The following is a 56536-nucleotide window of genomic DNA, read 5'->3' on the forward strand; positions in this document are numbered from 1 at the left end:
GCAGCGCTGCTGGGTGTTGGCTACGCGTACACGAAGGGTCACGGCGACTCGTCGGCGACGTATCACCAGGTGTCGCTGGGCGGCGATTACTCGCTCTCGAAGCGCACGGACTTGTACCTGGTTGGCGCATGGCAGCACGCAAGCGGCGAACAGCGTGATCCGACCACGGGTCAGCTCGTCTCCGCTACGGCTTCGATCGGTTCGTATGGCAATCAGGCGAGCACCGACAACCAGGTCATGGTCAGCCTCGGTATCCGTCACAAGTTCTGATCGGGACTTGCTACGTAGCTGAAAGCGACGTAGTAAAAAGCCAGCCAGAGGCAATGCCGATGGCTGGCTTTTTTTTGTCTCGCGGTTTGCGATACGACGCGCTCATGTGCGAGCGCAGAACCTGGTGCAAGCGACGCAACGACGGCGGCGGCAAAACAGAAAGGCCGTCGACGGGCCCCTTGCCGGACTCGCGGCGACCTTCGTCGATATCGCATAAGCGCACCGGCCGCCGATGTTGGTCCGTACGGAGCGCCTGCGGCCCACCGCGCCGCGTCTACTCTTTCCCCCGCTCTCACGCACCGCAAGCACACCGCTGCGGCCGCTTCCACACCGCTCTACCGCCGCTGCGTCTTCCCTCTATCCGCCTGCGCGAGGGTCTGCGCGGGCTTCGCGTCGAGTTCATGCTCGATGCCGTCGGCGCCGACCGGCGCGCGATGCAGCACCAGCGCCCGCTCACGCTGCAACGGCGGCACGTCGGCCGTGTCCTGCCAGTCAGGATCGGGAATCGAACCGAACACCTGGCGCAACTGCTCGCCCCACGTGTTGTGGATCATCTCGAAGTACGCGTTGCCGTGATCGATCGACACGAAACGCGTCACGCGTAGCGCGTCCTTCTCGTACACCAGCAGATCGAGCGGCAGGCCCACCGAGAGGTTCGAGCGCAGCGTCGAATCCATCGAGATCAGCGCGCACTTGGCGGCTTCGTCGAGCGGCGTGGAAGGCGTCAGCACACGGTCGATGATCGGCTTGCCGTACTTGGCCTCGCCAATCTGGAAGTACGGATTCACGGCCGACGCTTCGATGAAGTTGCCCGCCGAGTAGATCATGAACAGGCGCGTGCGGTTACCGGCGATCTGCCCGCCGAGAATGAAGCTGCAATTGAAATCGACGCCGAACTCCTGCAGCGCCTGCGCCTCGCGCTGATGCACGCAGCGCACCGCGCGGCCGACCACGCGCGCCGCGTCGGCCATCGTGGGGGCGCTCCAGAGCGTTGGCAACGCGGGGTCGGTGGGTTCGGACAACTCGTGCAACACCGCTTGCGTGAGCGACAGATTGCCGGCGCCCAGCAGCACGAGCATGCGCTCGCCCGGCTGCTCGAACACCGACATCTTGCGCGCCGTGCTGATGTGATCGACGCCCGCATTGGTGCGCGTGTCCGACAGGAACACGAGACCGTCGTCGACGGCCATCGCTACGCAGTAGGTCATAAGGTACCCGCGAAAAGCAACTGAACAGCGCTATTGTAATGCGGCGCGCATGCGTTTCTGTTCTGCGCCGCTCTTCTGCGCGTCTGTTCTGCGCCGCTGTCTGTATGTCGGCATTGACGGGCTCGTCCTGAAGGATGAGCGTTCGAGCGCTCCGCCGAAGCCCCGTGGCGAGCCAGAGCGCACGGGGTCCGCGAGGCGCCTTCCCGGCCATCTACTGAGGCTGCTGCGCGCTGACCGTCACCGACACCTTCAATTGCTCTTCGAGCCCGCCGATACGCCGTCCACGCACCGGCGCGGCGGCTTCGTAGTCGCGTGCGACGGCGAGCCGGCAGTAGATCTCGCTCGCAAACGCGGCATGCGTGACGTCGATCGAAATCCAGCCCTTGCCGTCGAGCCACACGTCCACCCATGCATGACTCGCGCCGTGCGGCGCCGCGGAGGAGGCTTCCATCGCGGACAGGTCGCCGGGTTCGATATAGCCGCTCACGTAGCGCGCCGGAATGCCGCGCGCGCGGCAGCACGCCAGCATCAGATGCGCATGGTCCTGGCACACGCCGTTGCCGAGCGCGAGCGCCTGGGCCGCCGTGCTGGTGACTTCGGTGATGCCCGGGCGGTACTTCACGCGCTGCACGATCTGCTCGGACAGCTCGATCAGATTTGCCGAACTCGCGAGGCTCGGCACCGATTCGGCCAGTTCGCGGATCGCCGCGTCGGCCTCGGTCAGGCGCGTCGAGCAGGTGAAATGTTCGAGCGGAATCGGGCCGACCGCGTCGCGCAGCAGACCGTCGACGAGCGGAATCGTGTCCACTTCGCCGGACACCTGCAGACGGATCTCGCTATGCGGCTTGTTGATGACCAGCGTATGCAGCACGTTGCCGTACGCATCGAAGGTCGCGTCGAGCTTGCCCGGCGCATCGATGCTCCAGCGCCGCACGACCTGGGCGGCGCCGCTCGCCGGCGTCAGGCGCAATTGCTGGATCGAATAATGGACCGTCGCTTCGTAGCGATACGACGTGTCGTGGCGGATCGTCAGGTACATAGAAAACTCCGTCAGGCGACTGGCAGCATCAGATAGGTACGCGCGACCAGATTGCCCAGCTCGAACACGCGAGCGAGAAACTGAGTCAGATAGGCGTGCAGGCCGGCTTCGAAAATCTGCCGGATATCGGAATAGACCAGCTCGGCGCGCAGCTTGCCGGCGAAACGCTCACACTGATTCGAGCCCGACGTGCGCAGCATCGCCAGATTCGTGCAGACGCCGTCGACCGACGCGAGCAGCGAGCGCGGCATCTGCTGGTTCAGGATCATCAGTTCGACCACACGCGCCGGCGTGACGACGTCGCGATACACCTTGCGGTAGATTTCGAGCGCCGACACCGAACTCAGAATCGAGGTCCAGTAATAGAAGTCTTCGAGCTGGCGCGCGGCGTCGCGTGAATTCGGTTCGACGTCCGCGAAGCGCACGTCGAGAATCCGCGCGGTGTTGTCGGCGCGTTCGAGGTAGGTGCCGAGCTGCGTGAAGAAGAACGCGTCGTCCTGCAGCGCGGTACCGATCGTCACGCCGCGCGACAGATGCGAGCGGAACTTCACCCATTCGAACAGCGCGCCCGGATTGTGCGCCGCCTGCCCGGACGAAATGCGTTCGTTGAATTCGAGCCACGTGTCGTTGATGGTTTCCCACCATTCGGTCGTCAACGTGCCGCGCACCGCGCGGGCGTTTTCGCGCGCGGCCTGCAAGCACGAATGAATGCTCGACGGATTGTTCGCATCCGCGACCATGAAGTCGAGCACGTGTTCGCGGGTCGGTTCGTCGTAGCGCTGTGCAAACGCGCTTTCGAGCTCGGAGATGCGCAGCACCGAACGTTGCGCGCGCGCCTCCTGTTCGGACGTCTGCGGCAAAAGCAGCGCCTTCAGATTGATGTCGAGCATGCGGGCGGTGTTCTCCGCGCGCTCCATGTAACGGGCCATCCAGAAAAGGTGATCGGCGGTGCGGCTTAGCATGACGGCGTTCCGTATCTGATGAGGCGAGGCTTACGCAAAAAGTAAAAGTACAGGCTCGCTGGTTATCCGGATGCGCGGGCGGCGTGCCGCGTGTTGCGTACTACATATGGCATGCCGCCGCTGCGCGCTGGGCTGCGAACGCGCCCGCCCGGCTGCCCGACGAGAGCGGCGGCGGCAAGCGCATTGCAATCGCGTCAGTCGACCATCCACGTATCTTTGGTCCCGCCTCCCTGCGACGAATTGACGACGAGCGACCCCTCCTGCAACGCGACGCGCGTGAGGCCGCCCGCCACCATCGTGACGGTCTTGCCCGACAGCACGAACGGCCGCAGGTCGATATGGCGCGGCGCGATGCCCGCTTCGACAAAGGTCGGACACGCGGACAGCGCGAGCGTGGGCTGCGCGATATAACCGGCCGGGCGCGCGATCAACCGTTCACGGAATGCCTCGATCTCGGCTGTGGTCGAGGCCGGTCCCACCAGCATCCCGTAGCCGCCCGCGCCATGCACTTCCTTGACCACCAGCTCGGGCAGATGCGCGAGGGTGTACGCCAGATCGTCGGGCTTGCGGCACTGGAACGTCGGCACGTTGTTGAGGATCGGCTTTTCGCCGAGGTAGAACTCGATCATCTCCGGCACGTACGGGTAGATCGATTTGTCGTCGGCGATGCCGGTGCCCATCGCGTTGGCGAGCGCCACGCGGCCGGCGCGATACGCGGTCAGCAAGCCCGGCACGCCGAGCGCCGAGTCGGTGCGGAACGCGAGCGGATCGAGAAAGTCGTCGTCGACCCGGCGATAGATCACGTCGACGCGCTTCGGCCCCTGCGTGGTGCGCATGAACACGTAGTTGTCGTCGACGAACAGGTCTTTGCCTTCCACCAGTTCGACGCCCATCTGCTGCGCGAGGAAGGTGTGTTCGAAATACGCGGAGTTGTACATGCCCGGCGTGAGCACCACCACGACCGGATCGTCGACGCCTTCGGGTGCAACCGAGCGCAACGTATCGAGCAGCAGATCGGGATAATGCGCGACCGGCGCGATGCGGTTCTGCACGAACAGTTCGGGGAAAAGCCGCATCATCATCTTGCGGTTTTCGAGCATATAGGAGACGCCCGACGGCACCCGCAGATTGTCTTCGAGCACGTAGAACTCGCCCTCGTCGCCCGCGCGCACCACGTCGACCCCGGCAATATGCGCGTAAACACCGAGCGGCACATTCACGCCCTGCATCTCGGGCCGGTACTGCGCATTGGTATAGACCTGCTCGGCCGGCACGATGCCGGCGCGCACGATGTTGCGATCGTGATAGACGTCGTGGATGAACAGATTGAGCGCCCGCACGCGCTGACGCAGACCGGCTTCGAGCGTCTGCCATTCGCCGCGCGGAATGATGCGCGGGATCAGGTCGAAGGGAATCAGCCGCTCCGTGCCGGACAGATCGCCGTTCACCGCGAAGGTGATGCCGACCCGGCGAAACAGCAAGTCCGCTTCCGCACGCTTGCGTGCGATCGCCTCGTTGCCCTGCTTGACCAACCATCGCTCGAAGCGTGCGTAGTGTGGCCGCACGGCATCGTCATGATGACGCATCTCGTCATAGCATCGCATGTCACGCCCCGCTCTTGTTGTCGGATAGAAGGCGAATGCGCTGCGCATTCGGTGTTCGACAATCGATCAAGCAAGCGCTATGCCATTGAGCTTTTAGCGTATGGAACACGTTGCATGCACGCTAACAGCGCATCCCGCGCCGGCAAGGCTTCGCTGCCATCGTACTGCGGCGGATCACGATGCGCCAGTACAGTGCATTCGCGGCACCGTGATGCACGCGAGCAGCACTCGCACGCTGACGACGCACAAAAAAAGTCCCCGTGGATTTTCATCCACGGGGACTTCGAGACAACTGGCACGACGGACCGGATCAAACGTCAACCATGGTCAAGTCAAACCCTGATGGCCGACACCACGGCAACGCTCGATGCGCGATCAGCCTGCTGCAGCGTCTTTCAGCTTCTTCAGCGCACGTGCCTTGATGCGCACGCTAGCCGGCTTGGCCGGGAACCAACGCTCTTCGCCCGAGAACGGGTCTTTGCCGAAGCGCTTCTTCTTCGCCGGCACAGCTTGCACGACGATCTTCAGAAGACCCGACAGCGTGAATTCGCCAGCGCCCTTCTTGTGGACGGCGCCGAGGATCGTGTCTTCGAGCGCGGCCAACACGGCCTTGGCGGTCTTCGGTTCGACAGCAGCGCGTTCAGCGACGTGAGCAGCCAACGAGGCCTTCGTGAAGGTGTCCTTGATCGGCGACGGTGCGCTGGAAGCCTTCACGGCGACCTTCTTAGCTGCGACGGCCTTCTTCGCAGGGACTTTCTTTGCAGCAACCTTCTTGGTCGGTACCGGGGCAGCAGCCTTCTTGGCCACCTTTTTTGCGGAAGTCGGCATGTTTCTCCTACCTGTTGTGGTCAGTGAATTGCAAGAAGCGCACACCGTATGTGCACGCTTCAACGCCGGATTCTACAAGCGCTAATACGATTTGCGCGACTCTTTTGTGTATTCCCGCGAAGGTTTGTTGCGTGGCGCAGACTCCGCAACACATTTTGATGCTTGTTTTAGCGGGTAAACGCGTGTCGGCGAGCCGCGCAACACGAACACGTAACGCACGTTACAGTTCGTTTCGATGCATGTATATAGGCACATTCGTCTTCGGCGTACGGCTGCGCGAGGTGCTTTGCGATGGCGAAGAACGCATTGTTAAACCTCGATTCGGGCGTGCGCCAAAGCGCAACCGATGACAATTCGACCGCGGCATAACGCGCCCCCGCACGAACCTGGGCTGCCGACAAGCGTCAATGCGCCACACGCGGCAGGATCGCGGCGAGGGTCGTGAGCGCCGCATCGATGTGTTCGACCGCGATGCTCCCATAGCCGAACATCAGGCCGGGCCGCGGCTGCGCATGCAGATGAAACGGCGCCAACCCATACAAGCCGATCGACGCCTCGCGCGCCGCATCGACCACCGCCAGCTCCGTCAACGGCGCGCGCAGACGCGCCGCCATGTGGATGCCGGCGGTCGGCACGATCGGCTCGAACCACGGCGCGAGGTCGCCGTGCAGATGGTCGAGCAGCATCGCACGCCGCGCCGCGTAGATCTTGTGCATGCGCCGCAGATGCTTGGCGAAGTCGCCGTTGAGCATGAAAGACGCGAGCGCGGTTTGCGTGAGCGTGCAGCCATGCCAGTCGGCGATCTGACGCGCCTTGACGAGCGGACCATAGAGCGACGCAGGCGGCACCACGTAGCCGACCCGCAGCTCCGGAAAGATCGTCTTCGAGAATGTCCCCACGTAGGCGACCAGTCCGGCGCGATCGAGGCTCTTCAGCGGCTCCATCGGCCGGCCTTCGAAGCGGTATTCGCAGTCGTAGTCATCCTCGATGATCACCGCGCCGCGCTTTTGCGCCCACTCGAGCAGTTCGACGCGACGCTCGAGGCTCATCGGCATGCCGAGCGGAAACTGATGCGACGGCGTCACGTAGACGAGCCGCGCCTTGTCCGGCAGCTTGCTGACGATCAACCCTTCACTGTCCACCGGCACCGGCACGACGCGCGCGCCGGTGGCCTTGAAACACGCAAGCGCGGGGGGATAACCGGGGTCTTCGAGCGCGGCGATTTCGCCGGGCCGCAGCGTGATGCGCGCCATCAGATCGAGCGCGTGCTGCGCGCCCTGCGTGACGATCACGTCTTCCCAATTGCTCGCCACCGCCCGGTTGAACGCGAGGTAGCGAGAGATCGCGAGGCGCAACTCCTGCTCCCCCGCCGCGTCGCGATAGGTGCCGGGGCCGCGCGCCTGCGTACGCAACGCGTGATTCACGCAGCGGCGCCAGACGTCGAAAGGGAACAGCGCCTTGTCGGTCGCGCCGCCGACGAAATCCTGCGGCGACGGCACCGACGGCCGCGGCAGCGGCACGCGCTCGGGCATCTGTTCCCACAGCGGCTGGGCGCGCGCGGCGGCGGCTTTGGCCTTCGCCAGGGACCGCTCGCGCGACGACTCCGCCGCGCGCGCCTGCGCGGAGCGTTCCACCGGCAAACGCTCGAGACCGTCGGCGACGAAAGTGCCCGACCCGGCGCGTGCGCTCAGATAGCCCTCGGAGAGCAGCCGCTCGAAGACGTCGAGCGTGGTCTTGCGCGACACGCCCAGTTGCGTCGCGAGATCGCGCGTTGACGGCAGCCGCGTGCCGCCGGCGAGCCGTCCTTCGACGATGCCGGCGCGCAACTGCCGATAGATCTGTCCGGCCAGATCGTGATGCCCTTCGACCGCGAGATGAATGTCCATTCGGGTGGTTACCCCAAATACCAGGGAAATGGTTGTTTCGAAAGACCACTGACGAACGTAAGCTTACCCTTGGCGCTGCTATCGCAACGGGTATAGACGAAGAGGGCCGCGCGCCTGAAATGCAAAATGGCGCGACTTGCTGGGCAAGGCGCGCCATTTTGACCGTGTGTGGGCCGCGCGAAAGTGGCTCACACCACTTTCGCAGCTACAGCGGATTACTCTGCCGCCACGCTGTCAATTGCCGCGTTTTGCCGCGCACTCTCCCGCGCTTCATCGCCGCAACGCTGATGTTCGCGCGAGAGCTTGCGCATCAGCGGCAGCAACAGGACCGCCACCAGCGCGCCGGCCGCCGCGAGCCAGCCCAGGCCGTTGAACAGCCTGGTGTAGAGCGGCAACGATTCGAGCGGATCGAGATTGCCGGCCGGCATCTGCGCGAAGTTCGCGACCACGCTGCCGAGATACTGCGATACGCCGGTCGCCACGAAGTAAGCGCCCATCATGAAGCCGCTCATTCGCGCGGGCACGTAGCGGGCGATCATCGCGAGTCCCAGCCCGCTCACCAGCAGTTCGCCCAGTGAATACAGGCCGTAGCCGCCCACCATGAACCACGACGACACGCGGCCATCCACCGCATAGTTGCCGCTCGCCGCATACACGAAGAAGCCGGCCGCCACCACCGCGAAACCGAACGCGTATTTCACCGCCACCGGCACGTCCTTGCCGTTCCTCGCGAGCTTCGTGTACAGCAGCGCGAGCAATGGGCTCAGCAGCATGATCCAGATCGGGTTGAGCGCCTGGAACTGCGCGGCGCTCCACGTGAACAGCGTCGTGCCGAACAGCGTGAAACGCGGATCGACGTTGCGCAGCGCGAACAGCGTGAGCGAGGTCGACATCTGCACGTAGAACACGAAGAACAGGATCACCTGCACGGTCAGAATCAGCGCGGCGACGAGTCCCGCGCGCTCGGAGCGCTCGCACTTCATCAGCATGTAGCCGAAGATCGCCAGAATCGCGATACCCGCTGCATACACGCAGGCCACCGCAATCGCCTTGTGTTGCAGCACGAACATCGTCGCCGCGCCGAGCAGGAGGCCGCCGAGCGCGACCGCGCCGACACGTTTCCAGCGCACCGGTTCGGCATCCGGCGCGGAGCCGATATGCGCGAGCGTGCGGAACATGACGAAGTAGTTCACTACCGACAGCAGCATGCCCGCGCAGCACACCGCGAACGCCGCGTGCCAGCCCCAGTGGTCCTTGATCCACGGCGTGGCGAGCATCGACACGGTCGAGCCGATGTTGACCGCCATGTAGTAGATCGTGAACGCGCTGTCGATGCGCGCGTCATCGCCTTCGTAAATGCGGCGCACGAGGTTCGCCGCATTCGCCTTGAAGAGGCCGTTGCCGACCACGATCACGCCGAGCGACGCGTACATGTACGCGAGCTGGTCGTTAGGCAGCGCCAGCATGAAGTAGCCGGCGCTCAGCACGCCGGCGCCGAAGATCATCGTGCGCCGCGCACCGAGAATCTTGTCGCCGATCCAGCCGCCGATCGATGGCGACGCGTACACCAGCGCCGTGAACGCGCCCCACGTGAGCGTCGCGTGGCTGTCGGTGAAGTTCAGCTTGTCGATCATGAACAGCACCAGCAGCGCGGCCATGCCGTAATAGCCGAAACGCTCCCACATCTCGATCAGAAAGACTGTCGAAAACGAACGGGTCTGCGAGACGCGTGCGTCCGACGGGTGGGATGAATTCATCGTGTACCTCTTGTTCAAACAGTTACGGCGTCGCGCGAACGGGCCGCGCGGCGCGAAATACGGGATCTGGAAAAGCGGTCGGCCAAGCCTGCGCGGTTGGCGCATACGCGATAGCGTCATGACCGGCGTGCTCGTTCGCACGCTCATGCGCCAATTACCAGCGGAAAGACCAGAGGATGGGGTGTGGAGGCCCGCCTCGCGGTAAGCTGCGCCGCATCGGCCTCGGGCTCCGGCAAGCGGAGCGGGCTCAATGATAAAGCATCGCTGGAAAGGGGGACGCCGCGCGGGACGCCCCGCCCCTCAGCACCTGTTCTTCCGCCGCTTATCCCGTGATCCGCTCGGTCGTCATCGCGCGCGACAAACCATGCATCGGGCGACGCAGCGCGACGTCGAACGGATTGGTTTGCGGCCCGATCGCATCGGCCTGGCGACGCAGCAATTCCACCACCATCGGCAGACGGTCGTCGCCGAGGCGCGCGGCCAGCGTGCCGACGCTCAGCGCCGCCACCGCGACGCCGGTGCGGTCCAGAATCGGCACCGCCACGCCCGCCATGCCGTCTAGCACGCCGCTATTGCGCCCCGCATAGCCCAACTGGCGCACGCGTTCGATCTCGGTGCGCAAATACACTTCGTCGAGCACGCCGTAGCCGCGAATCCGCGGCACATTGAAACGAATGATTTCCTCGCGCTCCGCCTCAGGCAGAAACGCGAGGATCGCGAGGCTCCCCTGGCCGACACCCAACGCGACGCGTCCGCCGATATCGCCCGTGAACGAGCGGATCGGAAACGGCCCTTCGCAGATGTCGAGGCACACCGCGTCGAAACTGCTTTTGACGAGCAGGAAGATCGTGTCGCCAAGACTCGCGCACAGCCGCAACAACGCCGGACGGCACAGCGTGCGCATGCCGCTCGGATTGCCGGCCTGCGCCGCGAGCGCGAAGAAGTCCACGCTCAGCCGGTACAGCTTCGAGCTTTCGTCCTGTTCGACCATGCCCTCCGCCATCAACGCGTGGAGGATGCGGTGCACCGTGCCCTGCGTCAGCCCCACCGCTTTGGCGAGCCGGGTGACGCGGCCGCCGTCCGGTTGCGCTTCCGACAACGCCCGGATCACGGCAAAGGCTCGCTCCAGCATGCCCGGGCCGGGCGTGTCGCCCGTTTGGCCCGGTGCGGCAGCGGTATCTCGTTCGGCGGCAGCATTCATCCTGTTGGCTCTCAGTTATTTCATTGTCCGGAATACTATAAGACGTTTTGTCCGCAAACGGAATCTTTGGCTCACGCCGGTGATTCAACACTCCGCCGCTGATTCATAGGGATATTGCGGAGCCCGTGGAGCGGAATAGTTCATTTGCATCGCGTCAAATATATTCCGTGCAACGGAATTTTTTTCAATCATATCTCGCTAAACGGAATTTCAAATTGACGCCCGGTAATTTGGCTGGCTAGAGTCGCCTCCATCACGGCTCACAGCAGTCGCCGTTTGAACCGAGTCGAACCATCAAAAGGCCAGACCATGTCGTTCCTCACTCTCACCGATGTCGCCAAATCGTTCGGCAACCTGCAGGCGGTCACCGACGTGAACCTGTCGGTGGAAAAAGGCGAGTTCGTTTCGCTGCTGGGGCCATCCGGCTGCGGCAAGACCACCACGCTGCAAATGATCGCGGGCTTCGTCGAAACGACGCGCGGGCGCATCACGCTCGACGGCCGCGACATCACGCACATGAAGCCGAACAAACGCGGCCTTGGCATCGTGTTCCAGAGTTACGCGCTGTTTCCGCACATGAGCGTCGCCGACAACGTCGGCTTCGGTCTGGAGATGCGCAACATCGACAAGGCCGAGCGGCAGGAACGGGTGCGCGAAGCGCTCGCGCTGGTGCGGCTCGACACGCTGGCCCATCGCTTTCCGCGCGAGCTGTCCGGCGGTCAGCGGCAACGCGTGGCGATTGCCCGAGCGATCGTGATTGCCCCGCCGGTGCTGCTGCTCGATGAACCCATGTCGAATCTCGACGCCAAGCTGCGCGAAGACATGCAGTTCGAACTGCGCAGCATTCAACGCAAGATCGGCACGACCACGATCATGGTCACGCACGACCAGTCCGAAGCGCTGTCGATCAGCGATCGCGTCGTGGTGATGGAAGCCGGCCGCATCACGCAGATCGACACGCCGTACGAAGCGTACGAGCGCCCCGAGAACCGCTTCGTCTCGCAGTTCATCGGCAAGGCCAACATGCTGCCCGGCACGGTGGTGGCGCGCGACGGTGACGCGATCCGCATCGACCTCGGCCACGACCTCGCGGAAACCGGACGCACCGCGCAGTTGCCGGCGCGCGAGCGGGTGGTCGCGGTCGGCGACGCGGTGACCTTGTGCATCCGTCCGGAAAAGCTGCGGCTGTGCGCGCCGGGCACAGGCCGCGTGCGGGCCACCGTGACGAGCCGCTTCTTCCTCGGCAGCCAGTGGCTGTACCGGCTCGACAGCCGGCTCGGCGAAGTGCTGGTGTGCTGCCAGAACGAAGGCGCCGAGCCACTGCCGGAAGGCGCGGCGGTGGGTGTCGACTGGAACAGCGAAGCAATCCGCTTCATTCAACGGGATGCACACCATGGCTAGCACGCTGCCCGCCACCGACAACGGCAGCCGGCCATCCGGCGACGCGCGGCGCGCGCCGTGGCACGCGTTCCTGCCGCTCTGGCTGATGTGCGCGCCGGCCTTTCTGCTGTTCGCCGCACTCGTGCTGATTCCGCTCGTGATGACGCTGGTGCTGACCTTTTATCGCTTCGACCCGGCGAGCGGGCCGCTCGCCGCGTTCCAGTTCGGCAACTACATCGAGGTGCTCGGTTCCGCGTATTTCCACACGATCTTCCTGCGGACCTTCGGCATCGCATTTCTGGTCACGCTGCTGTGCGTCGCGATCGGCACGCCCGAAGCGTACGTGCTGTCGCGTATGCGCGATCCGTACCGCTCGATGTTTCTGCTGGTGATTCTCGCGCCGCTGCTGGTGTCGGTGGTGGTGCGCGCGTTCGGCTGGAGCATGCTGCTCAACAGCAACGGCCTCGTGAATCAGGCCTTCGGTCTGGTCGGCCTCGGCCCCTACAAGCTCGAATACACGACCTTCGCGATCGTCATCGCCCTCGTGCACGTGATGCTGCCGTTCATGGTGATCCCCGTATGGACCGCGTTACAGAAGCTCGACCCGCAAACGGAAAACGCCGCGCTCTCGCTAATGGCTTCGCCCGCTACCGTGCTGCGCCGCATCGTGTTGCCGCAACTCACGCCCGGCATTCTCTCGGGCAGTCTGATGGTGTTCGGTTTGTCGGCGAGCGCGTTCGCGATTCCCGGCCTGCTCGGCGGACGGCGTCTGAAAGTCGCCGCCACCGCCGTCTACGACGAATTCCTCGGCTCGCTGAACTGGCCGCTCGGCGCGACCATCGCGCTGCTGTTGCTGGTCGCGAACCTGATCGTGATGCTCACCTACTACCGGGTTCTGGAACGCAGGTACGCCAGAAGCCTGGGTTGATCGACTGCCTCATCGAGTGAAGACATCATGAGAAAAAACGGCCCCGTCGCGCTGATTTTCCACACGCTGGTGATTGCGTTCGTGCTCGCGCCGCTCGTGATCGTGGTGCTGGTCGCGTTCACGCCCGACGAAACGCTCACGCTCCCCACGCACGGCTTGTCGCTGCGCTGGTTCCGCGCGATCCTCAATTACCCGGACTTCATCTCCGCGTTCTTCAATAGCCTGAAGCTGGCATTCGCGTCGGCGACGTTGTCGCTGCTCGTCGCGCTGCCCGCCGCGCTCGCGATCGGCCGGGCGCGCTTTCCGGGCCGGGCGTTTCTGAACGGGCTGCTGCTCTCGCCGCTCGTGATTCCCGGCCTCGTGCTCGGTATCGCGCTGCTGCGCTTCTTCGCATTGATCGGCGCGACCGGTTCGTTCGCGTGGCTCGTGCTCGCGCACATGATCATCATCACGCCGTTCGTGATGCGGCTCGTGCTCGCTTCGGTGAGCGGCCTCGACCGCAGCGTCGAACATGCGGCGCACTCGCTCGGCGCCGACGCGTGGACCACGTTTCGCCGCATCACCTTCCCGATGATTCTGCCGGGCATTACCGGCGGCTGGCTGCTCGCGTTCATCAACAGCTTCGACGAACTGACGATGTCGATCTTCGTCACCTCGCCGCAAACCGTCACGCTGCCGGTGCGCATGTACATGTACGCGACCGAATCGATCGACCCGATGATGGCTTCCGTCTCCGCACTGGTGATCTTCATCACGGCCGGCGCGATGCTGCTGCTCGATCGCGCGTATGGACTGAACCGGATTCTGATCGGCCAGCACTGATGTCTTCTTCCTATTCTTCGATGCGATCCAGCCCGCCGCCGTCCTCCCATGCCGCCACGCGCGCAAGCGAGCCGCAATTCGTTCGTCTCGCCGAAACGCGGCGCGAGCCGCTGCGGTTTTTTCTCGATGGCCGCGAAGTCACTGCGCTGCAAGGCGACACGCTACTGACCGCGGTGCTGACGCACCAACGCCGCGTGCGCGAGAGCGAATTCAGCGGCGCGCCGCGCGCCGGCTTTTGCCTGATCGGCGCTTGCCAGGACTGCTGGATGCGCACCGAAGACGGCCGGCGTTTGCGCGCGTGCTCGACGCCGGTGACCGACGGCTTGCGCGTGCTCACGCGGTTTGCCGCGACCGAAGCCGGCACCGTTGCCGTTGCTCCCGTCGATGGAGACGCGCGATGAGCGACGAACGCCGCATCGTGATCGTCGGCGCGGGTCCGGCGGGCGTGCGCGCCGCGCAAACCCTGGTCGCGGCGGGCCTCAGGCCCGTCGTGATCGATGAAAACAGCCGCTGGGGCGGCCAGATTTATCGGCAACCGCCCGCTCACGGCGACTTTCAGCGCTCGAAAAAAGCACTCTATGGTTTCGAAGCGCACAAGGCCGACGCGTTGCATACGACCATGGCCGCGCTGCTGCCGCATCTCGACTATCGTCCCGACACGCTCGCGTGGGCCTGCGAAGCGGGCTGGCTCGATACGCTGCAAGCGGGACGCGAAACCCGCGTGCCGTTCTCGCACCTGATCATCGCGAGCGGCGCGACCGATCGCGTGCTGCCGCTGCCCGGCTGGACGCTGCCCGGCGTCTACACGCTCGGCGCGGCCCAGGTCGCGCTGAAGGCACAAGGCTGCGCAATCGGCCGTCGCGTCGTGCTGGCAGGCACCGGGCCGCTGCTCTACCTGGTCGCATACCAGTACGTCAAAGCGGGCGCGCAGGTGCTGGCGGTGCTCGACACCAGCCCGCTGTCGCAACAGATCGCCGCCGCGCCGAAACTCGCGCGTCTGCCGTCGACGTTCGCCAAGGGTCTGTACTACGTCGGCTGGCTGAAAACGCGTGGCGTGCGCATCGAACGCGCGGTGAAACTCGTGGGTATTCGCGGCGCAGAAGGTGTGGAGGCGATCGAGTGGCGCAAGCCGGGCGACGGCGCGGCGAGCGAAACGATCGCCTGCGACGCGGTCGGCATCAGCTTCGGACTGAAGCCGGAAACGCAACTCGCCGATCTCGCCGGTTGCCGTTTCCGTTTCGATCCGACCAACCGCTGCTGGCTGCCCGAACTCGACGCCGCCGGCCGCAGCTCGGTGCGCGGCATTTATCTTGCCGGTGACGGTGCGGGCATTGCCGGCGCCGACGCCGCCGAACTGGCGGGCCGCCGCGCGGCGCTCGCCCTGCTCGACGACCTCGGCATCGAGCCGCCGCGTGGCCCTGGTCTGCCCGACGCGGCGGCGCTCGAACGCGGCCTGAAACGTATCGCGGTGTTTCGCGAGGGCATCGAAGCGGCCTTCGCGCCGCCCGCGCGGTGCGCCGCGCAATGGCCCGACGACATGACCGTATGCCGCTGCGAAGAGATCGACGCGGGCACCGTGCGGCGCTGCATCCGCGGCGGCGAAGCGAACGAGATCAACCGGCTGAAGGCGCTCACGCGGGTCGGCATGGGCCGCTGCCAAGGGCGCATGTGCGGTGAAGCGGCGCTTGCGCTGCTCGCCGGGGAAACCGGCAAGCCGCTCGAAGCGGTCGGCCGCCTGCGCAGCCAGCCGCCCGTCAAACCGATTCCGCTTTCACCCGCGATGTACGCCGACGACCTCGCCGAGATCGCCAAGGAGGCCCGCGATGAGTGACGCGCTGCATTACGACGTCGTCATTGCGGGCGGCGGTCTCGTGGGTTCGTCGGCCGCATTGGCGCTCGCGCGGCGCGGCCTGCGCGTGGGCCTGTTCGAGCGGCGCTATTGCGGCGCGCAGGCGAGCGGCGTGAACTACGGCGGCGTGCGCTGCCAGGGCCGCCCGGCCGAACAGATGCCGCTCGCGATGCGCGCGCGGCGCATCTGGGACCGCTTGCCCGAACTGATCGGCATCGACGGCGAGTTCACGGTGTCGGGACATTTGCGGCTCGCGCGCAGCGAAGCCGATCTTGCCGCGCTGCAGGCATGGGCCGACATGGCGCGCGATTACGGACTGCGCTCGCAAGTGCTGGACGGCGCCGACTTCCGCCGACGCTACCCGTGGCTCGGCTCGGCAGCCATCGGCGGCTCGTTGTGCGCGAGCGACGGGCATGCGAACCCGCGTCTCGTCTCGCCCGCCTTCGCGCGCGCCGCGCGCGCCGCGGGTACGGACGTGCGCGAGCAGACCGAACTGACCGGCATTCATCACGACGGCACACGCTTTCAATTGCACGCCGGCGACACGCGCATCAGCGCCGACTGGCTCATCAACTCCGCCGGCGCATGGGCGAACAAGGTCGCGGGTCACTTCGGCGAGACCGTGCCGATGAAACCGATCTATCCGAACATGTGGGTCACCGAGCCGCTGCCGCTCTTCATCGCGCACAACCTCGGCGTGTACGGCGGCGGCATCTACGCGCGCCAGGTGGCGCGCGGCAATTGCGTGATCGGCGGCGGACGCGGTCATGGCGACGGCGAATACGGCCAGCCGTCGACACAAACCACGCGCGCCGTGATGCGCGACGCGTGCGCCTTGCTGCCCGCGTTGCGCGAGGCGTTGCTGATCCGCACGTGGAGCGGCGTCGAAGGCGAGACGGCCGACGGCAATCCGGTGATCGGCGCGAGCCGCACGGTGCCGCGTCTGTTGCACGCGTTCGGCTTTTCGGGCGGTGGCTTTCTGCTCGCGCCCGGCGTCGGCGAAGTCCTGGCCGATCTCGTGATCGACGGCGCCACGGCCACGCCACTCGACGCTTTCTCGATTGGCCGCTTTGCCGCGGCGACCACCTCATCCGTCGTTTAAGTCTCAAATCCAGTGAAACTCAGGAGCCCATAATGAAACAGTTCAAGACGCTTGCGGCACTCGCCGCCCTGTGTGCATTCGGCGCGGCCGCGCCGGCGTGGTCGCAAACCAAAACGATCTACATCGGCATGAACGGCGGTCCGATGGAAAAGGCCTATACGAGCCGGGTGCTGCCCGACTTCGAAAAGGCCAACAACGTGCACGTGGTGGTGGTGCCGGGCACCTCGTCGGATATTCTCGCGAAACTGCTCGCCAACAAGGCCAGCCCGCAGATTCACGTGGTGTTCCTCGATGACGGCGTGATGGCGCGCGCGGTCAGCATGGGCGTGTGCAAGAAGCTCGACGACTCGCCGGTGCTCAAGGAACTCTATCCGTTCGCGCGCATGAAGGACGACATGGGTGCGGGCGTGCAGTTGGGCATGACGGGCATCGCATACAACAAGAAGCTGTTCGCCGAAAAAGGCTGGGCGCCGCCGACTTCGTGGATGGACTTCGCCGATCCGAAGTACAAGGGCAAGGTGGTGTTCCAGTCGGCCTCGAGCAGCACCTTCGGGCTGCATGGCTTTCTCGCGATCAACCGGCTGATGGGCGGCAGCGAGCAGAACGTCGAGCCGGGCTTCACGAAATGGGCAAGCACGGTGGGCCCGAACGTGGTCGAGTACGTGCCGAATTCGGCGAAGATTTCCGAAATGGTTCAGACCGGCGAAGCGGGCCTGTTCCCGCTGACGCCGACCGGCGTCGGCGACCTGCAGGACAAGGGCATCCCGGTCGCTTATGTGAATCCGAAGGAAGGGCCGGTGCTGCTGCTGGTCGATCTGTGCGTGGTCAACAACAACCCCGATCCGCAATTGGCGCAAAAGCTCGCGCAATTCCTGCTGTCCGCGCCGGCCCAAACGAAAGCCGCCGAGGCCGGCAAGCAGATTCCGACCAACCATCTCGCGAAGATGACGCCGCCGATGCAGCAAAGCCTCGGCAACGTCGACGATCTGGTCCACAAGGTGACCGTGGTGGATTGGGACACGATCAACGCGCATCGCGCGCAGTGGGACACGCGCTGGAACCGTCAGATCGAGCGCTAAGTCCGCCGGGTTCAAGTTCAGCTTCGATGGAAGAAAACGCGCCTTGCCGCTACAAGGCGCGTTTTCTTTGGGGCGTACGTGACGCCCTTCGCATTCAGAAAACCACCGAGATCGCCACCGCGAGCCAGATTGCGATGACGCCCGTGAGAAACAGATGCCGCGCGATGCGGATGCGCACGTCGCTGTCTTCCGGCTCGACGGGACTCGTCGCCATCCACGGCACGAGCCCGAGGCAAGCGAAGCCGATCAGCGCGCAGATGAAGACGACGATGTCGGCGGGACGCCATTTGGTCGGCTCATACAGGCCCCAGTAGCCGAGAAAGACGATGCCGATCGAGAAGATCGTTGCCGAAGCGGCACTCAGCGCGGGCACCGATCCAATTGGACTCGGCATGTTTCACCTCCGATCGTTGGGCTGCGATGACGGTCCTTCTTCATCCCCCTGCCTTCCCGCGCCGACTGCGTCCCGTTCAGGACGTGCGTGCCTGGCGCGCTTCGTACGTCTTCAGATGGCTATAGGCGATGCGCAGCAGCGACACCCCGTGCTCGCCCTTTTGCGCATCGCCGCCGCGTGCGATCAGATCGCCGAGAATGTGATCCGCCTCGGTATGCGAGTGGTTTTCGACGTCCCGCAGCATCGACGCGGTCAGCGGCGAAGGCGTGAACAGCGTCTGGGTGGCGCGCGCGTCGAAGTCCGGGCCCATCGTGAAACCGTTGTGTTCGGCCACCGCGCGGCACTCGCCCAGCAGATTCTCGATCACGCGCTTGCCGTCCGGCGCGGCCAGAATATCGCCGACCGAGCCGCGCATCAGGCAGGTACTCGCCGCCAGCGTGGCCAGGAACACCCACTTTTCCCACATGCGCAACAGAATGTTGTCGCTGACCGAGACGTCGAAGTTCGCATCGGCCATCGCGTCCGCGATCGCCTGGACACGTTCCGACGTGCCGCCCGCCCGTTCGCCGAAAGTGATCGCGTGCATGTCGTTCAGATGCACGATGTGCTGCTCGGCGTTGAGCGTCGCGGCGATCACGCATTGACCGCCGAGCACGCGCGACGCGCCGAACTTTTCCGTGAGGACGTCGATGTGGCGCATGCCGTTGAGCATCGGCAGGATCAGCGTCGACTCACCGACCAGCGGCGCGAAGGAATCGATGGCGTCGTCGAGGCTGTAGGCTTTGCAGCTGAGCAGCACCAGATCGAACGGCTCGGCGTTGACGCCGGCAAGGATCGTCTTGATGCCGTCCAGCTTGAGGTCGCCGCGCGGGCTGCTGATGACTAGTCCGTCACGCTGCAGCTTTTCCGCGCGGCCCGCGCGCACGAGGAAGGTCACGTCCTGACCCGCCGCCGCGAGACGCCCGCCGAAGTAACCGCCTACCGCGCCCGCCCCTACTACTAGAATTCGCATCTTTTGGCCTCTTGATAGATTTCGGTCACGCGCGCCGCGCCTTATTGAAGAGTTCCGGCTCGCGTACACAGTGTGTGTGCAGAATGTAGCAAAGATTGCCGCGAGGCATCGGCGACGATTGCCGCGCCCGCACGTGCTGCGATGCAGCGTTACCGCGGCTCAGGCCTGCTCAGGTCAGATCAATCGCGGCGCTGCGCCGCCCTGGCTCGCAGCTTCTTCACAATCGGCCGCCCGCGCAGTGCGCCGCCTTTCAACACCACTACCTCACTTCGGGCAAGCCGCAAATGGTGCGCTCGTAGAGCGCCAGCATACCCGGCACATCCACGCCGATGCAGACCTTGCACGCCGGGCGGCTGTCCCAGTCCGGCGCGGGCACGGGCAGCGTCGCCGGCTTCTGGATGGTCTGGCCCACCGCGATGCCTTCCGTCAACACGCGCACCGGACCGCTGCGCGTCGTATAGAGGTGCGGCGCCAGCACATACGCGACCGCCGATGAATCGTGCACATAGATGCCCGCCAATTGCGCGCTCTGCCCGTGAAAAGCCTCGTAGTGACGCGACACGTCCCACACGAATTGTCCCGCCGCGCCGCCGCGATCGCGCAGCGACGCGAGATACGCGCGGCTCATGATGGTCGGCTGCGTGACGTCGAGCCCGACGATCGCCACCGGCCACGCCGCGCCGAGCACGCGGTCGGCCGCGTCGGGGTCGCCGAGGATGTTGGCCTCCGCGGCCGGCGTCACATTGCCGAGCACGCCGGCCGTGCCGAACGCGCCGCCCATGATCACCACCTGCCTGACGAGCGGCGCGATCTGCGGATCGTCGGCGAGCGCCAGCGCGAGGTTCGTCAGCGGCCCGACGGCAAGCAGCGTGACTTCGCCCGGATGCGCGCGCACCGTGTCGATGATGAAGCGGTGCGCAGGCCGCGCATCGAGCGGCGCCGCGCAGGTACTGTCGAACGCGATGTTGCCGAGGCCGTTGTCGCCGTGAATCTGCGCGAGCGGCGCGGGCGCGGCGCGCCGCAGCGGCGCCGCCGCGCCCTGTGCAACCGGCACACCGGCGGCGAAGCGCCCGGCCAGAAAGCGTGCATTGCGCGTCGTCGTCTCGATCGTCGCGTTGCCGAACACGCTTGTCAGGCCGAGCAGTTCGATGTCGGGGTGCAGCGCCTGGAAGACGAGCGCCATCGCATCGTCGACGCCCGGGTCGGTGTCGTAGATGATCTTGTGCTTGCTCATAGGTAGAACGCGTCCGGCAGTTGTTCGCGCGCGGTGGTGTCGCGCGTGGCGCCGCGCAGATTGCCGAGGCGAATCGGCAGATCGGGGCCGCCCAGTTCGAGGATCACCTGGCGGCACGCGCCGCACGGTGCGATCGGGCCGTCAGTGTCGCCGATCACCGCGAGCGCCGCGAACTGATCGCGCCGATAACCCGCGGCGATTGCGCTGAAAAACGCCGTGCGTTCGGCGCAATTGCACAAACCGTAGGCGGCGTTCTCGACATTGCAGCCGTCGAATACCTGGCCGTCGCGCGTCAATAGCGCGGCGCCGACCTTGAATTTCGAATAAGGCGCATAGGCCTTTTCTCGCGCGAGGCTCGCGCGTTCCAACAGTTGTTCCATGTTCATGCGGCGGTCCTCGATTCGGTTCTGCGTGATGAACATGCCGGGGAGAGTGGCGCCCATCAGGTTCGTGAGCGTCATGGCGGGCTCGACACGCAGGCCGTCGCGCGGTTTGATGCGCGGCGGTGCCAAACACTGGGTCGGCTTCGCGATCGATCGCAGCAAAGTTCGCGAAGCCGTATGACGCGCACGACAGGGTAGCAATGGTACGCTGATCGAGTGGTCGCGGGCCAGTCGTGTTCGTGCTCGCGACGTCTGGGCACGCCGCCGCCGAGCCTACAGCACTTCCAGCGCCAGCGCGATCCCCTGCCCGCCGCCGATGCACAACGTAACGATGCCACGCTTGAGACCGTCGCGCCGCATCGAATGAACGAGGCGCGTGGTCAGCACCGCACCGGTCGCGCCGATCGGATGACCGTGCGCGATCGCACCGCCCTGCACGTTGATCAGTTCGTCCGCAATGCCCAGCCGCCGCGCGACGGCGATCGGCACCGCAGCGAACGCTTCGTTGATTTCAAAGCGCTCGACATCGTCCAGTTGCCAACCCGCGCGCGCTAATGCGATCTGCACGGCGGGCACCGGACCGAGGCCGAACATGCCCGGCTCGACCGCCGCGACCCCATACGCGACGAGCCGCGCGAACGGCTCGATACCGCGCGCTTCGGCGAAACCCCGCTCGGCCACCAGCATCGCGGCCGCGCCGCTGTTCAACCCCGGCGCGTTGCCCGCGGTGATCGTGCCGTCCGGGCGGAAGGCCGGACGCAATCTGGCGAGCGTCTCCACGGTCGTGTCCGGGCGCGGCTGTTCATCGCGCGTGAACTGCTGCGGACCTTTGCGCGCGGCGATATCCACCGCTACCAGCTCGGCGTCGAAGTCGCCGCGCGCCTGCGCGTCGGTAAAACGCTGTTGCGAGCGCGCGGCCCAACGGTCCTGGGCTTCGCGCGTGATGTCGAACTGACTGACGAGGTCTTCCGTATGCCAGCCCGAATGCTCGCCGGAAAACGCGTCGTTCAGGCCGTCGCGCAGCAGGCTGTCGTGAATCTGCGCGTTACCCATCCGATACCCCCAGCGCCCGCCATCGAGCAGGTACGGTGCGCGATCCATGTTCTCCATACCGCCCGCGACGGCGGCATCGCCAAGACCTAGCCAGATCTCCTGAGCCGCCGATGCGATGGCCTGAGCGCCGGAGCCGCACACGCGATTGACGGTCAGCGCCGGCACCGCCACCGGCACGCCGCCGCCAATCGACGCCTGGCGCGCCGGGTTCATTTTGTTGCCGGCCTGAATCACATTACCCATCACGACCGAAGCGAGCGCACCCGCTTCGAGCCGGCTGCGCCGCAGCGTTTCGCGCACGGTTACCGCGCCGAGTTCGGTTGCGCTCACGTCCTTCAGCGATCCGCCGAATGCGCCAATCGGCGTTCTCACCGGATTGCAGATCACTACTTCTCGCATACTCGTCATGGTTCTCTCCAGTTGGATCAGCACTGTGTTTTCTACTGCGCCTGCCTGCTCATTGGATGACGCCGATTGGCCGCAGCCACGAATCAGCGTTTCGCCGATACCGCCGCAACCGTCTCGCCCGCCCCCACATCCCACCCGCCACCCAGCGAGCGGTACAACGCGACCGCCGAAAGCGCATGCTCACGCTTCGCCTGGTTCAATGATTCCGCGTCGCGCAGATACGCCTCCTGCGCGGCGAGCACGTCGAGAAAGCTCGACGCGCCGCCCTTGTACAGTTCGGTCGACAAACGCAGCGCATGGTTCGACGCATCCAGCGCGCCGCCGAGCCGTTGCACCTGCACGGCGCCGCTCACCAGATCGCTGCGGTTGTCCTCGATCTCCTTCAGCGCCTGCAGCATGGTCTGCTGCAACCCGAGTTGCGATTCGCGCATGCGGCTCTCGCTTGCGTCGATATTCGCGGTGATGCGGCCCGCGTTGAAGATCGGACTCGTTGCATTCAACGCGGCGCTAAAGAGGTTGTCGGTGAGCGTCGGCAAGCCGAGATACGACGAAGCGAGCAGGCCATTCGCGAGATCGATCCTGAACTTCGGATAGCGCTGCGCCTTCGACACCCCCACTTCGGCCGCGCGCTGTTCGACCAACGCATAGGCGGTGCGCACATCGGGCCGCTGCAACAGCGCGTCGGAAGGCAGCATCTGCGGTGCGCTTTGCGCGGGCAGCGGAATCTCGCGGGCGTCGGCAAGCAGCAACTTGTCGACGCTCTCCGGCGTGCGACCCGAATACACCGCGATCAGACTCAATTGATGCTGCACGGCCGATTGCATGCGCGGAATCTGCGACTGCAAATCCTCCAACTGATTCTGCGCACGCGCGACGTCGAGTTGCGTCGACAGTCCATAGTGCAGACGCTGTTGCGTGAGTTTCAGCGCACGAGCGCGAATCTGCTCGTTGTCGCTGAGAATCTGCAATTGCGTCTGCGCCCAGCGCAGATCGATATACGCCGCCGCCGTGTTCGCGGCGAGCGCGAGCCGCACCTGATTCAACGCCGCCTCGCTTCCCGACACCTGGGCCTGCGCGGCCAGTACCGCGAGACGTTCGCCGCCGAACACATCGGGCGTCCAGCTCGCCGTCAGGCCGATACCGGCCTGGCGCACATAGCCGAGCGGCGGCGGCGTGTTCTGCCGCGTGTTCGACGCGGTTGCGCTGGCGTTCAATTCGGGCAGCAAGGCCGCGCGATTCTGCTTCGCCAGATCCTGTGCCTGCCGCACACGCTCCACGGCGGCCTGCACGTCGAGATTGCCGGTCAGTACCGACTCCACCAGTTGGTGCATGACCGGGTCGCCGAATTGCGACCACCACGCGTCGGCGCTGATATTGTCTTGCGGTGCATCGACACTCCACGCTGCCGGCGCAACGGTCTTCACCGTCTGCGGCAAATCCGCGTGCGTGGCCGGTTGCACGGCGCACGCCGCGAGCGTCAGCAACGCCGCGCTCGCCAGTACTTTGATTACGATCGGCTTCATGTTGAAATCCTCAATGGGCCTCGGGCGGCGGCGCGGTGTTGCCGAATGGGCGCGAGAACAGCACGCTGAGCAAACCGACCACGAAACAGAGCGACACGGCAAGAAACGTATCGGAGAAAGTGAGCACCAGCGCTTCTCGCAACAGCACGTCGTGCAATTGATCGAGCCCCGCGTGCGCCGCATTCAGCACATTCCCGCCGATGGCCGCGAAGTACTCGGCCTGCTTCTGCAAGATCGACTCAACCGCCGGACGGCCTGCGTTCAGATGCTCGTCGAGCCGTTCGTAATGAAAGTTCAGCCGATCGTTGAGCATCGTGCTGCTCACCGCGATCCCGATCGCGCCGCCCAGATTGCGCATCAGGTTGAAGAGGCCGCTGGCGGAGCGAAGCCTCGACTGCGGCAACGCCCCCAGCGCCATCGTGACGATAGGCGGAATACAGAACTGCTGGCCGATGCCGCGCAACGCCTGTGGAATCAGCAGTTGCTGCCAGCCCCATTGACTCGTCAACGGCACATACAGATAGCAGCCGATGCCGAACAACGCGAGCCCGAACACCATCAGCAAGCGCATATCGACGACACGCGCGAGCATCGAATACGCGGCCAACGCAATCAACTGGAAGCAGCCGACCGAGAGCAACGCTAGACCAATCTGCAACGAATCGAAGCCGCGTACGCGCGCGAGGAACACTGGCGTCAGAAACACCGTGCAGAAGATCCCGATGCCGGTAATGAAGGACAGCAAGCTGCCGATACCGAAGTTGCGCACCGCGAGCGCGCGCAAATCGACGATCGGTTCTTTCGCGGTGAACGCATGCACGATGAACAGAAAGCCGCAGATCGCCGACACCCACGTGCACAGAACGATCACGTCGTCGCCAAACCAGTTCTTGCGCGGGCCCTCTTCGAGCACGTATTCGAGGCAGCCGAGGAAGCCCGACATCAGCAGAATGCCGAGGTAGTCGCCTTTTTTCAGCAGCGAGAGATCGACCCTGTCGATGTGCACGTACTTCGGCACCATCACCGTGACGGCAATGCCCGGCACGAGGTTCAGATAGAACAGCCAGTGCCACGACCATTGCGACGTGATCCAGCCGCCGATCACCGGGCCGATGGTCGGCGCGAGCGACGCCAGCGCGCCGATCGTGGTGGACGCGATCAGCCGCTGCTTGCCGGGAAACAGCACGAACGCGGTGGTGAACACCGTCGGAATCATCGCGGCGCCGGCCGCGCCCTGCAAACCGCGAAACAGGATCATCGAGTTGATGTCCCACGCGAGTCCGCACAGCATGCTGGTAACCGTGAAGCCGAGCGCGGAGAACGTGAAGAGCCAACGCGTCGAAAACACGCGCGTGAGCCAGCCGGACATCGGAATCACGATGATTTCCGCAATCAGATAAGAGGTCTGCACCCACGAGAGTTCGTCCTGGCTCGCGGACAAACCGCCGCCGATGTCGCGCAGCGAGGACGCCACGATCTGGATATCGAGCGTGGCCATGAAGAAGCCGACGCACATCAGCGCGAACGCGAAGACTTTGGTGCGGGTCGGCTGGTCGGCGGGATTGTCGAGGACTTGAGTCATGATCGGCTCATCATCCGTGTACTTGTGCGCGGCCGGCGTCGACATGCACCTTCACGGTTGCCGAGAGGCCGGGGCGCAGCACGCCCTGCATGTCCTTCGGCACGTCGAGGCGCACGCGAACCGGCACGCGTTGCACGATCTTCGTGAAGTTGCCGGTGGCGTTCTCGGCGGGCAGCACGCTGAAGGTTGCGCCGGTGGCCGGTGCGAGGCTCTCCACCACGCCGTGAATCCATTTGTTCGATGCGTCGAGATCGACGTCGACGCTATCGCCGACCTGCATCTTCTTCAACTGGTCTTCCTTGAAGTTCGCGTCGATCCACAGTCCGCTCGACGGCACCACGGTCAGCAGCGACACGCCGGTGTTGGCGAGCAGTCCCACTCGCGCGCTGCGATTGCCGACAAAACCGTCAATCGGCGAGCGAATCGTCGTGTACTCCACGTTCAGTGCGGCGACGCGCTGCGCGGCCTGCGCGGTGGCGATGCGCGCCTCGGCATCGCCAATCTGCGCATCGAGCACGGCGATCTGCCGTTGCGCCGCGATCAGCGCTGCACTGCTTCGATCGACTGCGGCGTGCGCCTTGGTCAGATCGGCATCGGCCCGCTCGACCACCTGGCTCGATACCGCCTCGTCCTTCACCAACTCGCGGTAACGCGCCTGGTCGGCGGCGCTGCGCGTGAGTTCGGCGCCGGAGGCGCGCACCTCGGCCGCCTGTTCGTTGATCGTGGCAAGTTGCAACGATTTCTTCGCCTGCAACTCGGTAACGGCGGCTTGCGCGCTCTGCACTTGCGCACTGGCCTGCGCCAGCCGGGCGTCGTAGTCGCGAGCGTCGAGGCGGACCAGCACGTCGTTCGCATGAACGAACTGGTTGTCATGCACGAGCACGTCGGCGACAAAGCCGTTCACCTTCGGCGCCATGACGGTGACGTCGCCGCCCACGTACGCATCGTCCGTCGTTTCGACGAAGCGGCCAACGAAGAACCAGTACGACACGGCAAGCGCCAGCGCGACGATCACGGTGAGGATCGCGAGCAACATCCACGGAATGCGCTTGGCCGGCCTGGCGGTATGCGCCGCACTCGGCGGGGCGACAGTCGAAGGTGTAGTGGACATGATGTCGATATGTGCGTATGCACTCGTTGCGTTGAAAAAAACGGCGCGATGCGCCGGCCTTCGTTGCGGCCGCGGGCGGCCTCAGATTGAATCCCGTGTCAGAGCGAACAGTTCGCCGCGCAGTGCGGCCGCGCGCTGTTCACCGAAGCGATGCTCGAATTCGGCTTGCGCGCTATACCAATGCTCACGCCCGGCGTTCAGCCGCTCTTCACCGATGGCTGTGAGCGTAATCGTCAACGCCCGCGCATCCGCACCAAGCGCCGCGCTCGACACGAGGCCATTGCGGCGCAACGGCTGAATCGTACGGACCAGCGTGGTGCGCTGCATGCGCATAGCTTCGGCCATCTGCTTCATCGTCATCGGGCCGGTGCGTTTGAGACGGCCCAGCAGCGAAAACTGCGTAATCGTCAGGCCGACATTGGCCAGATGCCGGTCGTAAATCTGCGATACGTAACGTGCGGCCTGGCGGATCGCAAAGCAGTCGTCGTCGAATAGCCCTTCCATTGCTGCGCTTCCCTATTCGTGAGTGCGTATGCACACATGCAAATACAACAACGCTCGCCGGAACGAGCGTGTGCCTGCCTAACCGGTAATGCTGAACAGTTCGGCGCGCAGCGTCCTGGCGCGCGCCTGGCCGAACTTCTTTTCGAACTCGTCCTGGGCGGCGCGCCATGCGATGGCGGCCTGATCGAAGGTCTTTTCGCCCTGCTCCGTCAAACTGAACAGAAACGTGCGGCCGTCATGCTCCGCCGATTCCGCCACCACCAGGCCATCGCGCTGCAAGGGCTTCATGGCGCGGACCAAGGTTGTGCGCTCCATGACCATCGCGTCGGCGAGGTCCGCCATCGGCAGGCTCGGCGTGCGTGCGAGCTTGGCAAGAATCGTAAATTGCGCAGCCGTCAACCCCACTCCACCGAGATGGCGTTCGTAGATTTGCGTGACGTGCCGCGCCGCCTGGCGCAGCGCGAAGCAATTACATTCGTCGTAAGAGAGAGGGCGGGTCATGAGAGGCAGTCTATATGTGCATACGCACAGAGTCAAATTTTATTTCGATTAGGGCCGCTGTGGGCGCAAGACGCAGTCCGTAGGCATACCAGTCCGCAGTAGCGGCTTAACGTCCAGCGTAGCCTCTTACGGCCATCAAGGTGGACGCGAAAACGGCTCGCCGGAGCGTTCCGGCGAGCCGCCTTTTCTATCCGCGCGATACACGGAGCGCAGACAGCCTGATTTAGAGCAACCGGTACGCCAGGCGTGCAGCCGCTCTCGCTGTGCGCTTGTCCTGATCGAGCGACGGGTTGTACTCCGCGATATCCGCCGCGCGCAGCTTGCCCGAGACCCGCACGCGCCGCACCATCGCTTCGACCACCGATAGCGGTACGCCCAGCGCAGCGGGCGCAGACACGCCCGGCGCGGTGGCGGCGGGCAAGACGTCGAGATCGATCGTCAGATAGACGTCGTCCGCTGCGTCCAGCAACTGCTGAAGCTCATTCAGACGCTGCGGCAGTTGCGTTTCCTGCATATCGACGTCGAGCACGTAGTGCACGCCGAGATGCTGCGCATGCGCGAACAGCGAGGCAGTGTTGCCCAGATCGCTGATACCGAAGCACGCATAGTTGAACGGCAGCCCCCGTTCCGCGCAGTCGAGCGCGATCTGATCGAACGGTGTGCCGGAATTCGCGGGGCGCTTCTGGCGCAGATCGAAGTGGGCGTCGAAGTTGATGATCAGCAGCTTGCGCGATGCGAGCGGCGCCGCTGCGTTGTCGGCTTCACGCAGCTGATGCAATCGCAAACCGCTATACGTTCCCCACGCGACTTCATGACCGCCACCGAACACCAACGGCCGGCCACCGCTCGCCAGCACTTCGCTGACCACGTCCGCGAGTTCCGCCTGCGCGCCTTCGAGGTCGCCGTCCTCGCACACCACATCGCCGGCATCTGCGAGCGCCGCCATCGACGTTTTGGCCGGCAACCCCGCCAGCACGCGGCGCAACTCCCTGGGTGCATGCGCTGCGCCGATCCGGCCTTGATTGCGGCGCACGCCTTCATCCGAGCCGAAGCCCACGATCACCGGCGCGTCGCGCTGCAACTGTACGACGTCACTGAACGGCATTACCTGATTGAAGACACGCCGCGTGTCGCCGGGCTCACCGTCGTCGGAGCGGCCTGCCCACACCTTGTCATCGAATGAAACTCTCATGCGCGCGATAACACCGCCTGCAGGAATGCGCGTGTGCGCGGCTGCGAAGGCGCGGAGAAAATCTCAGCCGGCGGCCCCGCTTCGACGATCACACCGCAGTCCATCACGACCACCACGTCGGCCACTTCCTTCGCGAAGCCCATTTCGTGCGTGACGACCACCATCGTCATGCCTTCGCTCGCGAGCAGCTTCATCACTTGCAGTACTTCGCCGACCAGTTCGGGATCGAGCGCAGACGTCGGCTCGTCGAACAGCATGACGCGCGGCTGCATCGCTAATGCCCGAGCAATCGCAACCCGTTGCTTCTGACCGCCCGACAGACTCGCCGGCATCACGTGCGCCTTGTGCGCGAGCCCGACTTTTTCCAGCAGCGCGATCGCAGCCGCTTCGGCCTGCGCCTTGCCGAGACCGCGCAACATGCGCGGACCGACGGTGATGTTATGCAGCACCGATAAGTGCGGAAACAGATTGAACGACTGAAACACCATGCCGACTTCAGTGCGCAGCGCATTCAGCGACCGCTCCTTGAGCATCTCGCCCTGTTCGACGAGCCGATGCCCGCAGATGTCGATCGTGCCGCCTTCGGCCTGTTCGAGTCCGTTGCAGCAGCGCAGAAAAGTACTCTTGCCCGAGCCGCTCGGCCCGATCACCACGACGACCTGTTGGGGCTGGATATCGAAATCGATGCCGTTGAGCACCGTATGCGCGCCGAACGATTTGGTCAGCCCGCGAATGCTGACGATAGGCTCATTGGTTTTGGCCACGGTATTCATTGCACCATCCCTCCCGCACGCAAACGACGCTCGACGCGATGCAGTGCGTAATTGGTCGCCTGCGTCAACACCAGATATACCAGTGCAATAGCCAGATAAACTTCAAGCGAACGATACGACACGCTGATGATCTTCTGACCTTCGTGCATCAGATCGTCGATCGTCAGGAGCGACACCAGCGCCGAGTTCTTGATCAGCGCGATGAATTCGTTGCCGAGCGGCGGGATCATCCGCACGATGGCCTGCGGCAGAATGATCGCGCGCATCGCCTGCCCCGACGACATGCCGATCGATCGCGCCGCCTCCATCTGCCCGCGATCGACGGACTGAATCGCGCCGCGCACGATCTCCGAAACATAAGCGGCCGAATACAGACCGAGCCCCAGCATGCCGCACACGAACGCCGGCAGCAGAATGCCGAATTGCGGCAATCCGAAGAACAGCAGAAAGAGTTGCACAAGCAATGGCGTGCCGCGGAAGAACGTCAGGTACGCGGTACACAGGCCGTACACGATGCGCCGCTTGGGCGTCAGCCGGCCAATGCCGATCAACAGGCCAAGCACGCAACTGAGCGCGAGCGACGCGGCGGTCACTTCGACCGTCACCAACGCGCCGTGCATGATGTCCGGCCAACCGGCAATCACCGGCGAGAAATCAAGTTCCATTTCGTTTGCCCGGCCGCTTATTGCGCACTCGCGCCGAACCACTTCTTGACGATCGCCGCATACGTGCCGTCAGCCTTGATCTTCGCGAGCGCAGTGTTGAAGGCGGTCTTCAGTTGCGGCTCGTCCTTGCGCACGGCGATACCATAGGCTTCGGTCGTCAGCGTCTTGTCGAGCACGCGGAAGCCGCTGCGCGTTTTCGCGAGTTGATACGCGGCCGGCTTGCCCGTCACGGCAGCGTCGGCACGGCCGATCCCCACCAGATCGAACATCTCCTGGTTCTTCTCGACTTCGACGCGATTGATCTGCGGGAAGTTATCGCGCAGATAGTTCACCGACTTCGTGCCCACCTGGACCGAGACTTTTTTGCCGTTCAGATCGGCCACCGTCTTGATCGGCGAATCACTTTTCACCAGCACGGCGAGGCCGCCCGCGTAATACGAATCGGTGAAGTCGACCACTTTCGCGCGCTCGTCGGTAATGTAGATGCCGGAGATCGCAGCGTCGAAACGATGCGCGATCAAACCCGGAATCAGCCCTTTGAAGTCGATGTCGGTCCATTGCACGCGTTTGCCCATCGCTTTCGCGAGCGCGTTCATCAGGTCGACGTCGAAACCGGTACGCGCGCCGTTCTCGGTGAACTCCATCGGCGGGAAGGTGGCGTCGGTGGCGACGTTCAGCACGTCCGGCGTTTGTGCCGACGCCGCGCCGGAGAATCCGGTCAACGTCACGGCGAACGTGACGCATGCGAGGGACAACAGTCGTTGCAGTTTCATGAGGTAGGCTCCTTGTGGTTCTATCGATTCGTGCAATTCGTTCGGAATCCGTATTGAGGACGAAACCGGGAAGTTTCGTCCAGTCAATCGGATTGCATATGCTCGGAAATGGCGCGGGCCGTGCGTAGCGTCCCGTCGATGAATTGGCTTTCGCGGCCGATGGCACGCGTGGAAGGCGCCATCAGCGTGATCGATGCGCCGCTGCCGGCGCTGCGTCCACTGCGATGAAAGATCGGGGCGCTCACCCCCCACACGCCCGGATCGACTTCGCTGTCGCTGACGGCGTAGCCTTGGGCGCGAATCTGTTGGAGTTCTGCTTCGATTGCGCAGCGGCCGACGGGGTCGTTGTCGAACACGCTGTCGAGCACTTCGGCGCGCGCCTTGTCGGCCATGAACGCCAACAGCGATTTCGCCGAAGCGCCCGCCTTGAGCGGCACAGCGCGGCCTTTCTCGAACGAGCAGCGCAACGAATGCTGGCTGTCGACCATCTCGAGGCACATCACCTGATGCTTGACCGCGACCACCAGCCCAATGCTTTCCTGCGACGCTCGCGCGAGTTGCTGCATTTCGCTGCGGCTCGCTTCGACGAGCAGCGAATTCACATCGAAGCCAAGCGCGAGTTGCAGGCTGATCGGGCCGGGCGCGTAATACCCCGCGTTTTCGGCGACGAAACCCCAGCGCTTGAGCAGCGCGATCTGCCGGTACAGCGTGCTTTGCGCAAGGCCTGTCACGGCTAGCAGATCCTTGACGGACATCGCCTTGCCATGACTAGCGAGCGCCGCCAGCACCAGCAGCACCCGTTCAGCCCCTGTCACACCCTGTTCGACGTTCACGATCACACCGCCCGCAATCCAACAAGGGCCCAGAATGCCAGAACGTTCTCAGATTTCAAAAATGGAATTCCCATTGGGCGGGAATGAAGAACAAGGGATTTCCCCAGGTCGGCATGAAATGAGTGCAAGGCCCGAGCGCCACTAAAGCGCAATCACCGTCACACCCACTTCCACCTGATGCGCGCCGCCCCCAAGAATCATCCCGCGCAGCAACGATACGTCGCTGTAATCGCGGCCAATCGCGAGCGTCACGTGATCGACATCGGCCAGTACGTCGTTGGTCGGATCGAGATCGATCCAGCCGCTGCCGGGACAATGCACCGACACCCATGCATGCGATGCATCCGCGCCGATCAAACGCGGCTGCCCCGGCGGCGGATCGTTACGCAGATACCCGCTGACATAACGCGCCGGCAAACCCAGCGAGCGCAGACAGCCGATCATCACCTGCGCGAAGTCCTGGCACACGCCGCTCTTCAGTTCGAACGCGCGCTCGGCTGGCGTATCGAACATCGTCGCCGAAGGCTTGTACGCGAAGTCGTCGTGAATCCGGTGCATCAGATCTATCGCGCCCGCGGCGATCGGCCGTCCCGGCGGAAAGCTCGGCAGTGCATAGGCGCGCAGCGCCGGCCGCGGCACGATATTCGGCGACGCGAAACAGAACTCCACCTCCGGCCTGAACTGCCCGCCGACGCGAAACTGCAGCGCATCGGCCACCTCGTCCCATGCGGGCGTGGCGTCGGGATCGAGGTCGGTCCAGCGCGGCGTCAGCGACACCGTCGTTTCGCTGACGAGTTGCAAGCGCTCGTGCGGCGCATCCAGCGCGAAGTACAGCACATCGTTGCCGAACGCATCGACACGGCTGTGCAGATACGACGGTTCGGGTTCGATCCGCGCGCTATGCGAGACCAGCCGCTGCCACGAACAGGCGATCGGCCGGATCGTCGCGAGATGCTGCGCGGTCTCGACATACGTGGAATAAACGTAAGTCGTGCGATGCGAAACGGACAGCACGGTCGGCGCGTGCTTCATGACCACACCTGCGAAGTCACGGTACTCGCGTGACTGAAATAGCGCGCGCTGATCTCATGCGCAGCCGCGCCGACGAACCCGCCGATCTGATCGCAGACCGCCATCAAGTGACGGTAAGCGCCGTTTTCATCCACTTCACACAGCGATTCCAGCGACGGCAAGGAGCTCGCAGGCGGCATCAACTCCGCGAACGGACGATGCCGCACGCTGCCCGCGGCCAGCGCGATCTCGTCGAGCTTCTTGCGCAGACGTTCGTACACGCCGTAGATGCCGCGCGGGTTGGTCGGCTCGATCACCAGCAGGTCGAGCAAGGCCGGCACTTCGAAGCGGCCCGGATAGAGCGAGCGGTACGTGAGCGTACTGTCGAACAGTTGCAGCAGCAGATCGAAACCCGCGGGGGTGGCAAGCTGGCCGTGCTCGGCGATCACACGCAGTAGTGACGTCATCGCCGCCACGCGTTCGATGTGACGCCCCACGAACAGCAAACGCCACGCTTCGTCGCGTGTCATGCGGTCGCCCTGGGCGCCGCTGATCGCCGACAACTGCACCGACAGGCGCTCGAGCGCGTTGACCAGCGTGATGCGGTCGTAACGGTCGTAGCGTTCGCCACGGCCATTCGCGCCGTTGCCGCCGCCATTGCCATTCCCACCACCTTGCGCCGCCGCAGCCGGCATCAACGTGTGCAACACATCGCGGAAGTCGTTGCGCGACGCGAGAATCGTGCGCCAGTGATCGTTCGACAGCCGCCCTCGCACTTCGCCATTCGAGCGCGCCTGGTAGTTCAGATTCTGGCCGATGCTCGCGGCCCCGGTGCTCTCGCTCAGATTCGCGACGAGCGCGCGCTCGAACACTTGCGGCGAATACGGCGCGGACATGTCGCCGGATTGCACGAGGCCACATTGCATCGCGAGTTCGACCAGGGTCGGAAACATCGCGTCGGCATCGTTGCCTTCGAGCGAGCCGAGAATCAGACGCAGCAGCCGCACGTTGTTTTCGGCGCGCTCGCCGTAACGTCCGGCCCAGAACAGATTTTCCGCCGCGCGGCTCGACACCGTGCGATGCTCGCGCGCGAGGTCGGCGGGCTGCATCGGCGAAGGCAGCAGCGTGAAGGTCGAAGTCGGCTGGCTCGACAGCACCCATGTATCGACGCTGCTGCCGCCGTACTGCATCGATACCGTCGCCTGGCGCTCGGCGGCCATCCGCGTGAAGCCGCCCGGCATCACGTGCCAGCCCCCGTTGACATCGGCAATCGCATAGGCGCGGAGCACCGCCGGGCGGCGGCCGATCGTGCCGTCTTCGTAACGCGGCGTACACGAGAAACGCTGCACCTGCTGGATCGTGTACGTGTCCGGCATCGCCTCGATGCGCTCGCGCCACGCCGACAGCGTCTGCTTGCCCTGCTCGATGCCGGGCGGCGCATCGCGCCCGGTCACCGGCCAGGTCGGCACGATGAACGCTTCGTCGAGCCGCGCGAATGCATGCTCGCGCGCCGCCTGTTCGCCGCACCACCAGGTCGCGACGCTCGGCAGCACGAGGTCTTCGCCGAGCAGCACTTCGGCGACGCCCGGCAGAAAGCCGTGCAAGGCCGGCGATTCGACAAAGCCCGAACCCGGCACGTTCGACACGATCACGTTGCCCGCGCGCATCACCTGCAGCAGGCCGGGCACGCCGATGCTCGAATCGGCGCGCAGTTCGACCGGGTCGCAGAACGCGTCATCGAGCCGGCGCAGCACGACGTGCACGCGTTCGAGCCCGGCGAGCGTCTTCAGATAGAGCATGTCGTCGCGCACCGTCAGGTCCTTGCCTTCGACCAGCGTGACGCCGAGATAGCGCGCGAGAAACACGTGCTCGAAATAGGTTTCGCTGAACGGCCCCGGCGTGAGCAGCGCGATATGCGGCGACTGCGGTGACTCCGCGGCGCCAGGGTCGTGCCGCATCGTGGACTGCGCCGATTGCGCGAGCGTCGCGATCAGTTGCGAATAGGTCGGCGCGAGGCGGCTCACGCGCATCGAGCGGAACGGCTCGGCGAACAGCGTCGACACGATCAGCCGGTTTTCCAGCGCATAGCCGAGACCCGATGGCGCTTCGGTGCGATGCGCCATGACGGTCCAGTCGCCGTTCGGCGTCCGCGCGAGATCGACCGCGACCACTTGCAGGTACTGGCCGCCGGGCGGCGTGAAGCCCTTGACTGGGCGCAGATAGCCCGGATGCCCGAACACCAGCGCGGGCGGCAGTTGCCCACGTTCGAGCAGGGTTTGCGGCCCATAGATATCGGCGACGATCGCATTGAGCAGATGCGCGCGCTGCGTCACGCCGCGTTCGATATGCGCCCACTCGTCCTCGCTGATCAGAAACGGCAGCAGGTCGAGCGCCCAGGGACGCGACTCGCCGTTATCCGCATAGACGTTGTAGCTGATGTCGTTGTCGCGAATCTGTTGCGCGACCGACGCGCAGTGATCCTCCAACCGTGCGACGCCGTCCTCGCCAAGCCGCTCGAAGAATTGCCGCCACGGCTCGCGCAGCACGCCCGTTTCGTCGCGCAACTCGTCCCAATGTCCGTCGTAGCCCGGCAGCAGCCGTAACAGGGACGAAGCGTCCGCACGAGCCGCGGACGCTTCGAAGGGAAAAGTCGATTGAAAGGCCAAGATCGTATCGTTCTAAGTATGGGCGGTTTTACCAGTAGCGCAGATCGAGCGTGAACGGAAACTCGAGACTGCGCTGCGGCAGGTCGACCGTGAGCGGCCCCGGCGTATGACCCGACGCGAAGAAGCGTGCGCGCCGCCGGCTTTCCGCCTCATAGGCGTTGACCGGGAAGGTCTGATAGTTGCGCCCGCCCGGATGAGCGACATGATACTGGCATCCGCCGACCGAGCGGCCAGTCCAGGTGTCGACCAGATCGAAAGTGAGCGGCGCGTCCACGCCGATGGTCGGATGCAGCGCCGACGGCTGCGACCACGCGCGAAAGCGCACGCCGGCCACGTATTCGCTGACGCGGCCGGTGGGCTGCAACGGCACCGGCACGCCGTTGACGGTCAATACATGGCGGTTGCCGTTCAGACCGAGCGCGCGCACTTCGAGCCGCTCCACCGACGAATCCACATAACGCACCGTGCCGCCCGCCGAACCCTCCTCGCCCATCACGTGCCAGGGCTCGAGCGCGCTGCGGATCGTCAGCGCGACGCCGCTCACCGTGGTCTCGCCCACCAGCGGGAAGCGGAATTCGAAGTGCGGCGCGAACCAGCTGCTGTCGAATGCGAAGCCGGCGCGGTTCAGCTCGTCGAGCACGTCGTCGAAATCCATCTTCACGAAGCTGCCGAGCAGGAAGCGGTCGTGCAGTTCGGTGCCCCAGCGCGTGAGCCGCTGCGTGTACGGCTCGCGCCAGAAGCGCGCCACCAGCGCGCGCAGCAGCAACTGCTGCACGAGACTCATGCGCGCGTGCGGCGGCATTTCGAAACCGCGCAATTCGAGCAGGCCGAGGCGTCCAGTGGGGCCGTCGGGCGAATAGAGCTTGTCGATGCAGAACTCGGCGCGGTGCGTGTTGCCGGTCACGTCGATCAGGATGTTGCGCAACGAGCGGTCGATCATCCACGCGGGCAGGTTCGCGCTGTCGCGGCCGCCGAGCAGGTCGATCTGCCGCTGCAACTCGCGGAATGCGACTTCGAGTTCGTAGACCTGGTCGTTGCGCGCTTCGTCGATGCGCGGCGCCTGGCTGGTCGGCCCGATGAAGAGCCCCGAGAACAGATACGACAGCGACGGATGGTTGTGCCAGTACGCGATCAGGCTCGCGAGCAGATCGGGCCGCCGCAGGAACGGACTATCGGCGGGCGTCGCGCCGCCGAGCACGAGGTGATTGCCGCCGCCGGTGCCGGTGTGGCGCCCGTCGGTCATGAACTTCTCGCTGCTCAGATAGCTCTGCGCCGCCGACTCATACAGGTACTCGGTGTGATCGACCAGTTGTTCCCAGTTCGCGGCCGGATGAATGTTCACCTCGATCACGCCGGGGTCCGGCGTGACCTGCAGCATCTTCAGGCGCGCGTCGCGCGGCGGCGGATAGCCTTCGAGCACCACCTGCATCTTCAACTCGGCGGCTGTCGCTTCGACGGCGGCGAGCAGGTCGAGATAGTCGTCGAGTTCGGTGAGCGGCGGCATGAACACATGCAGCAGCGAGCGGCCGCTGCCGAACGCATCCGCTTCGGCTTTCGGACCGGCCGCGCGTTTGGGGTCGCGCGCCTCGACGCAAATCGCCGTACGCAGCGTTTCCTTCGACGACTGCCCGTGCGCCGGCGCCTGCACATCGCCCGGCTGACGCGCGTAGGCGAGCACGCCGCTGCCCGCCATGCCGCTCAGCAGATCGCCCGCCGACAGCGACAACGCGGCCGCGCGCCGCTTCTCGACAAGTGTCGGCGCCTGGCTCGCGTCGCGCTGTTCGTTGTCGTACTGCAAGCGCAATTGCGCGGACGAACGCAACGGCACCGGCGGCGCGAACGGATCGTGCGCGTGCTGATACGGATAGTCGGTCTTCGACACCCACGGCAGCGAGTCGAGCGGCAGCCGGTAGCCCATCGGCGAATCGCCGGGAATCAGATACATGCGTTCGTCGCGGAAGAACCAGCGGCCGCTGACCCACTTCGGCGTTTCGCTCGGCACGTCGCGCTCGCGCGCGAGCGGCAGCACATACCCCGTGGCGCCGCTCAGGCCCGCATCGAACACACGACGCAAGCGCACCCGCTCCAGTTCGTCGTCGAGCCGGGCGTCGAACGGATCGACGTTGACCGGCAAGCGGCGCTCGCGCCACAGGTAGTACCAGACGTCTTCGAAACCGGGCTGGATGCAGTCCGTGTCGAGCGACAGCTTGCCCGCGAGATGGGCGAGAAAGCGTTGCGCGTCGCCCGCGGTGTAGCGGCCAGGCTCGCGTTCATCGGCGAACAGCGCCGGGTTTTGCCAGCAGGGTTCGCCATCGGCGCGCCAGTAGAGCGACATCGCCCAGCGCGGCAACTGCTCGCCCGGATACCACTTGCCCTGGCCGATATGCAGGAAGCCGTTCGCGCCGTAACGCGCGCGCAGCTTGTCCATCAACGCGACGGCATAGCCTCGCTTGGTCGGCCCGAGCGCGTCGGTGTTCCATTCGTCGGCGTCACGGTCGCGCACCGACACGAAGGTCGGCTCGCCGCCCATCGTCAGGCGCACGTCCATGTCGGCGAGTTGCTGGTCGACCTGCTCGCCCATCTTCAGCACGTCGCGCCACATCGCTTCGCTATACGGCTTCGTGACGCGCGGCGTCTCCAGCACCCGTTCGATCGACATCGTGTGATCGAACTCGACTTCGGATTCGTCCACCGCGCCCGAGATCGGCGCGGCGCTCCCCGGCTCGGGCGTGCAGGCGACCGGAATATGCCCTTCGCCCGCGAGCAGGCCCGAGGTCGGATCGAAGCCGATCCAGCCCGCGCCCGGCAGATACACTTCGCACCACGCATGCAGGTCGGTGAAGTCGACTTCGGTGCCGCTCGGGCCGTCGATGGATTTGACGTCGGGCGCGAGTTGCAGCAGGTAGCCGGACACGAAGCGCGCCGCCAGCCCCAGTTGCCGCAAGGTCTCCACCAGCAGCCAGCCCGAATCGCGGCACGAGCCCGCGGCGCTCACGAGCGTTTCCTCGGGCGTCTGCACGCCCGGCTCCATCCGGATCAGGTAGCGGATCTCGCGTTGCAGCCGCTGATTCAACGCGACGAGGAAGTCGGCGGTGCCGGTCGGCGTGCGGTCGATGCTCGCGACGAATGCGGCGAAGCGCGGCGTCATCGGACGCTTGATCAGATACGGCGCGAGTTCGAGCGCGAGGCCGGGGTCGTAAGTGAACGGGAACTGCTCGGCCGACGGTTCGAGGAAAAAGTCGAACGGGTTATAAACGGCCATCTCGGCGACCAGGTCCACGGTCACCTTGAACTCGCGCGTCTTCTCAGGAAAGACGAGCCGTGCCTGATAGTTGGCGAACGCGTCCTGCTGCCAGTTGATAAAGTGTTCGGCCGGTTCGACCCGCATCGAATAGGCGAGGATCGGGGTCCGGCAATGCGGCGCAGGCCTGAGCCGCACGACCTGGGGCGACAGCGAAACCAGCCTGTCGTAGCGGTAATGTGTGACGTGATGCAACGCGACGCGTATGGACACACCTGACTCCTGGACGAAGGATGGCAGCCCGCCAAAAAGCAAGCTTCATGCCGTTGATAGAACGAGCGCGACAAGCGTTGTGAACCGCGTGTACTGCTTCAGCACTGCCCCGGCGCACCGGCTGCTGTCAACTTTGCCGCACTGGCCGGCCGTGCGGACCCTCGAACCGCCGGAGGTTGGCCGCTTCTCGCCAGGCCACGCACCAAAGCGGCGCAGCGCCCATGCACGATCATGCACGTAATGTGCGTTAAACCGGTGACGTCTGGCAATTGCGGCATGAAGATTGCGGCAAGCGTTCGCTCACGACTGCCACCCTCACCCAGGCTCGCCCGATGAAAACCTTCCATTGCAATCGCTGCTCGCACCTCGTCTTCTTTGAGAACGTCCGCTGCGAACGTTGCGAGTCCTTGCTCGGCTATGTGCCTGACCTGGCGGAAATCAGCGCGTTCGAAGACGCCGGCGACGGACGCTGGCGCAGCCTGCATCCGGGCGCGGACGGCGCGCTGTTTCGCCAGTGCCACAACTACGCGGTCGAAAACGTCTGCAACTGGATGATCCCCGCCGACTCGCCCGACAGCTTGTGCCGCGCTTGCCAACTGACCCTCACGATCCCCAATCTGGGCGCAACGGAGAACCGGCTCTACTGGTATCGGCTGGAGATGGCCAAGCGCCGCCTGCTCTATACGCTGGCCGAACTCGGCATCGACGTGAAATCGCGTCAGGCGGACCCCGAACATGGCCTCGCGTTCGAATTCCTCGAAGACGGCGGCGACGGCGCGCGCGTGATGACGGGTCATGACAACGGGCTCATCACGCTGAACATCGCCGAGGCCGACGACGCTCACCGCGAAAAAGTGCGCACTGCGATGGGCGAACCGTATCGCACGCTGCTCGGCCATTTCCGTCATGAGACCGGCCACTACTACTTCGACCAACTGGTGCAGAACGACCCGCGCTGGCTCGAACCGTACCGCAAGCTGTTCGGCGACGAGCGCGCCGACTACGGCGAGGCGCTGGACGCGTACTATCGCGACGGCGCGCCGCCCGACTGGCAGGCGTCGTACATCAGCGCGTATGCGACGATGCACCCGTGGGAAGATTGGGCGGAGACGTGGGCGCACTATCTGCTGATCGTCGACGTGCTGGACACGTCGACGTCATACGGCCTCGCGCTGCTGCCCGACGACCCGAGCGAGCCGACGCTCACCGACCGTACGCCGGTCGAGGACGCCAGCTTCGACAATCTGATGAAGCGCTGGTTTCCGCTCACCTATGCGTTGAACAGCCTGAACCGCAGCCTCGGGATGGCCGACGGCTATCCGTTCACGCTGGCCGCACCGGTGGTGGACAAGCTGCGCTTCGTGCATCGGGTGATTGCGCACGCTGGCGACAAGGCCGCTCAATAGGCGACATAGGGCCCGGTGCCGCCAGGCGTCGCCTGTTGTTCGACGGCCGCGTACACATTGCGGCCATAGAAAAACGGCAGACCCCAGTCGAAAATCGTCGACGTCACGAAGGCCGGTCCCGCCAATAAAGGCAATGCCGAATCGCCGGCATACGTCTGCGCGATCGACGCGGCATTGCCCACGCTGAAGCTCACCGCGCTCGTCGTGCCGTTCACGCCTTCGATCAGCGCACTCAACTGCTGGGTCGACGCCGGGCAGTAGTACGCGCTGTTCGGAATCGGGCAAGCCGCCATCGCGCTGGTCTGGAAGAAGAGTCCGGTCGAGCCGCTGTCCAGAATGCTGTGTGAATACGTGGTGCCGTTCTGCACCGTCGTGAACGTGCCGTTCGACGGACTCACGCCGATCACCTGCGCACTGCCGAGCGCATTGTTGGCCTGCGTGCCGATGCCGAACACCAGTTGCCCGGACACCGACGGTGCGCCGCCGGAGACCGTCGGCAGGCTCAGCATCGAACCGTTGTTGTCGGTCGCAAAGTACGGCACCGGATTGGCCACCTGAAATGCTTCGGCAAGCGGAATCGACGTGCAGGGCAGGCTCTGGCAGGCGTAGTACGTGCCGGCCAGCGCCTGCGCCACGCAGTTCGCGCCGCAATCGTGCTTGAACACGCCGATGCCGAGAATCCCGTTGGCCTGCAAGGTGCCCGGCGTGTTGCGCGAGGCGCCGAGGTTCGCGCAGTCGGCGGGCAACGTCGGGTAGTTCGGGTCGATCACCTGGATCGGCAGCGAGGCGGCTTTTTCGCCGGCGATCTGCAGATCGGCGAGCCGCACCGAGCCCCACGTGTAGCCGTCGAAGAACTGCATGCATTCGGCGACCAGATTACCCGACGCGTCCTTCTGCTGCGGCAGGTTCATCGACGCGGGCAGTTGCGAGGCGAACACCCGCACGCCCCATGAGCCGGTATCGACCAGCACGTGATCGATGGTCTGACATTCGCTCGTACCCGGCGCGCACAGCGTGATGCTGACGAACGGCATGTTGGGCACGTTGCTCACGCCGGCGTCGACCGTCACGCGCACCGCGTTCGCGGCGAGCACTTGCGGCGCGGGCGAGGTATTGGTCACGGTCGGACCGCTGGTCGAGCTGCTGGAATTCGCCGTGGTGCTCGCGCCACCGGAGCCGCCGCCTCCGCCGCCGCACGCGGTGACGAGCAACGCGAGCAGCGCCGCGCACAACAGGGTCATCCACGAAGACATGTGACGCATGATCGGCTCCGTTATTGAATGACGCCGACGTCGACGCCCGCGGGCACCGCCTGCGGCAAATACGCATGGCCGGAGAACGCGCGCAGATGGCCGCCGGAGTAAATCACCAGGTCGCTGTTCGACACCGCGAGCGGCGTGCCGCGCCGGGTTGCCGTGGCGGCGACGTATGCGTCGAACGACGCGCCCAGCATCGACTTCAGATCGGGCAGCGTCGGGCCCTCCCACGCGATGCCGAACACGATGCCGTTGCGCCCGACGTACTCGCGCACCTGCGTGCCGGACGGCATCGTCAGCAAATGGACCGAATAGGCGCTCTGCGTGGTGGCCGCGCGAGCGACCGCGCGCAGGTGTATCTGATCGCTATCGACAGTGCTGACGTTCTGGCCGAGCGTGGCGTGCGCGGCAAAAGACAGCGCGCAGCTCGCCCCGAACATTGCGCGGGCAATGCGGGTGTGGAGCATCGGTTTCACGAGATTTCCTTCGAGGTGAAACGCTCGTGACCCGGCACTCGCCGATCACAAACGTGAAACTAGGGGGCGCACTTCCGACCGGTGGTGCCAGTGTGGCCTTCACGCCGGTCGGGCTGCGTGAATGCGTCTACGGAGCGACTGGATGAAACTTGAGCGATGACGGCCCCCGGCGCCAATCGTTTGCGCGGCGATTTAAACCTTTAGGGCACGGGACACCGTTCAGCGCCGTTTGATCGTTAAGGACACGATCACCGTGGGACGGCCCTCCCACGGTCATTTTTACATTGCGTCCTGCTTAAAGCGAACACAGGCGACCAAAGATCGGCGAGCATCAGAAAATGTTCACGCAGGCCGCATCAAACAGTTCGATGTAAATACCCGCTGAAAACAGCGGGCTTCAGCACCGCTTTCCTCTGACAAGAAACACGGGGAGCGGCGTATTCCCAGGACGAAAGCCCACCACAAAAAAAAGACCGCGAATGGCGCGGCGGCCAATAGCGGTCCATATTCAATCGACGGGATGCATCGCGCTCGAATCAGATGATTCGACGCGACAGCGCCCGCTATTTTTTCTGCTGCAGGAGCGACTTCAGTTCCTGCACATTCTCTTCTACGCGTTTTGCGATGACCGCATACGACTCGGCTTGCGTCTGATACGCGGCTTGCGCGAGTTGCTGCATATCGGCCAGCGACTTGTGCAGGCTCTGCTGGATCAGCTCGGCGGTTTTCGTGGAAGGCGCTGCGCCGCCCGCCGACAACTGACCCGTCAGCGACTGCAGTTCGGTCAGGGTCGTGCGCAGCATGTCGGCCTGCTTCTGCGCCAGCGATTGCATGCCCTGGAAGGCCGTCTGATTCGCCTGAACCAGCGCCTCCATGTCCTTGCGTCGCGCTTCCATGATAGCGGGGACATCGAAGCCGGGGAGCTTGAACTGCTCCAGCATTTTGGTGAAATCGCCAAATGGATTGGCGGCGTCAGGTCGGTCCATTCGAAATCCTCCTTAGCGGTTTGAGTACTCGCCGGCAGTGCAGGCGCGGCATGTTGCACCGACGCGCGCACCGACAGGCACGTGTGCCGCGCGACCCACGATCCGCCGAAGCTTGCCGGATCTGGGGTCGGACGGCGCATCGATCAATCATGCGCCATCCGGCCACATTGCGCCAGCCGACACTCACCCTGGCTCGCCGCCGGCTTCTCTCCGCTTTGTCGATTTCGACCGGCCCGCATCGCGGCGCATGCAAGGCTTGGTAAGTTACATGTCGGCTTCAGTAACCCTACGAAACGGCATGTCGACTATCGTTGCTCCTACACCGGCGCACTGTGGCGCCGGCTCTGTCTCAATGGGAGCGACATCATGAAAAAAACCATTTTCAGCGCGGCGCTGGCCGCCGTTCTGACCGTGTCCGCGACAGCGGCGCTCGCCCAGGAAACGGCCCCGCCCTCGCCCGCGCAGATGCACGGCGAACCGCAGCGCGGCGACGGTCCGCCTTCGCATGGCGCGATGGGTCCGATGATGGGTCCGAGGGGCCCCGGTTTTGCGGTGATCAACGATCTGGAGCAGTTGCGCCGTCTGTATGCGCTGAGCGGCCATCCGGGTGAGATCGTCGCGGTGTATCACGAGGTGCTCGGCAAAACGCAGGACCCGATGCTGCGGCATTACATCTACGATTCGCTGGCTCGCGAACAGTTGAAGCCCGCGAATCCCGAGCAGGCGATTGCAACGTTGCGCACCAGCTTGTCGGAGGATCTCGCCGCGGCGAGCAAGGCACCGCATGGTGCGCCGGGGATGCCGGGACAGGCGCAGTAATTCCGCTGTAGCGGGAGCCTTTTATGCGCGAAGCGGCAACTCGCCGCCTACGTGGAAGAGCTCCCGCCGATCCACAATGCGCTCGTCTGGCATGCAACGTTAGCTGTCCCACACTCCCGCGTCAGTGTCACTTTTCATCTTCCATCAGGTGATTAGGATAAGAGCACTGAAACGCTCGCGTGTGGTGAAGAATGCGATACCCGATGAATCTGGTAGTTGCGGCCATCCTGCTTGTGCTGGTCCTGTGTTGCATCATCAAGCTGGCGCTGAACTGATGCCCGATTCTCGCGGTACATCCCGCGCCATTTCACGATTTCACATTGCACGCGAATAACGCCGTTCCCGGCACGTCCGCATTTGTCCCGCTTCGGTTCCACTTCGCTTCAACACCGCATCGGCACCGCCGTCGGCACCGCGCGCGTCGCCGCCTTTTCGCATGACATCGCTCGAAATAATTGCTGAATGGAGTTCGGCAGGCGACTCGACCATACTTCGTTCGCTGCCGGTGCGTACGAAACAAGGACGCATGAGATCAAGAGTGTTTCACGTGCGAATACGTTTCGCCGATGATCAACGATCCTACGGTTGCCCGATCATCGGCTGATACGTTCGAAGCTACCGGCACCGCGTGCCGAAGACAGGATGAACATGTTGACTTCAGTGAATTTCCTCAGAAAGAACGCCACCCGTCTGGTCTGCGTGGCGATGCTCGGCTGCACCGCGTTGCTGACCGGGTGCGCCGGCAGCGGCATCAGAAACACGAGTGAAGCGAGCGTGCAGTCGCAAGTACGGCCGGACACGATTTACGTGTACACCTTCGACGCCGATCCAAACCAGGTCAAGCTCGACAGCGGCATGCTGCAGAAACTGAAGACGCACCTCAACGGTTCGTCCGATGCACAGAAGCAGGTCGCCGATGCGGACGAAGTGCGTGAACAGGTCGCCAACGAAATCGTGCAGCAACTGCAGTCGATGGGTCTGCACGCGGTTCGCTCGGATGCCCCCGCCCCGGCCGACCAGAACGTGCTGCTCGTGCAAGGCAGCTTCGATACGATCGACTCGGGCAATCGCCGCCGTCGCACGATGATCGGCCTCGGTGCAGGCAAGAGTCAGGTGAGCAGCACGGTGCAGATTCTGTACAAACCCGCGGGCGGCGCGCCGCGTCTGGTACAGCGCTTCGATGCCGATGCGGACAGCGGCAAGGCGCCGGGCGTCGCCGAAACCGCCGGGGTGGGCGCGGCGGCCGGCAGCATCGCGACCACGGCGGCACTGGGTGGCGGTTTGCACGCCGTATCCGAAACCAAACGGGCTGGCGTGTCAGCGGACGCGAAGCGACTCGCCGATGCGGTGGCGAAACAGATCGCACAGATCGGTGTGAGCGGCGGGTGGATGTCGACGCAACACATGAAGGGCTGATGACTCGCCATTGAATCCCAGCGGCAGAACCGGGTACAGACAAAACGCAGCGCGGCAGCGTGGAGCAAAACTCCACGCTGCCGCGCGTTGTCGTTCATGCCTTCGTATAGCGCAGCCACACTGCGTCGTGCCCGGCTTTTTCCACCGACGTCAGCTTCAGATACGCGGGTGCCCGCCACTTGTCCATCGGGACTTCGAACGAAGAAGGATGCTCGCTGCGGCCATCCACCAGCGGCAGAATCAGCACGCTGACCTCGTCGACGAGACCGGCGTTCACGAACGCGCCGCTCACATGCGAACCGCCTTCGACAATCAGCTTCTTCACGCCGAGCTCGCGCGCCAGGGTCTGCACCACTTTGTCGAGATCGATCCCGCGCTTGCCGCCGAACGCGTAAGACACGCCGATCGATCGCAGATAAGCGAGGTAGTCGTCGGCGACCTCTTCGGTCAGTACCTCGACAACATGCGACTTGAGCGCCGTGTTGCTCTTCCATGCGACACGTCCTTGCGGATCGATCGAGATCGCGTACTGCGCCGCGTTGCGTTCGACGAAATGATCCGTGCGAGGCAGCGCGCTCTTCGCGAGCCCCTTCGGATAATCGGCACCATGCGAGATTTCCTGCATGGTCACGCGCCCGCAGATCCAGCCGTCGGCTTCGAAGCCGGCAGCGGTGGTCTCGTAGAGGTCGCTGGCGAAGTCGAGATGCCAGCCGTCCGTGAGACTGCGGCCGTCCAGCGACGACATCATGTGAGCGACGATGTAAGGTTTCATAGGAAGAGCCTCCGTGGTGGTCTATGAGTGGAGGTTCCAGCAAGGGCCGTTCCGCTCGCCGTGTATGACCGCGTCGAAGGTCAAACCCGCATGGCGCAAAAAAAGCGCCGTTCACCCGCCACATTCGGCAGCGGGCAAACGGCGCTCATCAGCATCACCGACTTCAGTTCAAACGCTTACGACGCGACCGCGTAACGCTCGAGCCAATGCGCGTACGGCGCGGGCAACGTCCACGACGCGCGCTCGATGCCGAGCTTGCGCGCCGCATGATACGGCCAGTGCGGATCGGCCAGATGCGCGCGGCCGACCATCACCAGGTCGAGCTGTTCGTTCGCGACCGAGCGGTCCGCCAGTTCCGGCGTATCGATTCCCCATGCCGACGAAACCGGAATACCGGCTTCGCGGCGCACGCGCTCCGCGATCGGCGCGAGAAATGCGGGCGCCCACGGAATCGCCGCTGTCGGCGTGGAGAAACCCACGCTGACGCTCAGCATGTCGAGCCCTTCGCGCTTGAAATTCTTCGCGAGTTCGATCGACTCCGCGAGCGTTTCCTCGTCGCGGCCGTCGTATTCGATCACGCCGAAACGCGCGGTCAACGGCAGATGCTCGGGCCAGACCTTGCGCACCGCAGCCAGCGTTTCCAGCAGGAAGCGGCTGCGGTTTTCCAGGCTGCCGCCGTATGCGTCGTCGCGTTGATTCGAATGCGTCGAGAAGAAGCTCTGGCCAAGATAGCCGTGCGCGAAGTGCAGTTCGAGCCATTCGAAGCCCGCGTCGCGGGCGCGCTTCGCGGCGCCGACGAAATCTTCGCGCACCCGTGCGATGTCGTCGAGCGTCATCGCTTGCGGCACTTTCGGCAGGTGCGCGCCGAACGCGATCGCCGACGGCGCGATGGTCTGCCAGCCGCGGCTGTCGCCGGCGGCGATGTGGTCGTCGCCCTCCCACGGACGGTTCGCACTGGCTTTGCGGCCCGCGTGACCGATCTGGATGCCCGGCACCGAGCCGGCCGCCTTGATCGACGCCACCACCGGTGCGAAAGCCTGCGCCTGCTCGTCGTTCCAGATGCCGGCGCAGCCCGGCGTGATCCGGCCTTCCGGCGAGACGGCCGTCGCCTCGACGATCACCAGCCCCGCGCCGCCGCGCGCCAGACCGGCGAGGTGCACGCGGTGCCAGTCGTTGATCAGGCCGTCTTCGGCGGTGTACTGGCACATCGGCGGAATGGCGATACGGTTGCGCAAGGACACGTCCTTGAGCTTGTAGGGCTGAAACAATGCGGACATCAGGCTAAACTCCACTAGATAAACTTGTACGGTAGTTCGATAAACATCGAACTATGGAGTATCGCAGAAACCTCTACTATTTGCAGAATGCGCACTTATACCCACCCTGCCGCCGAGGACTTCACGCTCGGGCGGCTGTTTCATGCTTTGAGCGACCCGGTTCGCCTCGAAATTGTCCGGCGGCTATCCACTGTGGACGAAGCCACCTGCGGCGAACTCGACGGCGGCCGGCCGAAGTCGAGCGTGTCCCATCATTTCCGGATCCTGCGCGAGGCGGGGCTGGTGCGCACACGCGTGGCCGGCACCGTGCATCAGAATTCGCTGCGTAGAGGGGAACTGGACGCTCGCTTTCCGGGTTTGATGGAGGCGATTGTTCGGCAGATCATTGCCGAGCCGGTGATAGGGGAACCGGCTTAAGGACAACCGCCGCAAGCCGCCCTATTCGCGCCACAGCCTGCGCATCAGCGCAAGCAAGGCGGTCGGCGCCGTGCCTTTTTGACAATAGCCGTCGAAATTGTGACGTGCCCTGCCGGTTTCCTTGACGTGATCCTCGTCGAGCGACGTGAACGCGACGATGCCGAGACTTTGCGTCGGCAGATAGCTGCGCAGCGCGCTGGCCGTTTCGTAGCCGTCACGCTCGGGCATCATGATGTCGAGCACGACGACGTCCGGCACCCAGTCCCGCACACAGCGAAGCGCATCCGCGCAACTGACGGCGGCACGGGCTTCCACGCCTTCGTAGGAGAGATAGGTAGCGAGCGCTTCGGCCGCGCCGGCGTTGTCATCGACGACGAGGACACGCGGCACTTCGTGCAATACCCGGATTTCGCGGGCGCTCCACCTTTGGCAAGTAGACAGGGTTCGAGACATGTAGGGCACGTGCGAGAAAAACATCAACGCCCAGCAAACCGCATACCAAGGCGGCAGGAGGTGCTTCGACGGGCCAAATCAGGCGAATCGACTTGTGCAAAAGCGGATCAGTTCCGGAGGCTGGGCGTGCTGCCGGACTTAAAAGACAGCATCTAACCGGCAATTAAAAAGCTGACGGCTGGTAGAACTTAAAATGGTCTGAGCAACAAGCCGGCTTTCAACAGAGGAATCCGTATTGATGAAATCGGGCGCGGCGATTTTTCTGGCTGAGTGGCAAATACGTTATTCGCGCGATTTATTGAGCCATGTAGTTTGCGCAAACGTTCTCCATGTGCACAATCTTCTCGTCATACTTAAGCGCCCGATGGGAAAAGGTAACAGTTACCAAACGAGATTTGACAATATTACAATGGCCTTTCTTAAATCTAAGATTGAGAGGGCACGCATGGTTCTATATCACCGTGGCGCAGCGATTCAGGCGTCGACTGTCAGATACGGCCACACTTTCGTCGCCCGCGCCTGCATTCTGAAAGAAGACGGCGAATCCACGTCGCTGGGGGATCTCGGGCAGTTCGCAAGCCCCGCGTGCGCTTATGAATTTGCGGTGCGCTGTGCAAGTGCTTTTGTGGACGGCATGCCGATGCCTCGCTGCCCATTCGGCAAATCATCACACGTGGACGAAACAGTTAATAACTAAAGTTTCCAGCAAAAGGGGGCCGCGATGTACAAACCTGTATTAAGCCGCTTTCAATATACGCGCCGGCACGGCAAGCAACGCACTTATGACGTCACGGTCAATCTCGTGCAAAAGGCTTCCGGTGTCTGTACGTATGCCGCATGGGTGCATTATCAAGCTGAATTCAAGGGTTCGGGATTGATGCTGCCACTCGTTGCCAATACTCCTGATGCCGCCGTGCGCGAAGCACAGATGCGCATTCAGGAAGACATCGACAATCTGATCGGTATTGTCGAGTAGATAATCAATCTGGCCGGCGCAATGCGGAGTGAACTGTGCATGCGCGGCCTCTCGTGGTGCTTATACCAGCAGGTCTTCGTAGAACGCACCGAATCGCCGCGTCGGATGAGCGGGTTGTATTTCGCGTATTGCCCTTCGGCCACACGCCGCGTGTTCTTCAAGGCAGATCGGCAATGTCCAGCCCCATCACCGCCGAGCTCAACGATTTGCCGTGCGCATCGAGTGCGAGCGAACGCGTGACACCGCCGCCAAGCGCCTCTCCCAGCACGAAATTGAATGCCGCGAGATGCGGCAATTCATAGCGCACCACCTCGCCACGCACGACGTCGCGCAAATGCGATTTCACGCGATCCGCGGATAACTCGCGCCGCAGATGTTCGTAGTGGCTCGGGTCGTAGCATATGACCGACACGTTCAGCGTATTGCCCTTGTCACCTGTTCTGGAATGGGCAAGTTCTCGCAGTTTCATTTCACGCCTCCACAAACTCGAATGCCGGATCGACGTCGACGCGCGGCAGCAATACGGATTGAACCGCGAGTACCTCTCGCGTCGACCTGGTGACGCCTCCGCCGCCTGCGGGGCCATTCGTATAGAGCGTTTCCACTTCGTTGCCAATCCGCAGCGCTTCCTCGGCCGACGCGGCGCGCCCCGTCACACGTGCGCGCACTTCGTACGGCTGAGTGCCGCCCGCTGTCCCCGCGCTCTCGCCATGCAACGCGTTCACGCCGATCAGATCGAACCGCAGCTCACTCGTCTGCGCGCCGGTCAGTTGCAACCGTTCCCGCACGATATCGAGTGCGAGCCGGCCGCGCTCGACAGCGCCCGGACCGCCATAAGAAATCTGTCCTTCCCCGATGTATCCGTCGGTATACGCCACTGACACCTTGAGCGTATCGGTGCACGGCGTGCCACGTCCACCGGTCACGCGGACGCGATCGGGCGCTTCCTCGCTCACGCGAACGCCGGTGAAATCCGCGACGACATCGGGTTGCAAATAGCGAGCCGGGTCGTGAATCTCGTAGATCAGTTGCTCCTTGCAGGTCGCCTCGGTCACGCGCCCGCCGGCCTGCGCGACTTTCGTGATGATGACGGAACCATCTTCGCTCACCTCGCCGATCGGAAATCCGAGGCGGGCGAGATTCGGCACGTCCTTGAAGCCCGGGTCGGCGAAATAGCCGCCCGTGACCTGCCCCGCGCACTCAAGCAAATGCCCGACGACGGTCGCTTGCCCTAGCGTGTTCCAGTCGTCCATTTTCCAGCCGAATTCGTGGATCAGCGGCGCGGTGAAAAGCGACGGGTCCGCCACGCGCCCGGTCAGCACGATGTCCGCGCCGGCCGCGAGCGCGGCGACAAGCGGCGCGGCGCCGAGATACGCGTTCGCCGAAACGATACGATCGTTGAACGACGCGACGCTTTGCCCCGACTCCTCGAAATTGAAATGACCTCGCTGCACGACGTCGAGAACATCATCGCCGGTGACGGCGGCGATCTTCAGGCCGTCAAGTCCGAGTTCGCGCGCGATCTGCGCGGTCTTGCGCGCGGCCGCTCGCGGGTTCGCCGCGCCCATGTTGGAAATGATGCGCACGCCATTGCGCGCGGCGATCGGCAGCACCGCCCTCATGCGCGCCTCCAGCAGCGGATCGTAGCCGAGCTCAGGGGCTTTGCGGCGGCTCTGCTGCGCAAGCGCGATCGTCCGCTCGGCAAGGCATTCGAACACGAGGTAGTCGAGCTTGCCGGATTCGGCCAGTTCGACCGCGGGTTCGATCCGGTCGCCGGAATAACCCGCGCCTGCGCCGATGCGCACGCGGCGTGGGTGTTGAGTTGTCGTCATACGGATACCGCCTGTCGAAAAGGACTCAAAGAGGAAACACGCCGAGCACGACGCACGCGATCGTCATGACGATCGACGCGCCGAAGAGCAGCGGAAAGCTGAATTTCTGGTGATCGGCGAGATCGATACCGCACAGCCCGACGACGAGAAACGTCGCTGGCGTGAGCGGGCTCACCGGAAAACCTGTGGTCATCTGGCCAAGCAACGCAGCCTGGCCGACGTGCACCGCCGGCACGCCGAGCTGTCCCGCGACTTCGGCCACCACGGGTAGTACGCCGAAGTAAAAAGAGTCGGGATCGAACAGCATGCTGAGCGGCATCGACACGAGGCCTAACGCAACGGGGATATGACTCGCCATCGCCTGCGGCACGAAACCGACAGCCGCCTGCGCCATTGCCCTGAGCATGCCGCTGCCCTGCATGATGCCGGTGAATACGCCCGCTGCGAGAAGAATGCCGGCCATCATCAGCGCGGCGCGCGCATGTGCGTCGATACGCTTGCGCTGCATTTCCACATTCGGATAGTTCACCATCAACGCGATGCACAGGCCCACCATGAACATGATCGCGGGCGGGACCTTTTCGCCGAGCACGACCATCGTGCCGAGCACCACCAGCGTCAGGACGATGTTGAACCAGAAGTTCTTTGGCCGCCGGAGCGCCTGTTCTTCCGGCGTGAGTTCGCGCCTGGGCATCGGCACCGCACCGTCCGCGCGGAAGTACCCGAGGCGCTTTTCCTCGCGCCGGCCGAGCCAGAATGCCATGCCGAACACAAAGACGAGTCCGACGATCTGCACGGGAATCAGCGGATTGAACAGCGCCGAGATCGGCAGATGCAGCGACGCCGACGCGCGGATCATCGGCCCGGTCCACGGCAGGAAGTTGATGCCCGCCGCCATCGAGACCGCGGCGGCGAGCACGCGCCGGTCCATTTTCAGGCGGTCGTAGAGCGGCAGCATCGCGGGAATCGTCACGAGAAAGCACACGGCGCCGGAGCCGTCCAGATGAATCAGCAGCGCGAGCAGCGTCGTGCCCATCACGATACGCGTCGGCTTCGTGCCGACCGCGCGCAGAATCCGGTCGATGATCGGGTCCAGCGTGCCCGCGTCGGTAATGGTGCCGAAATACAGAATCGCGAACACGAACATGCCGACCACCGGCGCGAGATTCTTCAACCCGTCGATCACGAACTTGCTCGTCTGAAACCCGAACCCGCCGATCAGCGAAGCGGCAATAGGCACGATGATGAGCGCGACGAGCGGCGACATACGTTTCGAAAGGATCGCCCCCAACAGGACGACGATGGTTGCCAGCCCCAGCAATGGAAGCATGAACTTGTCTCCAGATTTGTCTTTTAGTGGGCCCAGCGTAAATTCGCGCCTACAATAAATCAATTGAAATGATTTGATTGCAACAATCACAAAACGTAATGGATCTGACCTTCCGCGATGTTCGTGCCTTCATCGCCGTGGCGCACGCGGCCAGCTTCACGCGCGCCGCGACGCGTCTGAATGTTTCGCAGCCCGCGCTGACCGTGCAGATTCGGCGTCTGGAGCAGACAGTTGGCGTGCGGCTGCTGGACCGCAACAGCAGGAACGTCACGCTGACACCGGCGGGCCGCGAACTCTTACCGGTGCTGCAAAAGTCGCTTCAGGACATGGAACATGTATTGAGCGACGCCCGCGCGCTCGGTGAAGGGACGAGCGGCACCGTGAGACTCGCGTGTCTGCCGACCTTTGCCGCGAGCGTGCTGCCCGAGCTGATTCAGGATCTGAAGCAGGAGGTGCCGCGCGCCCGCTTTTACATTCGCGACGTCGTAGCGGATAGAGTGAATGCGCTAGTGCGCAACGAAGAGGTCGACATCGGATTGACGGGCGGTGATCTCTCCGACACGGCATTCGAAGTCTTGCATGCCGGCGTCGATCGCCTGGTGGTGGTATGCCAGAAGGAGCACCCGCTGGCGCGTGGGCGGCGCGTGAAGCTCGAAGAGCTTGCCCGCGTGCCGCTCGTGCTGACGGCACAGGGAACGAGCGTCAGAGCGGTTGTCGATGCCGCGTTCGAAAACTGCGGCTACGCGCCCGACATCGCGTGCGAGCCGACCTACATGATGACCGCGGTAGCGATGGTGCGCGGCGGCCTGGGTGTGACGATCCTGCCTGCCACGGCGCGGGAAGTGCTCGCCGAACCAGGGCTGGTTGCAAGGCCGATCGGCGACCAGGCGTTCGTGCGGCCGATCGCGCTGATCAAGAAGCGCGGGCGCACGCTGCCTCCGGTCACGGAGAAGTTCGTCGCGGCAATGAAGAAGAAAATCGGCGCTACGCGTCGGCGATCATAGACACGTGGTGAGGCGAACAAACCCTCCGCAAGCCGAAACTTGCTACGTGGCGACTCGCTCCTTCAGCCGTTGGCTTGCCGCTCATCTGCGCGTCGATGCCGTCGCCAGCCCGCTCTGCGCGCGCTGCAGCCACTCCCGGTTGTGCTCCCGTGCGTGACGCGGCCAGTGTTTGGCATCCTGAACGATTTCCGCGTACAGGGTGTCCGCTCGCTCGCGATCCGCCGGGTCCGGCTGCGCCGCCAGCCAGTCCGCGAACAGACAGCGCGGCGCCACGTCGTTCGCGCAGGTCAACGCCTGCTCGAAGGCCGCACGCGTACCGGGGACTCCCAGCGCGGCAAGCGTGCGGGCATACAGCAGCGCCGGCTCGCCTTGATTGCGGGCCTGTGGATTGGCCGCGAACAGGCTTGCCAACGTGGCGTCGGTGGCCGTGTAGTTGCCCATTGCAAACTGCGCGCGACCCAGGCCGAGCAGTAACGCCGGGTCGTTGGCGAACGGCCCGTTGGCGGCGGCCTGATAGTGCTCGAGCGCTTCGCTGGCGTTACCGGCTGCCAGCAACGCTTCGCCGAGCCGCATGCGGTGCTGGACAGTAGGCGCGCGGTCGAATTGAGCGCGCGCCTCGCGCACCGCGCGATTGGGGTCGACGAACTGCGTGATGGCTTGCGTGGCCGCGCGCGCGCCGCGAGATTGGCGCAGGCTCGGCAGGTAGATGGCGAACAGATAGACCACACTACCCAGCATCGGGAAAGCGAACAGAATGAATAGCCAATACAGCCCCTGCCGGCTGCGCACCGCATGCACCGCAAAGCAGATCGCGACGATAACGTGCAGACCGATTCCAAAGAAATATGGCATGTATATTCAACCTTCGTTCAACTTTCGAGCCGATGAGAGCGCCTGCCGGAAATGGCCGCGCTGATCCTTTATCGATAAGTTTATTACAGCGGGCGTTCGCGCGACATTTAACTCCGCCCATACCTTCAGGCATTCAGCCAATACACACCAATCGACATTGAACGAATTGCTATTGTGGAATAGCGGCGGCTCGACCATAACCGACGAGCACAGATCAGCCTATGCGGCCCAGAACGATAAAGAGCGTCGATCGGGCATTCACCCGCCTGCTCTCCATTCCGGCGAGGCTTCGAGCGAAAACCGCAATCAGGCCATTGGCAAAACTCACCGGGCATTAGGCTCGCCGGGTATCGCATCGCTATCCGGTATAGGTGGATTGTCGCTCCCGCTTTCAATTAGCGGCTGTGGCCAATCTATTCCGGAAGGCCGCGAGCGATCTGACCACGGTGGATACCTCGCGCGCACCGTCCCAGTCAGGACGGACCCGTGCAATCGCGATGCGATGAATCCGCTGGCGGCGCGGCTCGAACGTGCCGGCTACGGGCGCGGAGCGGCGAACGCGCTGACCCAGTTCGTGGACCAGTGCCGCCGGCTGGACGGTTTTCTGAATGCGACGGTGAACGACCTGATGGCGGTCAGCGACTTTAGCGCCGCTGTGAAAATCGCGGACCGTCTCGTCGAGACCGACAACACCACTCCGCAGCACTACTTCATACGCGGCCAGGCGAGAGAAGGCGCGCACGACTATGAAAACGCGCTCGCGGACTACATGCAGATCGCCCTCGTGCCGGACGTATCGCACGTCACCCGCAGCCTGTTGATTCGCGCCGCGTACATGCACGCCAAAGCAGGACACCATTGCGAAGCGATCAGCATGATTCGCATGTGGACATCGGCCGAGCCTGGCGCGCGAACAACCCAGAGGCCAACCAGCAGATTGTCGCGTATGCCGCGCACCAGTCGTGCCTGCCGTCGTGCGCTTCAGGCGACGACACGTGCGTGCGCCAGGCCGGCAAAACGATTCGCGTGAAGGCGCTCGCCCATGGCATGCGCGCAACGTTTATCGTCGATACGGGCGCGACTTACGTGATGTTGGCGCGCACATTCGCGCAACGGGCGCACGTCCCGCGCGGCACGGCAATCTGCCCGCCGTCGCGCGCGAGCCTTCCTCGACTTTCTCGTGGATCGCTTCAGGCGAAGCGCGAATACGCTGCTGCCGGTTTCCGCATAAAAGGGCGTGCCAGGTCCACGCGACGCGGTATGCAGCGCGACGGCGCGCCCGCTCCACGCGCTCGTCGGCCATTTCCGGTTTGCCAGTCGAAACTTCACCGTCTAAACTGGGTTGGCTGGTGCGGTGCAACACGCCCCGTGACGGGTTCGTGTCACGCATGGGACACGCCACGTCGAGGCTCGCGCACCGCGTAGTTGCGCTGCCCGTTTTATCGCTGATCGTGGTGAAAGCCGCGCTTTTGACATGGCGCGCCCTGTCTCGCCCAGTTCCACGCCAGCCGCGTCAAACCGCGCACATGGATGCGACAGGGCCGGGGCCGACTATCTGAGAGAATTCGGAGCGACGATGACCCAGCCACAACCGCAATCCGCCCCGCCTGACTTTGGCGCTTCCCCGATTTCTTATGGCGTGCCGCTCGTGCAGGCCGCCGTCGAGTACTCCATCGACGCCTGGCAACGCGGCGTCCTGTTCGCCGACGTGCTGCGTGAGCGTGGCAACCAGTATCAGGCGCATCTGCTCGACGATACGCCCAACGTGCTCGACTTCGCCGCCGAGTTGATCGTCGACGGGAGAACGCTGCCGCGCCCGGTCAACTACGGCCTCGTGCGCATCATCGCCCCCGACGACCTCAAGCCCGCACGCGACGTCGCCGGCGTGCGCGATCCGGGGCGCCTGCGCCCGTTCGTCGTCTTCGACCCGCGCGCGGGGCACGGTCCGGGCATCGGCGGATTCAAGCGCGAAAGCGAGATCGGCGCCGCCCTGCGCGCCGGACACACGTGCTACTTCGTCGGCTTTCTGCCCGACCCGGTGCCGGGCCAGACGGTCGAAGACGTCATGCGCGCCGAAGCGACGTTCCTTGAAAAAGTCATCGAGTTGCACCCGGACAGCCCAGGCAAGCCCGCCGTGATCGGCAATTGCCAGGCCGGCTGGCAGGTGCTGATGACCGCCGCGATGCGCCCTGAGCTGTTCGGGCCGATCATCGTCGC

At 64.3% G+C, this 56536-nt stretch carries 53 protein-coding genes (2 of these 53 only partly in view); 17 read left to right on the forward strand and 36 right to left on the reverse strand.

Translation table 11 applies throughout. The features are described 5' to 3' along the window. Positions 1-270, forward strand: the 3' portion of a protein-coding gene (locus ACZ9H4_RS01270; protein ID WP_408139127.1) for a porin. Its footprint begins 909 nt before the window's first position; only the last 270 of its 1179 coding nucleotides appear in the window; the start codon falls outside the window, past its left edge; its stop codon occupies positions 268-270. A gap of 335 nt (positions 271-605) precedes the next feature. Here the strand turns inward: ACZ9H4_RS01270 and ACZ9H4_RS01275 are convergent, their stop codons facing one another. The 8 genes from ACZ9H4_RS01275 to ACZ9H4_RS01310 all read right to left on the reverse strand — a co-directional run bounded on the left by ACZ9H4_RS01275 (position 606) and on the right by ACZ9H4_RS01310 (position 10755). Next, complete coding sequence (locus ACZ9H4_RS01275; protein WP_408139129.1) at positions 606-1478, reverse strand: proteasome-type protease; 873 nt, start codon at positions 1476-1478, stop codon at positions 606-608. Between the two features lie 211 nt (positions 1479-1689). Next, positions 1690-2517: a transglutaminase family protein gene (locus ACZ9H4_RS01280; protein WP_408139130.1), complete on the reverse strand. Its 828-nt coding sequence runs from the start codon at positions 2515-2517 to the stop codon at positions 1690-1692. A gap of 11 nt (positions 2518-2528) precedes the next feature. Beyond that, positions 2529-3479: an alpha-E domain-containing protein gene (locus tag ACZ9H4_RS01285; RefSeq protein WP_168666547.1), complete on the reverse strand. Its 951-nt coding sequence runs from the start codon at positions 3477-3479 to the stop codon at positions 2529-2531. A gap of 194 nt (positions 3480-3673) precedes the next feature. Next, positions 3674-5083, reverse strand: coding sequence for a circularly permuted type 2 ATP-grasp protein (locus ACZ9H4_RS01290; protein ID WP_408139131.1), 1410 nt, complete (start codon positions 5081-5083; stop codon positions 3674-3676). A 375-nt stretch (positions 5084-5458) separates the two neighbouring features. Continuing rightward, positions 5459-5911, reverse strand: coding sequence for an HU family DNA-binding protein (locus tag ACZ9H4_RS01295; RefSeq protein ID WP_042326082.1), 453 nt, complete (start codon positions 5909-5911; stop codon positions 5459-5461). Between the two features lie 404 nt (positions 5912-6315). Beyond that, a complete protein-coding gene (gene pdxR / locus ACZ9H4_RS01300) occupies positions 6316-7797 on the reverse strand; it encodes a MocR-like pyridoxine biosynthesis transcription factor PdxR (protein ID WP_476118063.1) in 1482 nt (493 codons plus the stop codon). Positions 7798-8012: 215 nt separating this feature from the next. After that, positions 8013-9554 (reverse strand): peptide MFS transporter, encoded by a 1542-nt coding sequence (locus ACZ9H4_RS01305; RefSeq protein ID WP_408323876.1) that lies wholly within the window; start codon positions 9552-9554, stop codon positions 8013-8015. 322 nt (positions 9555-9876) lie between these two features. Next, positions 9877-10755, reverse strand: a complete 879-nt coding sequence (locus ACZ9H4_RS01310) for an IclR family transcriptional regulator (protein WP_408139137.1) — start codon at positions 10753-10755, stop codon at positions 9877-9879. A 309-nt stretch (positions 10756-11064) separates the two neighbouring features. On the opposite strand from ACZ9H4_RS01310, the gene ACZ9H4_RS01315 reads away from it, so the two are divergent. Genes ACZ9H4_RS01315 through ACZ9H4_RS01345 form a run of 7 tightly spaced genes read left to right on the forward strand, consistent with a single transcriptional unit; the run spans position 11065 to position 17915 of the window. Continuing rightward, positions 11065-12156 (forward strand): ABC transporter ATP-binding protein, encoded by a 1092-nt coding sequence (locus ACZ9H4_RS01315; RefSeq protein ID WP_408151959.1) that lies wholly within the window; start codon positions 11065-11067, stop codon positions 12154-12156. After that, a complete protein-coding gene (locus ACZ9H4_RS01320; RefSeq protein WP_408139141.1) occupies positions 12149-13063 on the forward strand; it encodes an ABC transporter permease in 915 nt (304 codons plus the stop codon). Before ACZ9H4_RS01315 ends, ACZ9H4_RS01320 begins: the two co-directional genes overlap by 8 nt. Positions 13064-13090: 27 nt before the next feature. After that, complete coding sequence (locus tag ACZ9H4_RS01325; RefSeq protein ID WP_408139142.1) at positions 13091-13885, forward strand: ABC transporter permease; 795 nt, start codon at positions 13091-13093, stop codon at positions 13883-13885. Positions 13886-13905: 20 nt separating this feature from the next. After that, positions 13906-14286 carry a (2Fe-2S)-binding protein gene (locus ACZ9H4_RS01330; protein ID WP_408139550.1) on the forward strand — a complete coding sequence of 127 codons (381 nt, stop codon included), beginning with the start codon at positions 13906-13908 and terminating at the stop codon, positions 14284-14286. Next, the gene (locus ACZ9H4_RS01335) at positions 14283-15716 is read left to right on the forward strand and encodes an FAD/NAD(P)-dependent oxidoreductase (RefSeq protein ID WP_476118064.1); all 1434 of its coding nucleotides are present in this window, start codon (positions 14283-14285) and stop codon (positions 15714-15716) included. The genes ACZ9H4_RS01330 and ACZ9H4_RS01335 overlap by 4 nt, the downstream gene beginning before the upstream one ends. Then, complete coding sequence (locus ACZ9H4_RS01340; protein ID WP_476118065.1) at positions 15709-16836, forward strand: NAD(P)/FAD-dependent oxidoreductase; 1128 nt, start codon at positions 15709-15711, stop codon at positions 16834-16836. The genes ACZ9H4_RS01335 and ACZ9H4_RS01340 overlap by 8 nt, the downstream gene beginning before the upstream one ends. Positions 16837-16868: 32 nt before the next feature. Next, positions 16869-17915, forward strand: coding sequence for an ABC transporter substrate-binding protein (locus ACZ9H4_RS01345; protein WP_476118066.1), 1047 nt, complete (start codon positions 16869-16871; stop codon positions 17913-17915). A 94-nt stretch (positions 17916-18009) separates the two neighbouring features. Here ACZ9H4_RS01345 and ACZ9H4_RS01350 read toward each other — a convergent pair whose 3' ends face one another. From ACZ9H4_RS01350 to ACZ9H4_RS01435, 18 genes are all read right to left on the reverse strand, one after another. Beyond that, a complete protein-coding gene (locus tag ACZ9H4_RS01350) occupies positions 18010-18309 on the reverse strand; it encodes a hypothetical protein (protein WP_408139148.1) in 300 nt (99 codons plus the stop codon). 76 nt (positions 18310-18385) lie between these two features. Further along, the gene (gene panE, locus ACZ9H4_RS01355) at positions 18386-19321 is read right to left on the reverse strand and encodes a 2-dehydropantoate 2-reductase (RefSeq protein WP_408151954.1); all 936 of its coding nucleotides are present in this window, start codon (positions 19319-19321) and stop codon (positions 18386-18388) included. A 259-nt stretch (positions 19322-19580) separates the two neighbouring features. Beyond that, positions 19581-20555 carry a nucleoside hydrolase gene (locus tag ACZ9H4_RS01360; RefSeq protein WP_476118067.1) on the reverse strand — a complete coding sequence of 325 codons (975 nt, stop codon included), beginning with the start codon at positions 20553-20555 and terminating at the stop codon, positions 19581-19583. Continuing rightward, positions 20552-20941 (reverse strand): cytidine deaminase, encoded by a 390-nt coding sequence (locus tag ACZ9H4_RS01365; protein WP_408323903.1) that lies wholly within the window; start codon positions 20939-20941, stop codon positions 20552-20554. Before ACZ9H4_RS01365 ends, ACZ9H4_RS01360 begins: the two co-directional genes overlap by 4 nt. Before the next feature lie 270 nt (positions 20942-21211). After that, complete coding sequence (locus ACZ9H4_RS01370) at positions 21212-22399, reverse strand: thiolase family protein (protein ID WP_476118068.1); 1188 nt, start codon at positions 22397-22399, stop codon at positions 21212-21214. An 83-nt stretch (positions 22400-22482) separates the two neighbouring features. Next, positions 22483-23922: an efflux transporter outer membrane subunit gene (locus ACZ9H4_RS01375; RefSeq protein WP_408139156.1), complete on the reverse strand. Its 1440-nt coding sequence runs from the start codon at positions 23920-23922 to the stop codon at positions 22483-22485. A gap of 10 nt (positions 23923-23932) precedes the next feature. Beyond that, positions 23933-25504: a DHA2 family efflux MFS transporter permease subunit gene (locus tag ACZ9H4_RS01380; RefSeq protein ID WP_476118069.1), complete on the reverse strand. Its 1572-nt coding sequence runs from the start codon at positions 25502-25504 to the stop codon at positions 23933-23935. 10 nt (positions 25505-25514) lie between these two features. Continuing rightward, positions 25515-26615: an HlyD family secretion protein gene (locus tag ACZ9H4_RS01385; protein WP_476118070.1), complete on the reverse strand. Its 1101-nt coding sequence runs from the start codon at positions 26613-26615 to the stop codon at positions 25515-25517. 81 nt (positions 26616-26696) lie between these two features. Then, positions 26697-27119, reverse strand: coding sequence for a MarR family winged helix-turn-helix transcriptional regulator (locus ACZ9H4_RS01390; protein ID WP_408139161.1), 423 nt, complete (start codon positions 27117-27119; stop codon positions 26697-26699). Between the two features lie 78 nt (positions 27120-27197). Next, entirely contained in the window at positions 27198-27620 is a 423-nt protein-coding gene (locus ACZ9H4_RS01395; RefSeq protein ID WP_408139163.1) for a MarR family winged helix-turn-helix transcriptional regulator, read from the reverse strand. A gap of 223 nt (positions 27621-27843) precedes the next feature. Then, positions 27844-28812, reverse strand: a complete 969-nt coding sequence (gene hutG / locus ACZ9H4_RS01400) for a formimidoylglutamase (protein WP_476118071.1) — start codon at positions 28810-28812, stop codon at positions 27844-27846. After that, positions 28809-29585 carry an amino acid ABC transporter ATP-binding protein gene (locus ACZ9H4_RS01405; RefSeq protein WP_476118072.1) on the reverse strand — a complete coding sequence of 259 codons (777 nt, stop codon included), beginning with the start codon at positions 29583-29585 and terminating at the stop codon, positions 28809-28811. Before ACZ9H4_RS01405 ends, hutG begins: the two co-directional genes overlap by 4 nt. Continuing rightward, a complete protein-coding gene (locus ACZ9H4_RS01410; protein WP_121323477.1) occupies positions 29582-30250 on the reverse strand; it encodes an amino acid ABC transporter permease in 669 nt (222 codons plus the stop codon). The genes ACZ9H4_RS01405 and ACZ9H4_RS01410 overlap by 4 nt, the downstream gene beginning before the upstream one ends. Positions 30251-30267: 17 nt before the next feature. After that, the gene (locus ACZ9H4_RS01415; protein ID WP_408139168.1) at positions 30268-31023 is read right to left on the reverse strand and encodes a transporter substrate-binding domain-containing protein; all 756 of its coding nucleotides are present in this window, start codon (positions 31021-31023) and stop codon (positions 30268-30270) included. Positions 31024-31106: 83 nt separating this feature from the next. Next, positions 31107-31856, reverse strand: a complete 750-nt coding sequence (locus ACZ9H4_RS01420) for an IclR family transcriptional regulator (RefSeq protein WP_408139170.1) — start codon at positions 31854-31856, stop codon at positions 31107-31109. Between the two features lie 141 nt (positions 31857-31997). After that, positions 31998-32888 (reverse strand): transglutaminase family protein, encoded by an 891-nt coding sequence (locus ACZ9H4_RS01425; protein WP_476118073.1) that lies wholly within the window; start codon positions 32886-32888, stop codon positions 31998-32000. After that, a complete protein-coding gene (locus ACZ9H4_RS01430) occupies positions 32885-35533 on the reverse strand; it encodes a circularly permuted type 2 ATP-grasp protein (RefSeq protein WP_476118074.1) in 2649 nt (882 codons plus the stop codon). The genes ACZ9H4_RS01425 and ACZ9H4_RS01430 overlap by 4 nt, the downstream gene beginning before the upstream one ends. 28 nt (positions 35534-35561) lie before the next feature. After that, positions 35562-39047 carry a transglutaminase family protein gene (locus tag ACZ9H4_RS01435; protein WP_408139175.1) on the reverse strand — a complete coding sequence of 1162 codons (3486 nt, stop codon included), beginning with the start codon at positions 39045-39047 and terminating at the stop codon, positions 35562-35564. Between the two features lie 332 nt (positions 39048-39379). Between ACZ9H4_RS01435 and ACZ9H4_RS01440 the strand changes: the two genes are divergently transcribed. Then, positions 39380-40453 (forward strand): zinc-binding metallopeptidase family protein, encoded by a 1074-nt coding sequence (locus tag ACZ9H4_RS01440; RefSeq protein WP_408139177.1) that lies wholly within the window; start codon positions 39380-39382, stop codon positions 40451-40453. Here the strand turns inward: ACZ9H4_RS01440 and ACZ9H4_RS01445 are convergent. The 3 genes from ACZ9H4_RS01445 to ACZ9H4_RS01455 all read right to left on the reverse strand — a co-directional run bounded on the left by ACZ9H4_RS01445 (position 40447) and on the right by ACZ9H4_RS01455 (position 43171). Next, positions 40447-41715: a DUF3443 domain-containing protein gene (locus ACZ9H4_RS01445; RefSeq protein WP_476118075.1), complete on the reverse strand. Its 1269-nt coding sequence runs from the start codon at positions 41713-41715 to the stop codon at positions 40447-40449. The two genes, ACZ9H4_RS01440 and ACZ9H4_RS01445, sit on opposite strands and share 7 nt — an antisense overlap. 11 nt (positions 41716-41726) lie before the next feature. Next, positions 41727-42176 (reverse strand): DUF2844 domain-containing protein, encoded by a 450-nt coding sequence (locus ACZ9H4_RS01450; protein WP_408139554.1) that lies wholly within the window; start codon positions 42174-42176, stop codon positions 41727-41729. Between the two features lie 572 nt (positions 42177-42748). Then, positions 42749-43171, reverse strand: coding sequence for a phasin family protein (locus ACZ9H4_RS01455; RefSeq protein WP_408139180.1), 423 nt, complete (start codon positions 43169-43171; stop codon positions 42749-42751). Between the two features lie 366 nt (positions 43172-43537). Here ACZ9H4_RS01455 and ACZ9H4_RS01460 point away from each other — a divergent pair, with 366 nt between their 5' ends. Both ACZ9H4_RS01460 and ACZ9H4_RS01465 read left to right on the forward strand, forming a co-directional pair. Beyond that, on the forward strand, positions 43538-43990 hold the full coding sequence (locus tag ACZ9H4_RS01460; RefSeq protein ID WP_408139182.1) for a hypothetical protein: 453 nt from the start codon (positions 43538-43540) through the stop codon (positions 43988-43990). 648 nt (positions 43991-44638) lie between these two features. Further along, a complete protein-coding gene (locus ACZ9H4_RS01465) occupies positions 44639-45406 on the forward strand; it encodes a DUF4410 domain-containing protein (RefSeq protein WP_476118076.1) in 768 nt (255 codons plus the stop codon). 94 nt (positions 45407-45500) lie between these two features. On the opposite strand, the gene ACZ9H4_RS01470 is transcribed toward ACZ9H4_RS01465, so the two are convergent. Together ACZ9H4_RS01470 and ACZ9H4_RS01475 are read right to left on the reverse strand one after the other, a co-directional pair. Beyond that, on the reverse strand, positions 45501-46178 hold the full coding sequence (locus tag ACZ9H4_RS01470) for a RibD family protein (protein ID WP_476118077.1): 678 nt from the start codon (positions 46176-46178) through the stop codon (positions 45501-45503). Positions 46179-46354: 176 nt separating this feature from the next. After that, a complete protein-coding gene (locus ACZ9H4_RS01475) occupies positions 46355-47455 on the reverse strand; it encodes an NADH:flavin oxidoreductase/NADH oxidase (protein ID WP_408151939.1) in 1101 nt (366 codons plus the stop codon). A gap of 87 nt (positions 47456-47542) precedes the next feature. On the opposite strand from ACZ9H4_RS01475, the gene ACZ9H4_RS01480 reads away from it, so the two are divergent. Continuing rightward, positions 47543-47872: an ArsR/SmtB family transcription factor gene (locus ACZ9H4_RS01480; RefSeq protein WP_476118078.1), complete on the forward strand. Its 330-nt coding sequence runs from the start codon at positions 47543-47545 to the stop codon at positions 47870-47872. Positions 47873-47893: 21 nt separating this feature from the next. On the opposite strand, the gene ACZ9H4_RS01485 is transcribed toward ACZ9H4_RS01480, so the two are convergent. Then, positions 47894-48325, reverse strand: a complete 432-nt coding sequence (locus tag ACZ9H4_RS01485; protein WP_408139190.1) for a response regulator — start codon at positions 48323-48325, stop codon at positions 47894-47896. Positions 48326-48560: 235 nt separating this feature from the next. Between ACZ9H4_RS01485 and ACZ9H4_RS01490 the strand changes: the two genes are divergently transcribed. Continuing rightward, complete coding sequence (locus ACZ9H4_RS01490) at positions 48561-49022, forward strand: hypothetical protein (protein WP_476118079.1); 462 nt, start codon at positions 48561-48563, stop codon at positions 49020-49022. 24 nt (positions 49023-49046) lie between these two features. Beyond that, positions 49047-49301: a hypothetical protein gene (locus ACZ9H4_RS01495; protein ID WP_408139194.1), complete on the forward strand. Its 255-nt coding sequence runs from the start codon at positions 49047-49049 to the stop codon at positions 49299-49301. Positions 49302-49458: 157 nt separating this feature from the next. On the opposite strand, the gene ACZ9H4_RS01500 is transcribed toward ACZ9H4_RS01495, so the two are convergent. The 3 genes from ACZ9H4_RS01500 to ACZ9H4_RS01510 are packed head-to-tail and all read right to left on the reverse strand — an operon-like array spanning position 49459 to position 52463. Further along, positions 49459-49770, reverse strand: a complete 312-nt coding sequence (locus ACZ9H4_RS01500) for an AtuA-related protein (RefSeq protein WP_408139196.1) — start codon at positions 49768-49770, stop codon at positions 49459-49461. 1 nt (position 49771) lies between these two features. After that, the gene (locus tag ACZ9H4_RS01505; protein ID WP_476118080.1) at positions 49772-51133 is read right to left on the reverse strand and encodes an acyclic terpene utilization AtuA family protein; all 1362 of its coding nucleotides are present in this window, start codon (positions 51131-51133) and stop codon (positions 49772-49774) included. Positions 51134-51158: 25 nt separating this feature from the next. Further along, positions 51159-52463, reverse strand: a complete 1305-nt coding sequence (locus tag ACZ9H4_RS01510) for a CitMHS family transporter (protein WP_408139199.1) — start codon at positions 52461-52463, stop codon at positions 51159-51161. Between the two features lie 98 nt (positions 52464-52561). On the opposite strand from ACZ9H4_RS01510, the gene ACZ9H4_RS01515 reads away from it, so the two are divergent. Next, positions 52562-53467, forward strand: a complete 906-nt coding sequence (locus tag ACZ9H4_RS01515; RefSeq protein ID WP_408151935.1) for a LysR family transcriptional regulator — start codon at positions 52562-52564, stop codon at positions 53465-53467. A gap of 81 nt (positions 53468-53548) precedes the next feature. On the opposite strand, the gene ACZ9H4_RS01520 is transcribed toward ACZ9H4_RS01515, so the two are convergent. Beyond that, positions 53549-54319 carry a hypothetical protein gene (locus tag ACZ9H4_RS01520; protein WP_476118081.1) on the reverse strand — a complete coding sequence of 257 codons (771 nt, stop codon included), beginning with the start codon at positions 54317-54319 and terminating at the stop codon, positions 53549-53551. A gap of 157 nt (positions 54320-54476) precedes the next feature. On the opposite strand from ACZ9H4_RS01520, the gene ACZ9H4_RS01525 reads away from it, so the two are divergent. Both ACZ9H4_RS01525 and ACZ9H4_RS01530 read left to right on the forward strand, forming a co-directional pair. Continuing rightward, complete coding sequence (locus tag ACZ9H4_RS01525) at positions 54477-55349, forward strand: hypothetical protein (protein ID WP_476118082.1); 873 nt, start codon at positions 54477-54479, stop codon at positions 55347-55349. 546 nt (positions 55350-55895) lie between these two features. Continuing rightward, positions 55896-56536: the 5' end (the start) of a DUF3141 domain-containing protein gene (locus ACZ9H4_RS01530; protein ID WP_476118083.1), read on the forward strand. 1633 nt of this gene lie beyond the right edge of the window; the window shows 641 of its 2274 coding nt (coding positions 1-641); its start codon is at positions 55896-55898; its stop codon lies beyond the right edge, outside the window.

It is taken from the genome of Paraburkholderia sp. TE9906 (assembly GCF_056279605.1).

Excerpts from the sequence above, each read along its gene's own strand:
- hutG (WP_476118071.1), bottom strand. The coding sequence starts at position 28,812 with ATGAGAGTTTCATTCGATGACAAGGTGTGGGCAGGCCGCTCCGACGAC.
- ACZ9H4_RS01385 (WP_476118070.1), bottom strand. The coding sequence starts at position 26,615 with ATGTCCACTACACCTTCGACTGTCGCCCCGCCGAGTGCGGCGCATACC.
- ACZ9H4_RS01485 (WP_408139190.1), bottom strand. The coding sequence starts at position 48,325 with ATGTCTCGAACCCTGTCTACTTGCCAAAGGTGGAGCGCCCGCGAAATC.
- ACZ9H4_RS01350 (WP_408139148.1), bottom strand. The coding sequence starts at position 18,309 with ATGCCGAGTCCAATTGGATCGGTGCCCGCGCTGAGTGCCGCTTCGGCA.
- ACZ9H4_RS01305 (WP_408323876.1), bottom strand. The coding sequence starts at position 9,554 with ATGAATTCATCCCACCCGTCGGACGCACGCGTCTCGCAGACCCGTTCG.
- ACZ9H4_RS01330 (WP_408139550.1), top strand. The coding sequence starts at position 13,906 with ATGCGATCCAGCCCGCCGCCGTCCTCCCATGCCGCCACGCGCGCAAGC.
- ACZ9H4_RS01290 (WP_408139131.1), bottom strand. The coding sequence starts at position 5,083 with ATGCGATGCTATGACGAGATGCGTCATCATGACGATGCCGTGCGGCCA.
- ACZ9H4_RS01495 (WP_408139194.1), top strand. The coding sequence starts at position 49,047 with ATGTACAAACCTGTATTAAGCCGCTTTCAATATACGCGCCGGCACGGC.
- ACZ9H4_RS01360 (WP_476118067.1), bottom strand. The coding sequence starts at position 20,555 with ATGAGCAAGCACAAGATCATCTACGACACCGACCCGGGCGTCGACGAT.
- ACZ9H4_RS01500 (WP_408139196.1), bottom strand. The coding sequence starts at position 49,770 with ATGAAACTGCGAGAACTTGCCCATTCCAGAACAGGTGACAAGGGCAAT.
- ACZ9H4_RS01440 (WP_408139177.1), top strand. The coding sequence starts at position 39,380 with ATGAAAACCTTCCATTGCAATCGCTGCTCGCACCTCGTCTTCTTTGAG.
- ACZ9H4_RS01475 (WP_408151939.1), bottom strand. The coding sequence starts at position 47,455 with ATGTCCGCATTGTTTCAGCCCTACAAGCTCAAGGACGTGTCCTTGCGC.
- ACZ9H4_RS01285 (WP_168666547.1), bottom strand. The coding sequence starts at position 3,479 with ATGCTAAGCCGCACCGCCGATCACCTTTTCTGGATGGCCCGTTACATG.
- ACZ9H4_RS01470 (WP_476118077.1), bottom strand. The coding sequence starts at position 46,178 with ATGAAACCTTACATCGTCGCTCACATGATGTCGTCGCTGGACGGCCGC.
- ACZ9H4_RS01365 (WP_408323903.1), bottom strand. The coding sequence starts at position 20,941 with ATGAACATGGAACAACTGTTGGAACGCGCGAGCCTCGCGCGAGAAAAG.
- ACZ9H4_RS01520 (WP_476118081.1), bottom strand. The coding sequence starts at position 54,319 with ATGCCATATTTCTTTGGAATCGGTCTGCACGTTATCGTCGCGATCTGC.
- ACZ9H4_RS01325 (WP_408139142.1), top strand. The coding sequence starts at position 13,091 with ATGAGAAAAAACGGCCCCGTCGCGCTGATTTTCCACACGCTGGTGATT.
- ACZ9H4_RS01295 (WP_042326082.1), bottom strand. The coding sequence starts at position 5,911 with ATGCCGACTTCCGCAAAAAAGGTGGCCAAGAAGGCTGCTGCCCCGGTA.
- ACZ9H4_RS01340 (WP_476118065.1), top strand. The coding sequence starts at position 15,709 with ATGAGTGACGCGCTGCATTACGACGTCGTCATTGCGGGCGGCGGTCTC.
- ACZ9H4_RS01415 (WP_408139168.1), bottom strand. The coding sequence starts at position 31,023 with ATGAAACTGCAACGACTGTTGTCCCTCGCATGCGTCACGTTCGCCGTG.
- ACZ9H4_RS01320 (WP_408139141.1), top strand. The coding sequence starts at position 12,149 with ATGGCTAGCACGCTGCCCGCCACCGACAACGGCAGCCGGCCATCCGGC.
- ACZ9H4_RS01405 (WP_476118072.1), bottom strand. The coding sequence starts at position 29,585 with ATGAATACCGTGGCCAAAACCAATGAGCCTATCGTCAGCATTCGCGGG.
- ACZ9H4_RS01425 (WP_476118073.1), bottom strand. The coding sequence starts at position 32,888 with ATGAAGCACGCGCCGACCGTGCTGTCCGTTTCGCATCGCACGACTTAC.
- panE (WP_408151954.1), bottom strand. The coding sequence starts at position 19,321 with ATGCGAATTCTAGTAGTAGGGGCGGGCGCGGTAGGCGGTTACTTCGGC.
- ACZ9H4_RS01380 (WP_476118069.1), bottom strand. The coding sequence starts at position 25,504 with ATGACTCAAGTCCTCGACAATCCCGCCGACCAGCCGACCCGCACCAAA.
- ACZ9H4_RS01280 (WP_408139130.1), bottom strand. The coding sequence starts at position 2,517 with ATGTACCTGACGATCCGCCACGACACGTCGTATCGCTACGAAGCGACG.
- ACZ9H4_RS01375 (WP_408139156.1), bottom strand. The coding sequence starts at position 23,922 with ATGAAGCCGATCGTAATCAAAGTACTGGCGAGCGCGGCGTTGCTGACG.
- ACZ9H4_RS01445 (WP_476118075.1), bottom strand. The coding sequence starts at position 41,715 with ATGCGTCACATGTCTTCGTGGATGACCCTGTTGTGCGCGGCGCTGCTC.
- ACZ9H4_RS01370 (WP_476118068.1), bottom strand. The coding sequence starts at position 22,399 with ATGACGAGTATGCGAGAAGTAGTGATCTGCAATCCGGTGAGAACGCCG.
- ACZ9H4_RS01390 (WP_408139161.1), bottom strand. The coding sequence starts at position 27,119 with ATGGAAGGGCTATTCGACGACGACTGCTTTGCGATCCGCCAGGCCGCA.
- ACZ9H4_RS01395 (WP_408139163.1), bottom strand. The coding sequence starts at position 27,620 with ATGACCCGCCCTCTCTCTTACGACGAATGTAATTGCTTCGCGCTGCGC.
- ACZ9H4_RS01345 (WP_476118066.1), top strand. The coding sequence starts at position 16,869 with ATGAAACAGTTCAAGACGCTTGCGGCACTCGCCGCCCTGTGTGCATTC.
- ACZ9H4_RS01460 (WP_408139182.1), top strand. The coding sequence starts at position 43,538 with ATGAAAAAAACCATTTTCAGCGCGGCGCTGGCCGCCGTTCTGACCGTG.
- ACZ9H4_RS01480 (WP_476118078.1), top strand. The coding sequence starts at position 47,543 with ATGCGCACTTATACCCACCCTGCCGCCGAGGACTTCACGCTCGGGCGG.
- ACZ9H4_RS01455 (WP_408139180.1), bottom strand. The coding sequence starts at position 43,171 with ATGGACCGACCTGACGCCGCCAATCCATTTGGCGATTTCACCAAAATG.
- ACZ9H4_RS01275 (WP_408139129.1), bottom strand. The coding sequence starts at position 1,478 with ATGACCTACTGCGTAGCGATGGCCGTCGACGACGGTCTCGTGTTCCTG.
- ACZ9H4_RS01510 (WP_408139199.1), bottom strand. The coding sequence starts at position 52,463 with ATGCTTCCATTGCTGGGGCTGGCAACCATCGTCGTCCTGTTGGGGGCG.
- ACZ9H4_RS01310 (WP_408139137.1), bottom strand. The coding sequence starts at position 10,755 with ATGAATGCTGCCGCCGAACGAGATACCGCTGCCGCACCGGGCCAAACG.
- ACZ9H4_RS01465 (WP_476118076.1), top strand. The coding sequence starts at position 44,639 with ATGTTGACTTCAGTGAATTTCCTCAGAAAGAACGCCACCCGTCTGGTC.
- ACZ9H4_RS01505 (WP_476118080.1), bottom strand. The coding sequence starts at position 51,133 with ATGACGACAACTCAACACCCACGCCGCGTGCGCATCGGCGCAGGCGCG.
- ACZ9H4_RS01450 (WP_408139554.1), bottom strand. The coding sequence starts at position 42,176 with ATGCTCCACACCCGCATTGCCCGCGCAATGTTCGGGGCGAGCTGCGCG.
- ACZ9H4_RS01335 (WP_476118064.1), top strand. The coding sequence starts at position 14,283 with ATGAGCGACGAACGCCGCATCGTGATCGTCGGCGCGGGTCCGGCGGGC.
- pdxR (WP_476118063.1), bottom strand. The coding sequence starts at position 7,797 with ATGGACATTCATCTCGCGGTCGAAGGGCATCACGATCTGGCCGGACAG.
- ACZ9H4_RS01410 (WP_121323477.1), bottom strand. The coding sequence starts at position 30,250 with ATGGAACTTGATTTCTCGCCGGTGATTGCCGGTTGGCCGGACATCATG.
- ACZ9H4_RS01515 (WP_408151935.1), top strand. The coding sequence starts at position 52,562 with ATGGATCTGACCTTCCGCGATGTTCGTGCCTTCATCGCCGTGGCGCAC.
- ACZ9H4_RS01315 (WP_408151959.1), top strand. The coding sequence starts at position 11,065 with ATGTCGTTCCTCACTCTCACCGATGTCGCCAAATCGTTCGGCAACCTG.